Here is a 56229-nt window from a genome sequence, read left to right as displayed (position 1 = left end):
CGGCCTACGGCGTGCTGCTCGTGGCCAAGACCGCCGCGTTCGTCGTGCTCGGCTACATCGGCTGGTGGCACCGCCAGCGCACGATGGCCCAGCTCGGCAAGGGCAGGCCAGGGGCGTTCACCCGGCTGGCCGCCGGCGAGCTGGTGCTCATGTTCGCCACCATCGGCCTGGCCGTCGCGCTGGCCCGCACCACACCGCCCGACGTCGCGCTGCCGGCTGACCGCGCCTTCGAACTGCTCGGCTTCCCGATGCCGCCGGAGATCACGCTCGCCACCCTGGCCTCGCTGTGGTGGCTCGACCTGTTCTTCGCCCTGCTCGCCGCCGCCCTCGGCGGCCTGTACGCCGCCGGCGTCGTACGGCTGCGCCGCCGCGGCGACGCGTGGTCGGCGGGCCGTACCGCCGCCTGGTTCGTCGGCGTGGCGATCCTCGTCCTCGCCACGCAGAGCGGCCTGGCCCGCTACGCCAAGGTGCTGTTCAGCGTCCACATGATCGAGCACATGACGCTCGCGATGCTCGTGCCGATCTTCCTGGTGCTCGGCGCGCCCGTCACGCTGGCGCTGCGCGCGCTCAAGCCCGCCGCCCGCCGCGGCGACAGGGGTCCGCGCGAGTGGCTGACCGTGATCCTGCACAGCAGGTTCGTCCGCGTCGTGTCCCACCCGGTGGTCGCCACCTCCATCTTCATCGCCTCGACCTACGCGCTCTACTTCACCCCGCTGTTCGCGGCGGCGATGGAGGAGCACCTCGGGCACATCACGATGACGCTCCACTTCCTGCTGAGCGGGTCGCTGTTCTTCTGGGTGATCATCGGCGTCGACCCGGCGCCGCACAAGCTGCCGCACGTCGGCCGCCTGCTGACACTGTTCGTCACCATGCCCTTCCACGCCTTCTTCGGCATCGCGCTGATGATGATGGGCACCGTCGTCGCCGCCGACTGGTACGAGCAGCTCGGCCGTACGTGGGGACTGTCGGCGCTGCAGGACCAGGAGAACGGCGGCGCGATCGCCTGGGGCTTCGGCGAGATCCCCACCCTGATCGTGCTGCTCGCGCTGGCCTTCCAGTGGTACAGCGACGACGAGAGGAAGGCACGCAGGGCCGACCGGCGAGCCGACGCGCTGGCCGCCCGCACCGGCGGCACCGGCGACGCCGAGCTCGACTCCTACAACGACTACCTGGCCAAGCTGAACCGCCGCGACCAGGCCCAGTAGCCCTGCGGCTACGGCCTTCTATCTTCGGTCCACGCGCCTTCGAACCGCCCGGTAGCCTTGCGGGCGGGGGAGACGGGCATCACCTTGGTGCGCCGTGTGTCCTGGCCATCGCGGGGGCGCCAGACCATGGCTCGGGGGGCGTCCGCTGTGTGCTCAGGAAGGCGAGTGCGGACTTGGTGGATGAGACGCGCATGCGCGGGGGGCGGAGCCTGGCCGAGGCTCTTCAGGAGTATCTGACCGACTGGTCGCAGCGCACCGGCATCGCGGTGGAGGTGTGGGCGCTCCCGCACGGCGACGTCCCTGCGACGATCGCCCGAGGCGTGCTCGCCGTGGTCGAGGAGGCGCTGCTCAACGTCGAGCTGCACAGCCGCGCCGGGCTGGTCTCCGTGGCCGTCACCACGGGGCGGCGCGGGTTACGGCTGACGGTGAGCGACAACGGCGCCGGCTTCGGCATGCCGGACGAGCGCAGGGGGATCAGCCGTATGCGCGTGCTGATGTCCGAGCTCGGCGGCACCCTGTCGGTCAACAGCGTGCAGGGCGAGGGCACGACCGTCACGGGCGCCGTGCCCCGCCGGCGCTGATCCGGTACGGCACGCGGCAGCCGTACCGGACGATCCCGCAGCCGGGCAGCCGGGCAGCCGGGCAGCCGGGCAGCCGGGCGGCTGGGAGGGCAGGCAGGCTGGCGGCGCGGCGGCGGCCGCCGGGCTCACGGGAGGGTGAGGATCTCGCTGCCGGTGTCGGTGACCAGGATCGTGTGCTCGAACTGCGCGGTGCGCTTGCGGTCCTTGGTGACGGCGGTCCACTTGTCGGGCCAGATCTCGTAGTCGATCGTGCCGAGCGTCAGCATCGGCTCGATCGTGAACGTCATGCCAGGCACCAGCTCCACCTGGAGCGACGGGTCGTCGTAGTGGGGGACCATCAGCCCGGAGTGGAACGTCGTGCCGATGCCGTGGCCGGTGAAGTCGCGCACGACGCCGTAGCCGAACCGCTTGGCGTAGGCCTCGATGACGCGGCCCACGACGTTGAGCTGCCGCCCGGGGGCGACCGCCTTGATCGCGCGCGTCGTCGCCTCGCGGGTGCGCTCGACCAGCAGGCGCGACTCCTCGTCGACGTCGCCGACCAGGAACGTGGCGTCGGTGTCGCCGTGGACGCCGCCGATGTAGGCGGTGATGTCGACGTTGACGATGTCGCCGTCGCGCAACACCGTGTCGTCGGGGATGCCGTGGCAGATGACCTCGTTGATCGACGTGCACAGCGACTTGGGGTAGCCGCGGTAGCCGAGCGTGCTCGGATAGGCGTTGTGGTCCAGCAGGAACTCGTGGCCGATCCGGTCGAGCTCGTCGGTGGTGACGCCGGGGGCGACGTGCTTGCCGACCTCTTCGAGGGCCTGCGCGGCGATCCGTCCGGCGACGCGCATCCGCTCGATGATCTCCGGCGTCTTGACGTCGGCCTCTCCCGTCTTCGGATGCTTCCTGCCGACGTACTCCGGCCGCTGGATGTGGGCGGGAACCTTGCGCATGGGCGAGATCCGCCCGGGCTGGAGCAGTGTGGTCATGAAACCGAGTTTACGGGGCACAATTCACCCCGTGAGCGAAGGTCAGTGGTGGTTCTGCCTCAAGCACATGCGCGTCGAGCCCGACCAGGGCTGCCCGAACAAGGACCGCATGGGCCCCTACGCCTCCGAGCAGGAGGCGGCAGGCGCGCTGCAGCGCGCCGCGGAACGCAACAAGGCATGGGACGAGCAGGACGCGGACGACGACGACTAGACCACCGCGTACGCCCTGACGGGGAAGGTCCCCAGACCGGCGATCATCGGCGGTGCCGCGTGGAAGCGGAACCCGCTGTCGGGCAGCCCGGCCAGTCCGGTCAGATGCTCGACCAGCGGGATGCCCGCGGCGAGGAGCAGCGTGTGCGCCGGGCGCTCCCCCCGGGGCGGGGTGTCGTCGATGTTGAGCGAGTCGATGCCGACCAGCGCCGGGCCCTGCTCGGCCAGCCACGCCGCGGCCTCGGCCGTCAGGTACGGGTGGCCCTGCACGTAGGCCTGCGTGCCGAAGTGCCGGTCCCACCCGGTGTGCAGGAGGACCGCCTTGCCGCGCACGTCGAGGCCGTCGAGCAGGTCCATGCCCACGCTCGGCCGGTCCACGGCGCGTACCACCAGGCCGGGCAGGTCGGCCAGCCGGTCCACCGGCACCTGTGACAGGTCCGTCCCGTCGGCGTAGCGGTGGTGCGGCGTGTCCAGGTACGTGCCCGTGTTGCACGCCATGGTGATGGTCCCGAGGTGGAACTCCGTGCCGGGGGCGTAGACCTCGCGGGATGCCTCCCGGGTCAGATGGGAGCCGAGGACGGGCCCCGGGATGCCGGGATAGGTGACCATGCCCTCGGTGATCCGGTGGCTCAGTTCGACGATCATGCGTGCTCCATGCGGCTCATTCTGCTGACGACCTTTCCTACAGGGCAAATTACGAAATCTACAGTTACCCGTAAGCTGAGCTAATGGAGATCGATCCGAGGCGGCTGCGCGTCCTGCGGGAGGTCGCCAGGCGGGGCGGGCTGCGCATGCTGGCCGTACGGCATCCGCGGATCACGCCCGTGATGCCCGAGCTCGCGCTGCTCGACGTGCCGGAGGGGTTCGTCAGGGTGAGCCGGATCGCCGAGGTGGGCGCGCGCAGGATCGAGGCCGTCACCCGCCTCAGCCGCACGCGCTCGGTCGCGCCCGACCCGGTGCAGGCCGTCGTGATCGCGGCGATCGAGGAGGCGCTAGTCGGCCACCTGCGGGCCGCTGACCCGCTCCAGCAGCCGGGCGAGCCGGTCCTTTAGCCGCGGACGCTGCGGCAGTTCGCCGGCGGCCGTGCTGACGAGATGCTGCGCGCCGTCGAAACTGACCGGACCGCCGGACGGGATCGCCAGCGCGTCGTGCGCCAGTCCCGCCAGCTCCGAGTCGCCGCACCCCAGCGCGAGGATCGTGGCACCCGTGCGCCTGGCGTCGTCGACCCGCTCCAGCAGCGGCACCGGCGCCTGCCGTTCGGCCACCACGAACAGCGTCTCCCCCCTGCCCGCCCGCTCGATCCGGTCGAGACCGACCCGCAGGTGGGGCGGGGCCTGCTGTGGCGGCTGCCACCGCACCAGCGTGGGCGCCAGCTGCGGCAGCCCGGCCAGCCTCGCCTCGTCGCCGAGATGGGCGGTGAGGTGCCACGGCTCGTCGTCGGGCGTGCCGACCAGGAGCAGGCCGCCAGGGGAGCGGGTGGCTCTCAGCGCCGTGCCCAGCTCTCGTGTGCGCTCCAGCCAGCCGGTCTCGGCCAGAACCTCGCGGAGAAGAGCCACCGAGCCTGCGTCCATCCGTCCATGGTGCCTGACCTGTGACGTTCCCGCGCCCGTTTCCGCGCCGGGGGCCTGGGTTCCACACACGAACCCCGCTGCTGGCATCATCGGCGATATGACTGACCTTCCTGAAGTGAGCGGGTTGACGATCGGCATCCTGGGCGGCACCGGCGACCAGGGCAAGGGCCTGGCCCGCAGGTTCGCCCTCGCCGGGCACCCCGTGCTCATCGGCTCGCGCAGCGCGGGGCGCGCCCACGAGGCGGCCGGGTCCATCGGCAACGGGGCGAGGGGAGCGGAGAACGCCGAGGTGGCCGCCGAGGCCGACATCGTGATCGTCGCCGTGCCGTGGGACGGCCACAAGGCGACGCTGGAATCCCTCCGCGCCCCCCTGTCCGGAAAGATCGTGATCGACTGCGTCAACCCGCTGGGCTTCGACAAGCAGGGCGCTTACGCGCTGCCGGTCGAGGAGGGCTCGGCCGCCCAGCAGGCCGCCGCCGTCCTGCCGGACAGCCGCGTCGTCGCCGCCTTCCACCACGTGTCGGCCATGCTGCTGCTCGACCCGGCCGTCGAGAAGATCGACCTCGACGTGCTGGTCCTCGGCGACGACCGCGAGGCCACCGACACCGTGCAGGCCCTCGCCGCGCAGATCCCCGGAGCTCGCGGCGTGTACGGCGGGCGGCTGCGCAACGCCCACCAGGTCGAGGCGCTGACGGCCAACCTGATCTCGATCAACCGGCGCTACAAGGCCCACGCGGGCATCCGCATCACCGACGTCTGAGCCCGCACCCCGGCCCGACCGGCGTCGGCCCCTCCCGTGCGGACCGCGCGACGCGGGAGGGGCCCGACCGTCGCCCGACGTCAGACCCGACCCGCCTCGCGCACCGCGGCCTCCACCCGCGCCGGATGCCGGTGCCTGACCGGAGTGAGCACCCCCACGAGCGCGATCACGACGACGGCGCCCCCCGCCACCAGCGCGACCAGCGGAGTGCCGTGCCGCGAAGCCGCCAGCGTGAGCAAACCGGCGCCGATCGGTCCCAGCGCGAAATGGATCGTCCAGAAGGCCGAGGTGACCCGGCCGAGCAGATGGTCGGGTGTGATCTCCTGGCGCAGCGACTGCGAGGAGATGCCGCCGATGGACTGGCTGAGGACGAACCCCGCCATGACCGCCGCGACCCCCGGTACGGCAGGGCCCAGCCCGGCGCAGGCGATCGCCACACCCGACAGGGCGATCGCGGTGATCCAGGTCGGGCCGAAGCCGAGCCGTCCCCGCACCCTGGCCACCGCCGCCGACCCCAGCAGCGCGCCGACGGCGCCGCAGGTGAGCACGACTCCGACGGCGTCGTCATTCTGGCCGAGATCGTTCTTCAGGTAGTAGATGACGATGTCGTCGAGCCCCGCCGTGAGGAAGATGTAGAACGTCAGCAGTATCGTCAGCCAGCGCAGCACCGGCTGGCGCCACAGGAACCTGGCCCCTTCGAGGAAGCCGCCGCGCCCGGCGGCGGTCGGCGCCTCGGCCGGGCGCAGCCGTACCAGGCACAGGCCGAGCGCCGAGACGGCGAAGCTCGCCGCGTCGACGCCGAGCGCCACGGTCGGGCCGAACCGCTGGGAGGCGAGCCCGGCCAGCGCGGGACCGCCGACGCTGGCCGCGGCGTAGACCGCGTACAGGTGGCCGTTGGCACGCATCAGCTGGTCCTTTCCGACCAGTCGCGGCACCACCGTCACGTAGGTGACCTGGAAGACCATCCCCAGCGCCGCGCCCGCCGGCACGACCACGTACAGCAGCCAGATCTGCGGCTCGACGATCCAGACCAGCGGGATGAGCGCGTAGAGCGCGGCCCGCGCGACGTCACAGCCGATCAACAGCCGTCGCCGGTCCAGCCGGTCGGCGGCCAGCCCGGCGAACGCCCCCGCGGCCAGGGAGGCCACCCCGGACAACGCGGTCATCATGCCCATCTGGACCACCGAACCGGTCTCCCGCAGCACCAGCAGCGGGATGGCGATCGTGGAGAAGGAGTCACCCGCCACCGACAGCGCCTGGATCGCCAGAAAGATGGAGAAGTTCCTGTTGCGCCACAACGACACGCGGCAGGCCTTTCGTTCGGACCGAGATCTCGGCCCTAAGGGTCACCACACCCGCCTGCCCCACGTCCAACCGTTTTCCGGGCCGCTCCCGGGCCGCTTCCGGGCCGCTCCCGGGCCGCTTCCGGGCCGCTTCCCGGTCGGACGGTCGCGGAGCGTCTGCCCTGTCGCTGGTCCCGGCTCCGGCCGGCCCAGCCACGGGCACGCCGGCCGGAGCTCACGGGCGCGACCGGGGGGACAGGCGTGCCGGTCCGCGGCGGCGGCCGCCGGTCAGAGCCAGCCCGCGTCCTCCGCGATCCTGATCGCGTCGATCTTGTTCCTGGCGCCCGTCTTGGTGATCGCCCCGGTCAGATAGTTGCGCACGGTCCCCGCCGACAGGTGCAGCCGCGAGGCGATCTCCTCCGCCGTCGCCCCCCGGGCCGCCTCCGCCAGGACCGTGCGCTCCCGCGGGGTGAGCGGGCTCTCGCCGTACTCCATGGCCGAGGACACCAGGTCGGCGTCGAGCACCCGCAGCCCCGCCGCGGTCCTGCGGATGGCCTCGGCGAGCCGGTCGCCCGGGGCGTCCTTCACCAGGAACGCCTCGATGCCCGACTCCAGCGCCCGCCGTACCTGGCCGGGCTGGCCCATCGCCGTCAGCACCAGGATCCGGCAGGACGGCAGCCGCGTGCGCAGGGTGGCGGCGGCGGTGATGCCGTCGACCACGGGCAGGTCGATGTCCACGATCGCCACGTCGGGCCGGACCCGCAGCGCCTCCGGCACGATCTCGTCGCCCCTGGTCACCTCGGCGACGACCTCGATGTCCGGTTCGAGGCGGAGGAGCGCGGTCAGGGCGGCCCTGATCATGTGCATGTCCTCGGCGAGCAGCACCCTGATCACGCGGGAACCTCCATGGTGAGGCGGAAGCCGTTCGCTTCCGTCGGCTCGGCGGTGACGGTGCCGCCCGCCTGGCTCGCCCGCTCGCTCAGGCCGGTCAGCCCGTTGCCCCTGGACATCGGGGAGCCGGGGGCGCCGTCGTTGACCACTTCCAGGCGTGCCGTGCCCGCCCTGACGGAGGTGCTGATCGAGCAGGTGGTCGCGCGGCTGTGCCGCAGGATGTTCGTGACGCCTTCGCGCACCCCCCAGGCCAGCGCCTCCTCCGAGGGACGGGGCAGCGCCGCGGCGGCCAGGTTGACCTGGCAGTCGACGCCCGAGGCGGCCAGCAGCGCCGTCGCCCGCTCGACCTCGCCGGACAGCGACATCTGCCGGAAGCCGCGCGCGACGTGCCGTACGTCCTGGACGGCCTCGCGGGCCACCTGCACCAGCTCGCCGACCTCGGTCCTGGCGGCGAGCGGGTCGCGCTCGACGAGCCTGGCGGCCAGATCGCCCTTCAGCGCGATCGCGGTGAGGCTGCGGCCGAGACCGTCGTGCAGGTCGCGGGAGATCCGCAGGCGCTCCTTGAGCACGGCCGCCTCGGCCAGCTCCGCCTTGGCCTGGTCCAGTTCCTTGGCCATCAGGGCGCTCCGGACCAGCGCGTAGATCATGACGCCGGTGCTGAAGACGGTGACGGCGTAGAAGAACGTCAGCGCCAGGTGCCCGCTGGTCGCCACGTAGATCTGCCAGCCCTGGAACGCCGTGGCCAGCCCCACCAGCGGCCAGGCGGCGCGCGGCGGCAGCAGGATCAGCAGCGATCCGGCCAGCAGCGGCGAGACGACGGCGGACCAGCCGTACGGGAGGACGAAGTCGGTCAGGTAGGTCGCGGCGGTCTGCATGACGAGGGTCAGCGGGAACAGCGGCGGCCGCCGGCCGCGCAGGCCCGCCCGCACGTGCAGGTAGTGGGTGACCCCGATGCACCCGCCCGCCGCCATGGCCCACAGGCTCATGGGCACCGTGACGATGACGAGATAGGCCGACCAGAGATAGAGCACGACGGCCATCACCGTGTAGCAGGCGGAGATCGTGGTGATCACGATGATCGCGAGGCGGCGGGCGGATTCTGATGTCATGGCGCGACCAATTATGACTTCCTGGGTTCCCATCGGAACCACAGGCGGACCGAGACCAGCGCGACGACCGCCCACACCGCCAGGTTCAGCAGCGGCAGGAGCAGATCCCCTTCTCCCGTGTAGGCGGCCCGCGCGCCCACCACGAGGCCGCCGGTGGGCAGCAGGTCCAGGACGGTGCCCACCCACGCGGGCAGCAGCTTGACGACCGGCCCGAAACCGCCCGCGCCCACGCCCGCCAGCATGAACCACGGCATGGACATGACCGCCGCCACCTCCGCCCGGGAGATCACCGCCGTCCAGGCCGCGCCGAGCAGTGACAGCACCGAAACGCCCGCCACCAGGAACAGCACCAGCGCCAGCGGGTTGCGCGGGAGCGGCAGGCCCGCGACGGCGTAGAGCACCCCGCACACCACGAAGGCGAGCAGCACGGTCTGCGCGGAGATGTTGACCAGCTCGCCGCCGATGATCTCACGGTCGTGCAGGCCCGTGGCGCGCATCCGCTTGAGGACCAGCTGGTCCCTGCGCGCGGTCAGCGTGACCGCCGCCTGCATGAACGCGGCCACCGTCAGCACCATGGCCAGCACGCCGAGATGCGTGTCCAGCACGACGCCCGGCACGCCCGGCCGCACCTTCGCCATCATGAACGGCAGACCGATGCCGAGCCCCAGCGACAACGCCACCGAGGTCGACAACGCCACCTTGTCCCGCCAGTACAGCCGCCCGCCGAACCGGGCCACCGCCACGAACTCACGCATGGTCGATCCCTTCGAGAAACAGGTCTTCGAGCGACGCCGTCCGCACCTCGATGCCGCGCAACCGCAGGCCCTTGGCCGCCGCCCAGCTCAGCAGCTCCTGCGCGGCCAGATCCGGATCCTCCGCCCTGCACGTCGCCACGCCGCCCTCCATCGTCACCGGCAGCGGCAGATCGCCCGGCGAGATGCCGGGAGGCAGCTCGAAGGAGACCCGTCCGGCCTGCGCGGCCAGCGTCTCCGCCATGCCGCCGGCGGCGACGATCTCGCCCCGATCCATGATCGCCATACGGCTCGCGAGGCGCTGCGCCTCGTCCAGGTAGTGGGTGGTCAGCAGGATGGTGGTGCCAGAGGCGGCGAGGTCGCGGACGACCTCCCAGGTGTTGCGCCGCGCCTCGGGATCCATCCCGGTGGTCGGCTCGTCCAGGAACAGCACGTCGGGACGGCCCAGCAGGGCCAGCGCCAGATCGAGCCTGCGCTTCTCGCCGCCCGACAGCTGCCGCACCTTCGTCGCCGACCGGTCCAGCAGGCCCGCCAGCTCCAGGGCCTCCCGCGTCGGCCGGGCCCAGGGGGTGAAGTCGCGCCACGAGTCGACGGTCTGGGCCACTGTGAGGTCAGGGAAGAACCCCGCCTCCTGCAGCATGATGCCGGTGCGGCGGCGCACCCCTCTCCGGTCCTTGCCGGGATCGAGGCCGAGCACCCGCACCTCGCCCGCGTCGGCGCGCTGGAAGCCCGCCAGAACCTCGATCGTGGTCGTCTTGCCCGCGCCGTTCCTGCCGAGGAGCGCGAAGATCTCGCCCGGGACGGCCTCGAAGGAGATGCCCTTCACCGCCTGGAAGTCTCCGTAGCTCTTGGTGAGCCCGTTCACCTGGATCATGGGTCTGATTCTTCGGGCCGCGCTCGATGGCGGGCAGTGAAGAATTCATGTCTTGTCACGCTTTCCGGCGCCGATGCTCCGGCGGAGGAGCCGCAGACACGCCACGGGCCATCCCGCCTCGGTCGCCCGCCCCCGGTCGCCCGCCCTCCGGTCGCCCGCGGTCTTTCTGCGACGGGTCCCTGGAACTCGCCCACGGCCGCGAGCGCGCGGGCCGGGTCAGACGATCAGCGTGTGGCGGGAGGCGGTGTGGCGGGCTCCGTCGTAGGCGTCCCACGCCTTCACGAGCGCGTCGACCGCCGCCGTCAGCTCCTCCTTCGGGAACAGGAAGTGCAGCCGCATGTGGTCGGCATGCGCGCCCGCCGGGTCGAACGACCGGCCGGGCGGGATCGCCACCCCGTGCCGCAGCGCCACCTGGGCGAAGGTGTCGGCGTCGCCACGGGGCAGGCGGACCCAGATCGTCTGCCCGCCGAGTGCCGGGGCGAACTCCCACGACGGCAGCTTGGCCCGCAGCTCGCCCAGAAGGTGGTCGTGCTGCGCGCGCAGCACCGCGACGCGCGCCTGCCGTACCTCGTCGAGCCTGCGCAGCACCGCGACCGCCGCCAGCTGGGACAGCACGTCGCCCCCGAGGTCGTGGATGGCGCGGAGCCTGGCCAGCCGGGCGGCCAGCGGGGCGGCGGCGCGGATCCAGCCGACGCGCAGCCCGCCCCACACGAGCTTGCTCAGTGACGCGATGGTGACGACCTGCTCGCCCGGGGTGAAGGCGGCGAGCGGGGGCGGGGTGTCGCCCGCGAAGCACAGCTCGGCGCAGACCTCGTCGTCGATGAGCGGGACGTCGTGCGCCGCGGCCGAGGCGGCCAGCCTTCCGCGCTCCGCCGTATCCATGATCGCGCCGGTGGGGTTGCTGGCCGTGGGCGTGACGTAGATCAGGGCGGGCCGGCCGCCCGCGTCGACGCCCGCCCGGACGACCGCGGCGGCGTGCCGGAACACCTCCAGCGCGCCCGGATAGGTGGGCGTCTCGGTCTGGACGGTGTCACCGGGGTTGACCAGCAGGCCGGTGAGCAGGGTCAGTGCCTGCTGCGCGCCGGTGGTGACGATGACCTGGCCGGCGTCGGTGGGCAGGCCGCGCCCGGTGTAGTAGGCGGCTACCGCGGCACGGAGGGCGGGATGCCCGGCGGGGTGGTAGCCGAGGTCGCGCCGGGGCAGCATCGACACGGCCTCGCCGAAGGCCTCGGCCAGCAACGGCGGCGGCTCGTCGGGCGCGGCGCAGGTCAGCAGCGTGACCCCGTCCGGCGGGTGGAGGATGTGCGACAGCAGCGGGTTGGAGCCCACCTCGTTGGTGGCGCGTGTGGCGGGCAGGTCGGCGCTGGCCACACGGGTGCCGCTGCCTCTGCGCCTGACGACGCGCCCCTCCTGCTGGAGCAGGTCGTAGGCGGCGACCACGGTGCCCCTCGCCACTGCCAGCCCCCCGGCGAGCACCCGGTCGGGCGGCAGCGGAGCCCCGGGCGGCAGCAGCCCGTCATCGATGAGATCGCGCAGCCGGGCGGCGAGCAGCAGGTAGAGCGGGCCGCGTCCGGACGCCCACCGGCCGAGGAGATCCGCAAGATTGGCCTCATCCATGGACCAATTATGGATGATTGGCTCTGACATCCCGCCGTCAGAACGGCGATCCTTGTCGGTATGAGCCAACTGCGTCCCGAGACCCGTGCCGTCCACCTGCCCAAGCCCGTGATCAGCGGAAGCGTGCCGATCACCGTGCCGATCTACCAGACCTCCGGGTTCGTGTTCGACGACCCCGAGGTCTTCGCCGACGGCATGGGCAGGCCCGACGGAGCCTTCGTGTACGGCAGGCTCTCCAACCCCACGGTGCGCTCGCTGGAGGAGGCCGTCGCCGGTCTGGAGGGCGGCGTCGCGGCCGTCGCCACCGCCTCGGGCATGGGCGCGATCAACTCGGTCCTGCTCGGCCTGCTCAAGCCCGGCGACCACCTGATCGCCCAGAAGGCGCTGTACGGCGGGACCGCCGCGATGATCAACGACATGGTGGCCCGCTTCGGCATCTCCGTCACCTACGTCGCCGAGGACGACCCCGCGGCCCTGCGCGCGGCCGTACGTCCCGAGACCAAGCTCGTCTACCTGGAGACCATCGCCAACCCGGTCTGCCAGGTCGCCGACCTGCCCGCGATGTGCGCGGTGGCCAAGGACCTCGGCCTGCTGTCCGTCGTCGACAACACCTTCGCCTCGCCCGTGCTCTGCCGTCCCCTCGAGCACGGCGCGGACATCGTGATCCACTCGACCACGAAGTATCTGTCGGGGCACACCGACGTGATCGGCGGCATCGCCGTCTTCGCCGACGAGGAACTTCACCGCACGGTGTGGCACTTCGCGATCGAACTGGGCTCGACCCCCGACCCGTTCGCCGCGTGGCTGACCCTGCGCGGCATGCAGACGCTGCCGCTGCGGATGGAGCGCCATTGCGCCAACACCCGCGTGCTGGCCACCAGGCTCGCCGAGCACCCCGCCGTCAGTGCCGTGCACTGGCCCGGCCTGCCCTCGCACCCGTCGCACGACGTGGCCGTCAAGCTGCTGCCCGAGTTCGGGGGCGTGTTCTCGTTCGACCTCGCGGGTGGCCGGGCGGCCGGCGAGAGGTTCATGGCGGCGTTGCGGCTGGCGCTGCTCGCGCCCTCGCTCGGCGGCGTGGAGACGCTGGTGTTGCACCCGGCCACGACCTCGCACAGGTCGCTGAGCGCGGAGGAACTGGGACGGCACGGCATCTCCGAAGGCACGGTGCGGGTGGCGGTCGGGATCGAGCACGCCGAGGACCTCTGGGCCGACTTCGCCCAGGCCCTGGACGCGGCCCGCTGAGAAGGCGGCGTCGGGCGGACCGACGGTTTCGCGTCGGCGGGGCTGTCCCGGCCGAAGGCGAGGTCTCCGCACCCTGGCTCAGGCGGAGCCCACCAGGTACGCCTCGCGGACCCAGGCCGCGAACTCCTCGTCGAGGTCCTCGCAGTGGCGCAGGTGGAACCGGTGCACGTAGAGACGGTCGGTGTAGCGCGTGGCCTCGCCGAAGCGGCGGTCGTGGACGATCCGGCGCAGGCCGAGATAGCCGGTCAGGCCGTGGGCAGTGGTGCGGGCTCCGGCGAAGTCACGGCGCCCGCGGAAGGTCATCGAGGTGGCGGACCTGACGCAGGTCACGGGACCACAGGATTCCACCAGTTCGACGAAGCGTTCGCGCAGGTTCGATTCCATGTTCGGAAAGCTACTCGACGGCACCGACGATTTGACGTGACGCTTAGGCATTGAGGAAACTTCCTCAGTGCTGCCGACTCTCCGGGCGCTCGCCAGCGAGCCGAGGTTGCTGATCCTCGACTGGCTCAAGGACCCTGTCGCCCATTTTCCGCCGCAGGTCGACGGCGATCTGGTGGAGGACGGCGTCTGTTCGATCTTCATCGCGACCAAGCTCGGCATGACACAGCCGAGCGCCTCGGCGCACCTGAAGATCCTGGAAAGGGCAGGGCTGATCCGGGGCACGAAGATCAAGCAGTGGGTCTTCTACCGGCGCGACGAGGCACGGATAGCCGAGCTGAAGCGAACGATCGAGCGGGAGCTGTGATGGCGGTTTCGTATGACGACGTGCTGGCGGCGGCGGACAGGATCAGGGGTCGCGTGCTGCGGACCCCGGTCGTCGAGGTCGGCGAAGGGCTGTTCCTCAAACTGGAGACGCTGCAGCACTCCGGCTCCTTCAAGGTGCGGGGGGCGTTCAACAGGATGCTGTCGGCCGCCGTGCCGGACGCGGGCGTGATCGCCGCCAGCGGGGGCAACCACGGGCTCGCGGTGGCCTACGCGGCCAGGGCCCTCGGGCTGCGGGCCGAGATCTTCGTACCCGAGGTCTCCAGTCCCGTGAAGGTGGCGGGGCTGCGGGCGCTCGGCGCCGACGTCACGCAGACGGGGGCGATCTACTCCGAGGCCGCGGAGGCGGCGGCCAAACGGGCGGCCGAGACCGGGGCGCTCGAGGTGCACGCCTACGATCACCCCGACGTGGTCGCGGGGCAGGGCACGCTCGGGCTCGAACTGATGGAGCAGACGGGCGGCGTGGACACGATCCTGATCGCGGTCGGCGGCGGCGGTTTCGTGGCTGGCGTCACCGTGGGCTCGGGCGCGTCCCAGGGCGCGCCGGTGGTCGTCGCGGTCGAGCCCGAGCGCTGCCCCACGCTTCACCAGGCGCTGAAGGAGGGACGGCCCGTCCCCGTCGCCGTGAGCGGGGTCGCGGCCGACGCGCTGGGCGCCAGCCGCCTCGGCGACGTGGCCTACGGCATCGTCGAGCGGGCGGGCGTCAGGAGCCTGCTGGTGTCCGACGACGCGATCGAGGCCGCGCGGCGTACGTTGTGGGCGGAGTACAGGATCGCCGCCGAGCATGCCGGCGCGACCGCGTACGCGGCGTTGCTGTCCGGCGCCTACGAGCGGGCGCCCGGTGAGCGGGTCGTGGTCGTGCTGTGCGGGTCCAACACCGACCCCGCCACCCTCGGGTAGCTGCCGGGCCCCGGTCCGACCCGGCGGCCGGGGGTGGTCTCGTGCTGCCGGTCGTGGCCTGGCGGGCTGGGGTGGGTCCTGTGCGGCGGGTCGGCCCGGCTGCCCAGGCGGGTGGGCCGGTGCGACCGGCAGGGGAGCCGGAGGGCTGGGCTGTTCCTCGGGGAGGCGGGCCGGCCGGAGGTTCGGGGCCGGCCCGTCTTCACCGCGTCAGCTGTAGGCGTGTTCGGCCGCAGGGAACACTCCCGCGGCCACCTCGGTGGCGAAGGAGCGGACCGCCCTGTCCATCTCCGCGCCCAGATCCGAGTACGTCTTGACGAACTTGGCCGGCTTCGCCGTCAGACCCATCAGGTCCTGCCAGACCAGCACCTGCGCGTCCGTGCCGACCCCCGCCCCGATGCCGATCGTCGGGATGGCCAGCGACGTGGTGACCCGCTCGGCCAGTTCGGCCGGCACGCACTCCAGCACCACCGCGAAGGCCCCCGCCTGCTCCAGGGCCTTGGCGTCGGCCATGAGCTCGTCGCCCGCCTGGCCGCGGCCCTGCACCCGGTAGCCGCCGAAGGCGTTGACCGACTGGGGTGTCAGCCCGAGGTGCGCCATGACCGGCACGCCCGCCGAGACCAGGTGTTCGACCTGCGGCAGGACCCTGCGCCCGCCCTCCAGCTTGACGGCGTGCGCTCCGGCTTCCTTCATGAAGCGCGCCGCCGACTCCAGCGCCTGCGCGGGGGAGGACTGGTAGGAGCCGAACGGCAGGTCGGCCACGACCAGCGCCCGCGAGGAGCCGCGCACCACGGCCGCGGTCAGCGGCAGCAGGTCGTCGACGGAGACGGGGAGCGTGGAGTCGTAGCCGTAGACGACCATCGCCGCCGAGTCGCCGACGAGCAGGACGGGGATGCCCGCCTCGTCGAAGACGCGGGCCGTCATCGCGTCGTAGGCGGTCAGCATCGGCCACTTCTCGCCGCGCTCCTTGGCCGCCGCGAGGTCGCGGACGGTGACCCTGCGCCCGAGGGCGCCGCCGTACAGGGAAGAGGACATGGGTGTAACCCTCCTGAGCCGTCTCGAGTCGCCCCAGTGGCGTACCCGGACCTCTCCGATGATGACATGCGGCCCGAAGTGTCGGTGCCTGACGAGAGAATGGGGCCGGAGGTAAGCAATAAAAATGGCAATCGAACCTTACCGGCGTCTGCTCGCGATCCCCGGTGTCCGTACGTTGTTGCTGGTCGGCATGCTGGCCAGGATCCCCGCCACGGCGACCGCCATGGCGTTGACGCTGCATGTCGTGAACGGCTTGAAATTCGGGTTCGCCGAGGCGGGCGTGGTCGCCATGGCCAGCACCGTGGGCATGGCCGTCGGCTCACCGCTGTCGGGAAGGTTCGTCGACAGGCACGGGCTGCGTCCGGTGCTGGCCGTCACGACGGTCGCCCAGGTCGCGTTCTGGTCGACGGCGTGGCTGCTGCCGTTCGCCGTGCTGGTGCCGGCGGCGGGCGTGGCCGGGTTGCTGGCCCTGCCGATCTTCAGCGTGATCCGGCAGTGCCTGGCCGCGATGGTTCCCGTCGAGCAGCGCAGGATGGGCTTCTCGCTCGACTCCATCATGGTCGAGCTGTCGTACATGACCGGTCCCGCGCTGGCCGTCGCCGGCATCACCACGCTGGGCAGCACGTGGACGATGTCGCTGATCGCCGCCGGGCTGGCGTGCGCGGGCACGGGGCTCCTGGTGCTGAACCCGCCCATCAGGTCCGAGGCGGAGCTGGAGGCGGCGCAGGAGAAGGTCTCGCGCCGCCAGTGGCTGACCCCCTCGCTCGTCGCGCTGCTCGGCACGGTCACCGCGGCCACGTTCGTCCTCACCGCCACCGAGCTGTCGCTGGTGGCCACGATCAAGCACGCCGGCCAGACCCAGTGGATCGGTCTGGCCGTGGCCGTCTGGTGCGTCTACTCGCTCATCGGCGGTTTCGTGTACGGCGGGCTGCCCCGCGGCTTCCCCACCCTCCTGCTGACCGGCCTGATGGGCGCGCTCACCATCCCCGTCGGCCTGGTCGGCGGAGACTGGCGGTGGCTGGTGGTGGCGCTGCTGCCCGCCGGCGTGCTGTGCGCGCCCGCCCTGTCGTCGTCGGTCGACACCCTGAGCAGGTGGACCCCCGCGGCGGCCCGCGGCGAGGCCATGGGCCTGCACGGCACCGCCCTGCTGATCGGTGGTGCCGCGTCGGCGCCGATCGCCGGAGCCGTCATCGACGCCCACGGACCCAGCTGGGCGTTCGCCCTGGCGGGGCTGGTGGCCGTGGTGATGGTGCTGGTGGCGTTGCCGTTCTGGAAGCGGACGCCGCAGCCGGAGACGGCCGCCGTGCGGGAGCCGGAGCCCGAGCGCGTGCACGCGTGACTCCCGTCCGGCCTGGTTATGAAACGCAACCGTTGCGTATCGGAATTCGTTGCGCTACGGTTGCGTTGCGAAACTAAGCCGTATCGAAATGTGGAGTCCCCCATGAAACCAGAGACCGGCCACCCCCGTCGGTGGGCGATTCTCGGCGTCCTCGTCTTCAGCCTCCTGGCTGTCGTGCTGGACAACACCATCCTGAACGTCGCGATGAAGACCATCGCCGACCCCGTCGAAGGGTTGGGGGCGACGCAGGCCGAGCTGGAGTGGGCGATCAACTCCTACACTCTCGTCTTCGCGGGCCTGCTGTTCACCTTCGGCGTGATCGGTGACCGTACCGGCCGCAAGCGGATGTTGTTCATCGGCATGTTGTTGTTCGGCCTGGCCTCGCTGGCCAGCGCGTACTCCCAGGATCCGATGCAGCTGATCCTCGCCCGCGCCGCGATGGGCATCGGCGGCGCGGCGATCATGCCGGCGACATTGGCCATCATCTCCAACGTCTTCCCGCCGCACGAGCGCGGCAAGGCCATCGGCTACTGGGCCGGCGGCGTCGGCCTGGCCGTCGCGGTCGGCCCGATCACCGGTGGCTTCCTCATCCAGCACTTCTGGTGGGGCTCGGTGTTCCTGATCAACGTCCCCATCGTGCTGATCAGCATGATCCTCATCGGCACCATCGTCCCCGAGTCGCGTGACCCCAGGCCGTCGAGGCTCGACCCCGTCGGTGTGATCCTGTCGATCGTCGGCCTGGTCGCCGTCGTCTACGGCATCATCCGCATGGGCGAGCTCGCCACGGTCGCCAGCGCGGAGGTGCTCGTCCCGACCGTCTTCGGCGTGCTCGTCCTGGCCGGGTTCGTCTGGTGGGAGCGGCGCATCGACCACCCCGCCTTCGACGTACGCAACTTCGGCAACGTCCGCTTCAGCTCGGCCATCGGCATGATGGGCATCGTCTTCTTCGCGATGATGGGCGGGATGTTCTTCCTGACGTTCTACATCCAGATCGTCAGAGGGTTCAGCCCGATGCAGGCGGGCGCGCTGATGATCCCGTTCGCCGCCGCGCAGCTGATCTTCGCGCCGCTGAGTCAGCGGGTGAACGAGCGCTTCGGCGCCAAGTCCTCCGCGGTGGCGAGCATGATCGTGGTCACCCTCGCCCTGGTCAGCTACTCGCTCTTCGACAGGACCACCCCGATCTGGCTGATGGAGGTCGTCTTCTTCGTCCAGGGCGCCGCGATGGCCAACATCATGCCGCCCGCGACCACCGCGATCATGGAGTCGCTGCCGAGGGAGAAGGCGGGCGTCGGCTCGGCCATGAGCAACACCGTCCGCCAGGTGGCCGGCGCGCTGGGCGTGGCCGTGCTCGGCTCGCTGCTGTCGTCGACCTACCGCGGCGAGATCGCCCCCGCGCTCACCGCCCTTCCCGAGGGTGTACGGCACGCGGCCGGCGAGTCCATCATGGCCACGGTGGGCCTGGCCGGCGGCAACCCCGCCGTCCTGAACACCGCCTTCGACGCCTTCATCGACGGCATGCACACCACGGCCCTGGTCTCCGCGGCCATCGCCCTGGTCGGCGTGGTGGTCGTGGCGGTCTGGATGCCGGGCAAGGCGCGCCTGGTCGCCAGGGTGGAAGAGAAGGAACCGGCGGTAGTCTGAGGCTGCGATGACGACGACAGAGACCGGTACGGCCCGCCCCGCGGGCCGTCCGCGCAGCGAGAAGGCCGAGAAGGCGATCATCGAGGCCACCCTCGATCTGATGGGCGAGGGGATGGGTGTCTCCGAGCTGTCCATCGAGGCGATCGCGTCACGGGCCGGGGTCGGCAAGACGACCATCTACCGGCGCTGGTCCAACAAGGAGGACCTGGTCGCCGACGCGCTCGCCTCGCTGAAGGCCCCGGTGCCGCCGCTCGCGGGCGTCTCGGTGCGCGACGACCTGGTCGCCCTGCTCGACACCGCGATGCGCGAGGCGGGTCAGGTCCGCACGCGCTGCGTCATGAACATCGCGATGAGCGAGTCCGACCGCTATCCGGAGCTGTTCGCCAGGTTCATGCGCCAGGCTGTCGAGCCGCGCACGGCGGCCATGACGGCGGTGATCGAGCGCGGCGTGCGCACCGGTGAGCTGCGCGCCGATCTCGACACGCGGCTGGCGCTGGGCACGCTGTCGGGCACGATGATGTGGCACATCAAGCGGGCCAAGGACGACGGCGACCTGCCTGACGACCTGCCCGCCCGCATCGTCGACAGCGCGCTGCGCGGTCTGGCGCCCTGAGAGGCCGCGCGGGGCGGCCATGCCGTCCCGCGGTCCCTCGGGGCGGAGCCCTGCCACCCTCCGGTCACTTTGGGCGACCGAGCCGTTCCTCCGGCCCTGTTGACCGGGCGGGCGAGCTCCGGGGGCCCTAGGCAGAACGTGAGCAATGTTCTAATCTCGCCGCCATGCCCCTCATCGCCCGAAGGACGCTGACGCTCTTAGGCGTGGTCCTCGCCCTGCTCCTGCCCGCCGGCGCCGCCCTGGCACACGAGGAGCGGGAGGTGAAGCTGCCGGACGGCTCGGGGAGCGTCCCCACCTACCGGCAGAGGGAGCCCGACCTGCTGGTCTGCAAGACGGATCGATCAGACTTCGAGCGCCGGATCGCGAGTTTCCCCGCCGAGCTCAAGCAGCGCAACCTCGACCTGTTCGCCCGCTGCCAGAAGGAGGGCGTCCGGCATCTCCAGGAGGCCGTCGACAAGGTCGACCGCCCCGGGATGAACATCGCCATCCTCCCCGGCCGCTACCTGGAGGAGCCGAGCCTGCCGCAGCCCGGGGGCGCCTGCGCCAAGCTCGACGCCCGCTGGTCGAGCTGGGGCTACCAGATCCTCTCCTACGAACAGCAGGCCCAGTGCCCGCACAACCAGAACCTGGTCGCCATCCTCGGCAAGAAGGACCTGCAGATCGAGGGCACCGGCGCGGGCCCGCTCGACGTGATCGTCGACGCGCAGTACCGCAAGCTCAACGCCATCCGCGCCGACATGACCAACGGCATCTACTTCAGGAACTTCACCGCCCAGCGCACCACCTTCAACTCCCTCTACATCCTGGCGACCGACGGCTTCGTCATCGACCAGATGCTGACCAGGTGGAACGACGAGTACGGCTTCCTGACCTTCGCCAGCGACCACGGCCTCTACACCGACTGCGAGTCCTACGGCAACGGTGACTCGGGCCTGTACCCGGGCAGCGCCTCCAACATCAACGACGGCCGCGGCCACGAGGTGCCGCGCTACTCCATCGAGATCAGGCGCTGCAAGAGCCACCACAACATGGTCGGCTACTCCGGCACGGCAGGCGACTCCGTCTACGTCCACGACAGCGAGTTCTGGGGCAACCTCGCCGGCGCCACCATGGACAGCGCCTTCCCCGGCCATCCGGGCCTGCCGCAGAACCACGCCAGGTTCGAGAACAACAAGATCTACGACAACAACGCCTCCTACTACGAGTACGTCAGGGACGGCACCTGCGCCAAGCCCCCCGCCGAACGCGGCTACGAGAAGGGCGTGGTCTGCCCCCAGATCGGCCTGCCGCCCGGCAGCGGCATCATCACCGGCGGCGGCAACTGGAACGTCTTCAGGAACAACTGGATCTGGGGCCACGACAACGCCGCCTTCAACCTGCTGGCCGTGCCCGCCTTCATCAGGGGCGAGGAGTCGTGGGACAAGCAGTTCGACACCTCGCACCACAACCTCTACGCCGGCAACCACCTGGGCGTCTCGCCGGCCGGTGAGAAGCGGTCCAACGGCGCCGACGTCTACTGGGACGGCCAGGGCACCGGCAACTGCTGGGAGGGGGTGCGCGTCACCAGCCCCGGTGCGCTTCCCGCGTGCGGCGCGAGCGGCCCGTCGAGGGTGGTGGCCGAGCCGGTCAAGCTCGTGCAGATGTACCTGTGCAACGACTACAGCGTCGGCGACCGCCGCCTGCCCGGCGGGTGCTGGTGGTTCGGCTCCAGCGGCCTGGCCAGGGTGGAGGTGCAGCTGGCGCTGGGCGGCTCGCTGGTGCTCGGGCTGATGGCCGTCCTGCTGTGGCGGCGCCGCCTGCGCTCACGGTGGGCGCTGCCGCTGACGCTCGCCGGACTGGCGGGGCTGGCGCTCGACGTGGTGGGGGCGCTGGAGCCCTACACGGTCCTGCCCGCCGCCGCGCTGGCGCTGACGGGGGTCTGGCTGCTCGGAACGGGGCTGGTCATGCGGGGGGCCTTCGGCTGGTTCGGCGTCGTGCTGGGCGTGCTGCACCTGGTCGACGCCTTCGACAAGGCGGTGTGGATGCTGCCCGTGCTGCCGATCGGGCCGGGCTGGATCCGCGGGCTGCTGACCGGGGTGTGGGTGCTGTGCGCGGTGGTGGCGGTCGCGCCCCGCCGTACCGGCAGGGTCGCGGAGGAGACCGCGTGAGGCGGGGAGCGGCGCTGGTCGCGCTCGCGCTGGTGGCGGGGTGCGGATCGCTGCCCGAGACGCATCACCGGCCGGGCACCGGGCACGAGGTGGCGACGGCGGCGCCCGCGCCCGGCGACCCGCGCGCCGAGATCACGATCGCCGGGGGCAAGGTGACACCGCCGTCCGGCTGGCTGGAGGTCAGGCGCGGCCAGACCGTGACCCTCACCGTGACCAGCGACGTCGCCGACGAGCTGCACGTGCACGGCTTCGACATCGGCAAGGAACTGCAGCCCGGCAAGCCCGCCGTCGTCAGCTTCACGGCGGACATGACGGGCGTGTTCGAGGTCGAGACGCACGAGAGCAAGCTGGTGCTCATCCAGCTCGCGGTCACGTGACCGGGATCCTGGCGCACGGGATCGGCAGCCGCAGCGACCTGCCGATCCCCCTGTTCTACGCCTACGCGGGGGCGTTCGCGGCGCTGGTCGTGTCGTTCCTGGCGCTCGGCCTGCTCTGGGCCGACTCCCGCTTCAGCGGCGACAGGGCCGGCAGGGTCCTGCCGTGGCGCCCTCCCGCCCGGGCACTGCGCGTCGCGGCCGCGCTCGTGGCGCTCTACACGGTGGGCTGGCTGGTCCTGGGCCCGGCCAAGGACAACGCCGCGCCGTACCTGGTCTATGTGGTCTTCTGGGTGGGGCTGGTGCCGGCGTCGCTGCTGTTCGGGCCGGTGTGGCGGCTGGCCAACCCGTTCCGGCTGCTGCCGGACCGGCCGCGCCGCCCGCTGCCGCGGCGGCTCGGCTACTGGCCCGCCGCGGCGGGCCTGACCGCCTTCACCTGGATGGAGCTGGTCTCGCCCGAGCCGGCCGCGCCGCCGACACTGCTGGCCTTCCTCCTCCTGTACGGCGCCGCCACGGCCGCCGGCACCCTCGTGTACGGCCACGCGTGGCTCGACAGGGGCGACCCGTTCGAGGTCTTCTCCACACTCGTCGGCCACCTGTCGCCGCTGGGCCGCAGGGCCGACGGGACGCTGGTGCTGCGCAGCCCCTTCAACGGCCTCGACGCGATCGTCCCGGCGCCCGGCCTGGTCGCGACCGTGTGCGTCCTGCTCGGCAGCACCGGCTACGACGGCTTCGCGGGCGCGCCGTTCTGGGTGACCGCGCTGCAGACCAGCCCGCTCGGCAGGGTCGGCCTCGGCACGGTCGGCCTGGCCGTGGCCATCGGGGGAGTGGCGCTGCTGTACGCCGCGTGCCTGTGGGCGGCGGGCCTGATCGGCCGCACGCGCGGGCTGACCCCGCGCTTCGCGCACTCGCTGGTGCCGATCGCGATCGGCTACCTGGTCGCGCACTACTTCTCGCTGTTCGTCATCGAGGGGCAGCGCGCGGTCATCCTGGCCCTCGGGCTGCCGGGCGAGGTCGACGCCGACGTCGTCGGCCCCGGCACCATCGCGACCGTCCAGGTGCTGGCCATCGTGATCGGCCACGTGCTCGGCGTGGTCGCCGCCCACGACAGGTCGGTGCGGCTGCTCGAGCCGGCCAGGGCGGTCGCCGGCCAGATCCCGCTGTTCGTGCTCATGGTCTGCTACACCATCGGCGGGCTGACCCTACTCTTTGCCGCATGAGACGCATTCCCGTTCAGCGGCGCAGCGCCGAGAAGGTCGACCGGATGCTGGACGCGGCGGCGGCGCTGCTGGACGAGGGCGGCTACGACGCGCTGAGCACCAGGACGGTGGCCGCCCGCACGGGGATGCCGATCGGCTCGATCTACCGCTTCTTCAGCGACAAGCGGTCGCTGGCCGCCGCGCTGACCAGGCGCAACCTGGAGCAGTTCGTCGCCCGCATCGAGCCGAAACTGGCCGGGGCGCGCGGCTGGGAGCCCGTCATCGACGCCGTCGTCGACGAGTACCTGCTCATGAAGGCCACCGTCCCCGGCTTCGCCGTCCTCGACTTCGGCGACAACTCCGAGGTCGCGCACGCCCTCGCCGACCTGCTCGGGATCGACGCGGTCAACCCGATGCTGGTGGCGGTCGAGGCGGCCGACACGCTGCTGCGGGCCCACCACGACGAGCCCGAACTGATCGAGGAGACCAAGCAGCTGCTGCGCGCCTACCTAGGCCGTCGTCTCCCGCCACCTGTTGGTGATCGGTAGCCTGCGGTCCCTGCCGAAGTTCTTCGGCGTGATCTTCGGGCCCGGCGGGTACTGCCGGCGCTTGTACTCGGCGAGGTCGACCAGCCTGATGACCCTGGTCACCAGCTCGGGGTCGTGGCCGGCCGCGATCAGCTCGGCCGAGCCCATGTCCTTCTCGACGTAGTCGTCGAGCAGCCGGTCGAGCACCTCGTACGGCGGCAGCGAGTCGGTGTCGCGCTGGTCGGGCCGCAGCTCGGCGCTGGGCTCCTTGGTGATGGAGTTCTCCGGGATCGGCCGCTCGGCGCGCAGGAGGAACGAGGGATCGGTGTGCTCGTTGCGCCACCTGGACAGCGCCCACACCATCGTCTTCGGCACGTCCTTGATCGGCGCGAAGCCGCCCGCCGAGTCGCCGTACAGCGTGGAGTAGCCCGTCGCGAGCTCGCTCTTGTTGCCGGTGGTCAGCACCAGGTGGCCGTGCTCGTTCGACAGCCCCATGAGGATCATGCCGCGCACCCTGGCCTGCAGGTTCTCCGCGGCCAGCCCCGACAGCTCGATCTCCTTCTCGAAGGCGGTGACGATGTCGGCGATCGGCACCACCTGGGCGTTGATGCCCTGCCTGCGCACCAGCTCCTCGGCGTCGCCGACGGAGTGCTCGGAGGAGTAGCGCGACGGCATCAGCACCACGTGCACGCGATCGGGGCCGATCGCGTCGGAGGCGATGGTGGCCGTCAGCGCCGAGTCGATGCCGCCGGACAGGCCGAGGATCACCGAGCGGAAGCCGTTCTTGGCCACGTAGTCGCGCACCGCGAGGACCAGCGCCTGGTAGACCTCGCCGGTGTCGTCGAGCCGGGGCGCCACCCGGGGCTCGACCGGCGCGTACGGCGCGACGGGCGCGTCCGACAGCACCAGGCGTTCCACCGTGATCGTCGTGCCGTCGCCCGCGTCGATGGGGAAGACGCCGGGCTCGGCGGCGGAGACCGGCAGGTCGAGGTCCACCACCAGCAGCTCCTCGCGGAACTGCCCGGCCCGCGCCACCAGCTCGCCCGTGCTGTCGACGACGATCGAGTCGCCGTCGAAGACCAGCTCGTCCTGGCCGCCTACCTGGTTGGCGTAGGCCAGCGCGCACCCGGCCTCCCTGGCCCGGCGCGCGACCAGCTCCAAGCGGACGTCGTCCTTCTCCCGCTCGTACGGCGAGGCGTTCGGCACCACGAGCAGGCCCGCGCCCGCCTGGCCGACGACCGCGACGGGGCCGCCGTCCTGCCACAGGTCCTCGCACACCGCGATGGCCACGTCGACGCCGTGCACGCGGAAGATCGGCAGCCGGTCGCCGCGCACGAAGTAGCGGTACTCGTCGAACACGCCGTAGTTGGGCAGGTGGTGCTTGGCCGTACGGGTGACGACCCTGCCCTGGTGCAGCACCGCGGCGGCGTCGAGCGGCGCGCCCTTGGGCTGGCCCACCCGGGGCGCGAGCCCGGCCCGGTCGACGTAGCCGACCACGACGGGCAGGTCGCCGAGCCCTTCGTCGGCCAGCCGGGCGGCCACGTCCTCCAGCGTCCTGATGCTGGCCTCGACGAAGGAGGTGCGCAGGACGAGGTCCTCGACCGGGTAGCCGGTCAGGAACATCTCGGTGAACAGGACGAGGTGGGCGCCGCGGCCGGCGGCCTCGCGCGTCCATCGGACCAGCGCGTCGGCGTTGCGGGTCAGGTCGCCGACGACCGGGTTCGTCTGTGCCAGGGCGATGCGCAAGTGAGCCACGGCCCCAGCCTAGTACCCCGGATTTTTTATCGTCAAAGCGACGATAAGAGGGTCGTCACCTCCCCGGGGTGACCAGGCCCGACTCGTACGCGGCGACCACGAGCTGGGCCCGGTCGAACAGCCCCAGGTGGTCGAGCAGGCCCGCGACCGCGCCGGCCACCTGGCGGTCGGGGACGGCGAGCGTCTGCGCGATCTGCCGGTCGGTCAGCCCGCGGGCGATCAGCTTCAGCACGTCGAGCTGTGTGTCCGGCAGCCCCGCCAGCGCGGGGGGCGCGTCGGGGTCGGTCCGGCCGGCGAAGGCGGAGATGATCCTCGTGGTCACCGAGGGGTCGATCAGCGCGTCTCCGGCCGCGGCGGCACGCATGGCGGCGACCAGTTGCTCGGGGGCCGAGGTCTTCAGCACGAAGCCGCTGACGCCCGCGCGCAGGGCGGCGTAGAGGTTCTCGTCGGTGCCGAACGTGGTCATCATGATGACCTTGGGCGGGTTGGGGTCGGCCAGGATCCGGCGTGCCGCGGTCAGCCCGTCGAGCCGCGGCATCTGGATGTCCAGCAGGACCAGGTCGGGCCGGGTCGCCTCGACGACGGCGATGGCCTGCTCGCCGTCGGCGGCCTCGCCGGCCAGCTCCAGGCCGGGCTCGGTGTCGATCACGACGCGCAGCCCCGTTCTGACGAGCGCCTGGTCGTCGGCGACGACGACGCGCAGCTCCTTCGCCGGGCTCGCCCCGCCGTCCAGGTGCGCCTGCCCCGCGAGGTCGCCGGAGTGTCCGGCGGCGGGCGCCGGCCCCGCGCCGCCGTGGGCGGCGCCGGGACTGCCAGGGAGGGTACCGGGGACCGCGGGCGACGAGCCCGGGACGCCGGGGGCAGGAGAGACGTGACCGGGGGCATGACCGGGGGCATGACCGGGGGCATGGCCGGGGGCATGGCCGGGGGCATGGCCGGGGACGTGGTGGAGGGCGGGGAAGGAGGCCGGCGGGGGCGCCAGGTCGGCCTCGAGGTGCGGTGACTGGGCGAGCATGTCGGCCTCCAGCCGCTGCAGCACGGCCGACGGATCGAGGCCCAGCTCGTCGCGCCAGATCGCCCGTGCCCGCCGGAGCGTGGCCAGCGCGTCACCCTGCCGCCCGCTGCGGTACAGGGCCGTGGCCAGCAGCCGCCACGCCTCCTCCCTGAGCGGGCAGGCGCCGGCGTGCGCCTCCAGGTCGGGGACGAGCGAGGCCGCGTGGCCGAGGCGCAGTCCCGCGTCGGCCCGCCGTTCGAGGGCGACGAGCCGCAGTTCCTCCAGCCGCGAGCCCTCGGTCGCCGCCCACGCCAGCTCGGCGAACTCGGCGAGCGCGGGGCCCCGCCACAGTCCCAGCGCCTCCTCCATGGCCGTCCACACCACGGGCGCGGGACCTTCCACGCGCGCCAGCCGTTCGAAGTGCCAGCAGTCCACCTGCTCGACCGTGGCCCGCAGCGCGTACCCGGGCGGGGCCGTCACCAGCACCTCGGCCTCCGACCGGGGCGCGCGGTTCGGCTCCAGGGCGCGGCGCAGGCGTGAGACGTATCCCTGGACGGTGGACAGGGCCTGCGTGGGCGGCCGGCCCGGCCACAGCTCGTCGATGAGCGTGGTCACGGGCACCGCCCTGCCCCTCGCCACCAGCAGCCTGGCCAGCACCGCCATCTGCCGCTGGCCGCCGAGGTCGAGGGGGAGTCCGTCGAGGAGGACCTGGAACGGTCCCAGTGCGCTGAAGGTCACCATGGCAGGCGTAAGCGTAGAGCCACCGGTGACCGCGCGAAATGACGACATGTTGAAAAATCTCCGTTCACCCGGGTCGCCCGGCCTGCGCGGCGGGGCCCGGGTGAGGAGACGTGCGAGGGACCGGGCGGCAGGACGGGCACGTGTGGACGCTACCGGTCTCCTGCCAATGCCCGATCAACGCTCGTTCAACGCCGCCCTGCGCCGGATGGCGGGGGAGAGCGCGACCCCGGCCGCGCCGGTGACCAGCCCGATGGCGCCGACCGTGAACCACAGCGCGGACGCGCTGATCTCCAGCAGCGGCGTCATCAGCGGCGCGACCATGCCCGCCGCCGCCCACGCGAAGCCGAACAGGCCCGCGTACCTGCCGCGCAGGTGGGCCGGGGCGAGCGAGGCCACGATCGCCCCGGCGATGCCCGCCGTGACGATCTCGCCCAGCGTCCACACCACGATGGTGGCCATCAGCCCCGCGGTGGAGGTGACGAAGGAGGTCAGCGCGAAACCGGCGCCCATGACGGCGACGCCCAGCGCGAAGGTCCTGGCGGGGTCCCTGCGGCCGAGCCAGCCCGACACCAGCGGCTGCAGGACCACGATGAGCACGCCGTTGGCCGCCATCGCCGCGCCGAACTCGCCGGTGTTCAGCCCGACCAGCTTCATGGCGACGGGAAGGGTGGTGAAGGTCTGGCTGTAGACGAGGGCGTTGCCCAGCACGACGGCGGTGAAGGCCAGCATCAGCCGGTCGCGCAGCACCTCCCGCATCCCGCCGCCAGGTCCGCCCGCCTCCGGCTCGGGCCTGGTCTCGGGGACCGCCCGCCACACCAGCACCGCGAAGACGACGCTGCTGAGGGCGTCGAACCAGAACAGCCACAGGAAGCCCGACTGGGCCAGCCAGCCGCCGGCCGTCATGCCGACCGCGTAACCGAGGTTGATCGCCCAGAACAGCAGGCCGTACGCCCTGGGCCGCTCGGCGGGCGCGATCAGGTCGGCCACCAGGGCGCTGGAGGCGGGCCGGTAGGCGTCGATCACCAGGCCGAGCACGAACATGGAGGCCAGGATCGCCGGCAGCGTCGTGCTGTAGCCGAGCGCCAGCATCGCCGCCGCCGTGGCCAGCATGCCGCCGGACAGCGTCGCCCTGCGCCCGATCCGGTCGGTCAGCGAGCCCGCGACCAGCTGCGAGGCGAGCTGGCCCGCGCCGAACACCGCCATCACGATGCCGGTGGCGGCCAGCGACAGGCCGCGCGCCTGGCTCAGGTACACGCCGGTGAACGGCATCACCATGGTGCCCAGCCGGTTGACGAGGGTGCCGCTCCACAGTGCCCAGAACGGCCTCGGCAGCCCCCCGATCTGCGCCTTCAGGAACGACGGCTTTTCCACGCTTGCGGTAGTCACGCCGCAAGGGTGGCGGTGATCCGTCCCCTTCGCGAACCATTTAGGGCAGACTAAAAATATGTCCATCGTCTGGACCCTCAGGCCCGAGGACGTCGCCCGGATCAGGTTCGCCTTCTCCCCGATGTGGGAGCTCGTGGCCAGCCTGCGCACCCTGCGCGACCCCGCCCGGCAGTCCGTCCACCTGCCGTGGATCAAGGCGGTGCGGCCCCGCCTGCCCGCGCTCGACCTGAGCGAGCTGCTCGCGCTGGTGCCGCCGAGCGGCTACCTGGCCGACTTCATCACCCCTCCGCCCGACACGCCGCTGCCGGAGTTCGCCGCCGAGCTGGAGAGGGTACGGCGGACGCCGCCCGAGCGCGCGGCCGAGGAGGCGGGCATGGTCGTCGGCTCCGACCCGGAGGTCGTCCGGCGGTTCAGGTCCGACCCGGCGGCCGGGATCGCCCGCGTGGCCGACGCGCTGGAAGCCTACTGGGAGACCTGCTTCGCCGAGTACTGGCCGCGCGTGTACGCCCTGCTCGAACGGGACGTCATGCGCCGCTCCCGCGAGCTGGCCTCCGGCGGGGCGCGCCAGCTGTTCGCCGGTCTCGACCCCGCCGTCGTGTGGACGGGAGAGCAGCTGCTCGTCGACCGGCCGTGGTGCACCGGCGGGGGGTTGCACGGCGACGGGCTCGTGCTGCTGCCGTCGGCGTTCTACTGGCCGAGCGTGGCGGTCATGACCGCCCCCTACCAGTCGATGCTCATCTACCCGGTGCAGGGCGTGGGCACGCTGTGGGAGCAGGGGCCGCCGCCCGCGCCCGGCGCGCTGGCCGCCCTCATCGGCCGCAGCAGGGCGCAGATCCTCACCGCCCTGGCCGAACCGGCCACCACGTCGGCGCTGGCCAGGCGGATGTCGCTGACGCCCGGCGCGGTCAGCCAGCATCTCGGCGTGCTGTCGGCGGGCGGTCTCGCGGTCGGCACCCGGTTGGGCAAGGAGGTCGTCTACCGCCGCACCGCGACGGGCGACGCGCTGGCTAGCAGCGCCGCCTGACGCTCTCCGCGGCCAGCGGGGCGGGGGTGGCGGGGGCGCGTCCCGCCGGTGCAGGGCCGTACAGGCGGGCGGTGGTGCGCTGGATCTCGTCCGGGTCGAGGTCGACGCCCTCGACGGTCACCTGCTGGCCGTGCACGTCGGTCACCCGCAGGCTGAACGGCCCCGCGCCCGCGCCGCCCGCCGCCACCCAGTAGCTGTCGGAGCCACGCTCGAGCGCACGCCAGCGGCCGTGGTCGCGGATCTCGACCGAGCGCAGCGGATTGCCGTGATCGAGCAGCTGGAGCGCCAGCCAGCCCGCCGTGGAGCCTTTCCGCACCCTGACGGCGAGGCTCTGGCCCAGCTCGGGGTTGCGGACCTGGTGGTAGTCCACCGTTGCCACGCCCGAGCGCGGATCGGCGATCACGGCGAAGGCCGCCATGCTGAGATCCAGCTCGCCCCGCCGGCAGGTCGGGCAGCTGTCGACGACCTGCACACGGACCGTGCCGCGCGGCCCCTTCACGTCGAGATAGCCGCCGCACGCCTGGCTTCCCGCGTACTCCTCGGCCGACACCGACGCGTACAGCTCGGCGCCGGTGATCGCGCAGTTGCCCGCCGTGCCCTCGTAGTGCAGCGCCCTGCCGGACATCACCGGCTCGACGTCGGCCACGGCGCAGCCGTCGCGGCCCGGCAGGTTCACCGCCCACAACGCGACGGCGAGGGCGGCCAGCGCCGTCACGCTCGTCGCTCCTCGCCGCCGCCACGGCATCCGTCTCGCGTGTCTGCCCCCCACGGTGAATACATAGGGGAAGCGGGCGATGACGTTACGTGTAACGCTCGCTCTCGGCGGCCCAGTCCACGTGGGCGCGCGGGGCGGTCAGGTAGGCGCAGGCCACCATGCTGACGTCCCTGGCCGTCCTGCGGGGCAGCTCACCGAGCGGCAGCCGCTTGGCCGCCGCCCGCATGTCGGCGCACCGCTCCTCGATCCGGTCCAGCACCCAGTCGACGGCTTCGGCCTCGCCCACCTCCAGCTCCCGCGCGGCCACGACCACGAAGTTGTGCGCGTCGCCCCGCTCCTTGGCCAGCGAGGCCAGGTCGTTGCACCAGGCGGCCACGTCGGCGCAGGAGTCCACCAGCGCCTGCCACTGCTCGGCGGCGGCCAGCTCGGGCGGCACCTCGACGCCCAGGCACGGCTCCACCAGGTCGTACAGGAAGGGGCCCGCCGTGCCCCTGCGCAGCGCGGGATACTCCGCGATGGTCGGCACCGCGCCGCTCGCCCTGTTGTCCGCCTCGGCCCGGCACGCGTCGGCCTGCCGCTGCAGGTTCGTCGCGAAGCGCAGCCGCCAGTCGTCGCTCATGGTGGCGCTCGTGGCCCGCCACAGGTCCGTGAAGGCCGCCTCCAGCGGGTGCGCCCCGTTCCCCGCGAACAACCTCGGGTACGGCTGGCCCTCCTCGTCCACCAGGTCGTCCAGGTGGAACAGCCATGTCAGCCATTGCGCGAACAGCGCCGCCGCCCTGGCGTCGAACTCGGCGAAGGCACGCGCGGCCAGGCGGTGACACGCCGACCTGCGGTCCACCTGGAGTCCCGTTCGCCGGGTCCAGTCGATGACGGCCGCCTCGATGGCGTGGACCGAGCGGTGCATCCTGCACGGCGCGGCCAGCGCGGGAACCCGCGAGGTGAGCGACGTGAGCGCGCTCGCGGGCGTCATGGTCAGCACTACAGCGGCCCGAACAGCCAGTTGCCCACCGCGTGGGGGTCGTCGCCGGTGTAGTACTGCCTGACGGCCTCGACCAGCTCCGCCAGGCCCAGCTCGCCGTCCCTGTCGCGGTCGAGCCGGTCGAAGGCCTCGTCGACGTCGTCGTAGGCGGTGCCGAACGCGCTGAGCAGCACGCGGAACTCGGCCACCCCGATCCGGCCGTCGTGGTCACCGTCGCACAGCTCCGCGACCGCCGTCGCCGCGGGCCTGAAGACCGGCTCGAACATGTCGCCCTCGACGAACGCGCCGGTCATCCCGGCGTGGAACTCGGCGTTGGAGATCCACGCGTCGTTGTCCCTGCCGAGCTCGGCCGTCAGCGCCGACCAGATGGCGTCGAAGCTCCGCACGAGGCGGTCGCCGACGACCGAGGTCGGAGACTCGCCGAACCCCACCAGCAGGCGCGCGCCGAGCCCCAGCAGGTCGTCGCGCTCGATCTGCCCCCTGCCGTCGACGTCGATATGCGTGAAAGCTCGATCGAGCTTGTGTTTGCGCAGCTCAGTGCTCATCCGTGTTTCCCCCGAGACGGTAGTGCGTGATCACCCTAGGAGGGGCGGGAGCCGTTTGTCAGCGAGGCACGCGCTGGCCGCGTGACACCCCGTGCGACCTTCCGTAACGCGCGTGAAACACGAAACAGGCAGACTGTAGAGGACCAGACATGTCTTTTCAGTCAAGGGGACGCCTTGGACCGTCAGCAGGAGTTCGTTCTCCGCACACTCGAGGAGCGCGACATCCGGTTCATCCGGCTCTGGTTCACTGACGTGCTCGGCTTTCTCAAGTCCGTCGCCATCGCGCCCGCCGAGCTGGAAGGCGCCTTCGCCGAGGGCATCGGGTTCGACGGCTCGGCGATCGAGGGTTTCGCGCGCGTCTACGAGAGCGACATGCTCGCCAAGCCCGACCCCGGCACGTTCCAGATCCTGCCGTGGCGCAGCGAGGCGCCGGGCGCGGCGCGCATCTTCTGCGACATCCTCATGCCGGACGGCTCGCCGTCCCACGCCGACCCCCGGTGGGTGCTCAAGCGCGCCCTCGCCAAGTGCGCCGACATGGGCTTCACCTTCTACACCCACCCCGAGATCGAGTTCTTCCTGCTGAAGAACCGGCCGGAGACGGGCGGGCCGCGCCCCGAGCCGATCGACTCGGGCGGCTACTTCGACCACACCCCGCACAGCGCGGGCCACGACTTCCGCCGCCAGGCGATCATGATGCTGGAGTCGATGGGCATCTCGGTGGAGTTCAGCCACCACGAGGGCGCCCCCGGCCAGCAGGAGATCGACCTGCGCTACGCCGACGCGCTCACCACCGCCGACAACATCATGACCTTCCGGCTGGTCATGAAGGAGGTCGCGCTGGAGCAGGGCATCTGGGCCTCCTTCATGCCCAAGCCGTTCACCGAGCACCCCGGCTCCGGCATGCACACCCACATGTCGCTGTTCGAGGGCGACCGCAACGCCTTCTACGAGGCCGGCGCCGAGTACCAGCTGTCCAAGATCGGCAGGTCGTTCATCGCCGGGCTGCTCAAGCACGCCGCCGAGATCACCGCGGTCACCAACCAGTGGGTCAACTCCTACAAGCGCCTGTGGGGCGGGGCCGAGGCCATCGCGGGGCAGGGCGGCGAGGCGCCGTCCTACATCTGCTGGGGCCACAACAACCGCTCGGCGCTGGTGCGCGTGCCGATGTACAAGCCGCACAAGGGCGGCTCCACCCGCATCGAGTTCCGCTCGCTCGACTCGGCCTGCAACCCGTACCTCGCCTTCGCGCTCGTGCTGGCGGCCGGGCTGAAGGGCATCGAGGACGGCTACGAGCTGCCCGCTCCCGCCGAGGACAACGTCTGGGCGCTGACCAGCGCCGAGCGGCGCGCCCTCGGCATCCAGCCGCTGCCGCAGTCGCTCGACGAGGCCATCTCCGTGATGGAGCGCAGCGAGCTGGTCGCCGAGACCCTGGGCGAGCACGTCTTCGACTACTTCCTGCGCAACAAGCGTTCCGAGTGGCGCGACTACCGCCGCCAGGTGACGGAGTTCGAGCTGGGCCGCTACCTGCCCGTGCTCTGAACAGGCAGATACCCCTGCTGCTGAGACCTCCGTCGTGATCGGGAGTCGCTCAGCGGCAGGGCATGTCGCCGCCCTGACGATCGCCGAGGCATGGCCGGTCACCGTACGTGCTCGGGGGTGATCGACGATCCAGGGCTCGGCCGCTTCCCCTTCTCTTCGATCATCTCCCGGCCAGGCAGGCAGGAACAAGACTGTTTCTTTGGTCTGTACGGCTGTCAGGCTGTAACCGTGAACGCCACAGGTGAGGAGGTCTGGGATCCGTTCGGCACCTTGCGCAGCGCCCTATGGATCGGAGGCGGCCAATGGGCCGGCAAATCCACCGTCGCCAGGCTGCTGGCCACCCGCTACGGGCTGACCGCGTACCACTACGACTATCACGACGCGCGTGCGCACAATGACCGTCGGATCGCACGCCGAGTGCGACGTGGCGAGCCCACCGCGGACCCCGATCCGGACAGCGTCTGGGTGAACACCAGCCCTCAGGAGATGGCCGACGAGACCCTGGCCGGCTTCCCCACGCGGTTCGAGTGGGCTTTGGACGACCTGCGCGGCCTGGTGTCGGGGCGACCCGTCATCGCCGAAGGCTGGGGGCTGCGTCCGGAACTGGTCGCCCCCATCATCGACTCACCCCGTCGAATGATCGTGATGGTGCCGAGCGAGGAATTCCGTGAGCGTCAGCTCCGCGAACTGCCCCGTGCCGCCGCCGTCGATCGCGCGGTCAGCGACCCTGATCGAGCACAGCGCAACCGGCTCGCCCGAGACCGCCTCGTCGCCGACGAGGCCGCCCGCTCCGCTCGTCGCCTGGGCATACGAGTCCTCGAGGTTGACGGGCTCGATGACGCGGAGGCCGTGGCGGACATCGTGGCCGACCACTTCAGCTCCTATCTGCCGCTGCCGAACGTCTACCGGCCTTGACCGCGCGGCTGGTCGTCGCACTCATGCTGAGCCCCACGAACGCCACCGATGACCCCTCTCGTTCACGTCCCGGGTTTTTCCTCTAGCGGCTCGCCACATCGAGGGCGGGCCGCTGCGCCGGGGTCTTCCTGGCCAGCAGGACGGCGACGGCCCCGGTCAGCACCCAGCCGGTCACCCCGAACACGCCGCCGAGCACGGCGTCGGCCGGGTGGCGGGCGTCGGAGACGATGAACGGCAGCGCCTGCGCGGAGGCGTTGAACGCGGCGTGCCCGATCACGGCGGGCCAGATGCTCGCCGTACGGAGGCGGAGCAGGCCCAGCAACGACCCGAGGGCCACGCAGCTGACCGTGAAGAGCGGCACGCCCGCCCAGCCGAGGCCGGGGTAGTGCAGGCCGGCCGCGGTCAGCGGCGCGTGCCACAGGCCCCAGATGACGCCCGACACGAGCAGCGCCCTGCCGGGGCCGAGCGGCATGAGCCGGGGCAGCAGCCAGCCGCGCCAGCCCCACTCCTCGCCGAACGCGCCGATCGCGTACAGCAGCGGGTAGACCACGACCGCGAGGAGCGCCCCGATGATCGCGAAGCTGTGCGTGGCCCCGGGGAAGACCTGGCGGTAGCCGGACAGCCCGGCCAGGTCGGTGGGGAACAGGCCCAGCAGCGCGCTGGCCGCGATCACGGCCGCGACGAGCACGGGCGTGCCGATCCAGGTGAGCGCGGTGACGCCGAGCGTGCGCCCCCGCCTGCCGCCGAGGGTCAGGCCGGTGTCGCGGGCCCAGGCTCGCGCCCTGTCCCTGCGCAGCAGCCAGACGGCCAGGACGCCGAGCGTGGGGGAGAGCTGCATGCCCGCCAGCGTCAGCTGCAGCGCGCCGCCCGCGCCCGACGCGGGGGCGGTCCACAGCGGGATCGCGGCCAGCCACGCGCCGCCGAACGCGATGGCGAGGAACACCAGGAGGTCGGCGGGGCGGGCGGGGATGACCTGGCGGGGCGGTTGACTGTCGAGGTTCGTCATGTCCTCGATCGTCGAAGGCGCCGGGGGCGCGGGCCAGTGAAGAATTCACGACCTGCGGCCCGGCCGCCGAGCGGGTGCGCCCGGCGGCCGGCCGGCGTCAGAGGTACTTCGGGTAGAGGTCGGTGGTGGGCCAGGAGGTGACCGTGTCGTGCGCCTGCCACATCAGCCTGTCGATCACGTCGAAGTCGGGCGAGCCCTCCTCCTCCCGCCGGTTGAACTGCACGCACCAGGTCACGCCCGCCGCGTTCCGTACCAGCAGGGTGAACGTGCCCGGCATCGACCCGGTGTGCCAGGTGTTGAGGCCGTTGCCCCACGTCCTGACGTACCAGCCGCAGCCGTACCACCAGCCGTCGCCGCTCACCCCGATCTCGGGCTTGGCGAAGGCGCGGGAGATGGAGGTGGCGTTCAGGACGGCGCCGGACGCGTCGAAGGCGCTCGCCCACCGCACCATGTCGACGGCCGAGGCCACCCAGCCGCCGTTGGCGTCCTGGTTGGGCATGTTGAACCCGCCGTAGGGGTACGGCACGACCGCGCCTGAGGAGTCGACCACGCTCTTGTTGGTGTACTTGGAGCTGTAGCTCACCTCGCTGGGCGACATCTCGGCGCGCAGGCTCCTGCCGAGCGTCATCCGGTCGATGCCCAGCGGCGCCAGCAGCTTGGACCGCACGTACGACTCGTAGCTCTGCCCCGACACCTTCTCGATGATCCGGCCCAGCAGCATGTACCCGTAGTTGCTGTAGGACATCTTGCTGCCGGGGTCGAAGTCGAGCGGCTTGGCGGTGACGTACTTCACGATGTCGGCGTGGCTGATCGGCAGCGGCGCGTCGAGGGAGGCGGAGATGGTGGCGTCGAGCCACAGCGGGTCCTTGCTGACGGCCCTGTCCCAGCCACCGGTGTGCTGCATGAGCCGCCACAGGGTGACCTGCTCAAGGCGGGGGTCGGCGGCGGCCGACAGGCCGAGGAGCGTGGTCACCGGGGTCGTCAGGGTGAACTTGCCGTCCTGGGCCAGGCGCAGGATCGCCGCCGCGGTGAGGCTCTTGCTCAGACTCGCGACACGGAACAGCGAGGTCGGCTGCACGCGCGCGATGCGCGCCACCGAGTCGGTGGTGTTGGGGCGGTAGAAGCCGTAACCGCGGGCGGCCAGCAGCTTGCCCTTCCTGGCGACCGCCAGCTGGCCGCAGCCGATGCTCCGCTCGGACATGTACTTCTGCATGGTCTTGTCGAAGGCGGCCAGCTGCGCCGGGATGGTCCCGCTGACCAGGAGGTCCGCCTCGGCCCTGGTGGGCAACGCCAGCGTCACGGTGGCGGCGGCGCCCGCCCTGATGAGGTTCCGACGGCTCAGCACAGTCACTTCTGACCCCCATGTCACATCTGTGTCAAGGAGCAGAATCTTACGGACAAGTGAGTGCTTTTGCCGATTCCATGGGAAGCTAGGCCGTCATCGGCGCGTTACACGTGCTTAGCGACCCTGACATGAGCCCCTGGTTCTCTTGGTGTGTGGACCCTCGGGTAAAATCGGTCCGTTCTAAATGATATTTCCGGACATATTGGAGGGTGTGGATGACGACGGCTGCCCTGCAGACCGTGCTGACCGTCCCCGAGCGCTTCCGCGGCCCCGCGGGCATCGCCAACGGCGGCTGGATCTCCGGCACCGTGGCCGAGGCGCTCAACGGTCTCTCCTCGGCCGTGGAGGTCACGCTGCATGCCCCCACCCCGCTCGAGACCGAGGTCCGTCTGGAGCACGTGGCCAACTCCGCGTCCCTTCACCATGACGGCAAGCTGCTCGTCGAGGCCATCCCGGTCGCCGAGCACCTGACCGGTCCCGGTTTCGTGCCGTTCAACGAGGCCGCCCGCGCCGAGGCCGGCTTCGCCGGCTGGCAGGGCCACGCCTTCCCCGACTGCTTCGCCTGCGGCCTGCGCGAGCCCGGTGACGGCCTGCGCGTCTTCCCCGGCCCGGTCGACGGTGCCGACACCGGCGAGGGCCGCCTCGTCGCGGCCGGGTGGCGCGTGCCGTTCACGGTGACCGACGCCGACGGCGCGGTCCCAGTGTCCGTCGTGGGCGCCGTGCTCGACTGCGTGACCGGGTGGGCCCACTTCGAGCCCGGCGAGTCGGCCCTGCTCGGCCGCCTGACCCTGCAGGTCAACCGGCGCGTCTACCCCGGCGGCACCTACTCCGTCGTCGCCAGGGCCACGGGCCGCGAGGGCCGCAAGCTCTTCGGCGAGAGCGCCATCTACGAGGTGGACGGCACGCCGGTGGCCGCGGCCAAGGCGACCTGGATCGCTCCACGCTAGAACACACCCCGTGGGTGGCCCGCTCGGGCCACCCACGCGCTCGGCTACCCCGTCAGGCGAGCCGATCCGCCTGCTCCGTCAGGCGAGCCGATCTGCCTGCTCCGTCAGGCGAGCGGCGACCAGTGACGCGCACCGGTCGTCGAACAGGATCGTGTAGTGGTTGCAGTCGGGCACCAGCTCCTCGCGCAGCCCCGGCACCCGCGCCGTCCACTCGGCGGCCAGTGCGTCCGGCAGCATCCCCACGTCCTGGTTGAGCAGCCCGCGCGGTGCCCGCAGCAAGGTCGTCGGCGCCTGGACGGCGGCCAGCGCGGCGCCGACGGCGTCGCCGTTGAGCCGCAGCCACCTGCCGTCCTCGCGTACGGCGGCGCCCACCGCCCGCGAGCGCAGCTCCCCCGGTTCTCCCACCAGGTCGTACCTGACGTACTCCTCCGCCTCCGGCGTCCACTGCCCGGCGAAGGCGGGGTGCGCCTTGAAGAAGGCGACGTAGTCGTCGGCCGTGGCGAAGGTCTGGCTCAGCCTGGCGACCGCCGGCCCGAGCGTGGCCTCCATGACGGCGTCCACGTCGGTGCCCGGCGGCAGCGGCGGGAACGGCAGCCCGCCGTCCACCAGCACGACTTTGCCGAAGGGCCGCCGCGCCCCGGCCAGGACGGCCACGTAGGCGCCCATGGAATGCCCGGCGAGCACCGTGTCGGGGCCCGCGCCGACGTGCTCGGCCACCCGCAGCACGTCGTCGGCGTGCCGGGGCAGGCCGTAGGGGCCAGGCAGGTCGCGGCTGTGACCGCGGCCCCGCAGATCCATCGCCACCAGCGACCACTCCTCCGGCAGCCGGCGGGCCACCGCCGCCCACGCCATCAGCGACGCGGTGATGCCGTGGACCGCGATGACGAGCCGGGGACCCGTTCCGAAGGTGGCGATCCGCAGGCCTTCGACATCCTCTTCCCTCATGCGGGCGATCTTACTGAGGAGGGGCAGACCTCCCGGTACGGCAGGCCCGGCACGTACGCCCCCCACTGGGCCGGGGTGAGCGCCCCGCCCGCCCTGGCGCAGACGGCCGCCAGCACCTTGGCCGGGGCCACCGGCTGCTCGCGGACCACCCCCTTCTCGTCCACCGTGAGGACCGACGTGCCGTCGTCGGTGAAGACCACCGACCTGATCCAGCCGCCGCCGTCGGCCTCGGCCCCGCCGGCGTCCGGGTAGCCGCCCAGGCTCACCCCGCTGATCGGGTCGAACAGCAGCAGCCTGGCCTTTCCGCCCACCGCGACCACGTCCTCGGTGGGGGAGTAGGCGGCGGACATGCCGTCGGCGCCCCTCGCGACGGGGCTCAGCCGGCGCCTGGTGGCGGCGTCCCAGAGCGTCACCCGTCCCCGGGAGTCGAGCACGACCAGCTGCCTGCCGGTCCGGGTGAAGAACACCCGCACCCCCTCGCCGCCGAACGGCGCCCTCACGCGCCTGCCGGTCGCCGCGTCGAGGAGTGACTGGCGGGGACCGGTCAGCGCGAGCGTGCGGCCGTCGGGAGAGAGCGCGACGTCGATGATCTCGTCCTGGTCCGTGCTCCACAGCCGCCGCCCGCTCCGCCAGTCCCAGACCTGGGCGGCGTGGTGGCGTACCGACGTGCCGTCGTCGGGGGTGCGCAGCACGACCGCCAGCCGCGCGCCGTCCCGGCTGAAGACGGCCGTCAGCGGTTCCATGCCGCGGACGGCCGGCCGGAACTCGGCGAGCGTGGCCCGTGACGGCACGTCCACGACCCTGATCCTGTCGAGTAGCAGGAGGGCCAGCCGCGTGCCGTCGGGGGAGAAGACGGCCTGGTCGGTGGACGGCAGCGAGCCGAGGACGCCTCCCCCGCGGGTCTGGCGCAGTTCGCCGTCGCTCAGCAGGTGACGGCCGCCGGGGGCGAGCGCCACCGAGGACGGGTGCTCGCCGTCGCGCCAGGCCAGGTCGGACAGGTCCATGGAGAAGACCCGGTCGTCGACGAGGTAGCGGTAGGTGCGGCCGTCGAACGCGCCCTGCGGGAGGTCGGTGTCGGCCGAGTCGCCCCGCACCGGCATGGTGGCGAGCAGCCCCCGATCGCTCATCCGCCAGATCTGGATCATCCGGTGGGAGGCCGAGGCGGCGAACCGGCCGTCCGCGCTGACCGCCACCGATCCCTGGTTCCAGCCGCCGCGCTCGTTCGCGCCGTCGCGCACGCCCAGCCGAACCTCGCGCCTGGTCCGGAGATTGACCAGGTGCAGCTCGCGCGGATGGTCGGCCGTGTCCCACTCGCCCCCGGCGTCGAGCCGGTGCCGGAAGGCGGCGCGGGTCCTGCTCCCGGTACGCGGGTCCCACCGCACGCTGGGCCGCTCGGTCACCGACAGGACGGGGCCGCGTTCGTCGGCGTAGGCGACGGAGGCTCCGGCGTTGACCAGGTCGAGGGTGCGCGGGAAGTCCCACCTCCCGACGAGCCTGCCGCCGCGCAGGTCCCACGCCCTCATGCCCTTGTCGGTGACGGCCGCCAGGGTGCGGCCCGAGGGCGACAGCGCGGCGTCCGCGACCGTCTCGGTGCCGAGCCCGAGAGCGGGGACACCGCCCGCGCTCCGGCCCGTGCGCAGGTCCCACAGCCGCGCCGCGTTCTCGCCGACGCTGAGCAGCGTCCTGCCGTCGGCGCTCAGCCGCCTGACCGTGCCGCCGTCGACGGCGGGATCCTGGAACACCTCCGTCTCCCGCTGCGCCAGCGAGGCCACCAGGCCCGCCCTGGTCTGCGGGGTGTGGTCCAGCGTCCACGCCGCCGCGCTCAACCGCATGGCCAGCCTCGGGTCGGTGCCGCGCGTCGCGGCGGCCAGCGCGGTCAGCCTGGTCGCCTCCGAGCGCTCGAGCTGCCTGGCGATCCGCGCGGCCCGCTCGTCGGCGACCATGCTCTGCTGAACGGCCAGGCCTCCGGCCACCAGGGAGATCACCAGCAGTCCCGCGAGGCTCAGCGAGACGAGCCTGCTCCTCCTGGCCCGGCGCCTGCGCGCCCCCGCCGCGGCGTCGAGGAAGTCGCGCTCGGCGGGGGAGAGGGTGATGTTCCTGCGCGCCGTGGCCGCCCACTGCAGCGCGTTCTCCAGGCTGGAGCCGTGGAACAGGTCGCCGTCCCTGCGGCCACCCTGGTCCCACCGGCGCGACGCCAGCAGGATCTGCCGGTGGACGGCGAGACCGTCCCTGTTGGTGTCGATCCATCGGCGGTACCTCGGCCAGGCGTGCGGCAGCGCCGGACGGGCCAGCCAGATCTCCTCCCCGTCCCGGCCGAGGAGGTAGCCGTACACCTTGAGGATCTTGGTGATGGCGGCCACCTCGGGCAGCGGCCTGCCCTCGACCAGCTCGGCCGTCGCGGCGTGCCGTACGGACAGCTCGCCGTGCTCGTCCACGGTCACCAGGCGCAGGAACACCTCGGGCGCCAGCTCCCGCTCGGCCGGGTCGAGCAGCGCGTAGGCCTCCTCGGCCAGCGTGCCCAGCGCGGGATCGTCGGCGGTGCCGCTGACCAGCGCGGCCTGCTTCCCGCCCCTGGCCAGCAGCCGCGCGGTGCCGATCCCCGCCTCGCCGCTGACCAGCGCGAGTAACAGCCGGCGGGCGACCGGCCGCTGCGCGGGCTCCTTGCCGAGCGCGGCGGCGACCAGCGGGCGCAGCGGCTCGGGCAGCGCGCCGAGGTCGGGAACGGACGACAGCACCCTGTGCATGACCCCGCCCAGGCTGTCGGCCTGGAACGGGTCGGCGCCCGTCGCGGCGAACAGCATGATGGCGCCCCAGGCGAACACGTCGGCGGGGGCGCCGGCCCGCTGTCCGGTGAACACCTCGGGCGCCATGTAGCTGGGCGTGCCCTTGACCAGGCCGGTGTCGGTGAGCGACATCTCCTCGGTCCTGGCGATGCCGAAGTCGATGACGCGAGGTCCGTCGGGGCCCAGCAGCACGTTGTCGGGCTTGAGGTCCCGGTGCACGACGCCCGCCTCGTGGATGGCGGTCAGCGCGGTCGCCACCGCGGTGGCCAGCCTGACCAGGTCGCCGCCCGCGAACCTGCGGCCGTCCGCGACCGCCCTGCGCAGGCTCGGCCCCTCCACGTACTCGCTGACGATGTACGGCCGCGGCCCGTCCAACTCGGCGGCGATCACCTTGGCCGTGCAGAAGGAGGCCACCCGCTGGGCCGCCTCCGCCTCCCTGCCCAGCTGGGCCGCCTGGTCGCCGTGCAGCACCTTGACCGCGACCCGCCGGCCGTCCTCCGCGTACGCCTCGTACACCACGCCCTGGCCGCCCGCGCCGAGCCTGGCGGCCAGCCAGTAGCCGCCGAGCCGCTGCGGGTCCCCGTCGATCAGTGCCGTCGCCATGCCGCCGTCCCCGTGATCGTGATCTCTGTGGCGTTTGATGCGCAAGCTGGGTACAAGGTTCGATCTGGTGTTATCGGGATGGCCGGGTGACACTGGAGTCTTCCCCCACGAAGGGTGCCCGCGATGAGCAAGCGCTCACGCCGGCGTCGCGCGCTGACCAGCGGCGCGCCCGCCTGGATGCCGGGGTTCGGCCCTGGCGAGCCGCACTGGACCGACGACTTTCCCGGTGATCCCGGTGATTCCGGTTCCGGTGATTCCCCCGGCGAACCGCCGGGAGGCGAGGGTGGCGTCAGGGAGCCCAGGCGGCCCAGGCCGACGCTCCCCGGGATGCCGGAGTACATGGCCGAGCCCGACCCGCCTGTGCGGATAAAGGTCGGATAATGCGCGTATGCGCATCACTGTCATCGAGCACGAGGCCGGCGCCGGTCTGGGGTACTTAGCGGAATGGCTCGGCGTCGACGTGCGGGTCGTCCGGCCGTACCTGGGTGAGGAGGTGCCGGCGCGCGCCGAGGACGGGCTGATCGTGCTCGGCGGCGAGGCGTCCGCCTGGGACGACGCGGGTTACCCGTGGCTGCCCGCCACCCGCGAGCTGCTGCGGGCCGGCGTGGCCGACGGCACGCCCACGCTGGGCATCTGCCTGGGCGCCCAGCTCATGACGATCGCCTGCGGCGGCACGGTGGAGCGCGGCGGCGACGGGCTCGAGGTGGGCGCCCGTGAGGTGGTGGCGCTGCCGGCGGCGGCCGGCGACGCGCTGCTGGGCGGCCTGGACAGGGCCGTGGCCGTGCAGTACCACCAGGACGTCATGACCGTGCTGCCCGAGGGGGCGGTGCTCCTCGCCACCGGCGAGCAGTACCCCCACCAGGCCTACCGCCTCGGCGAGCGGGCGTGGGCGGTGCAGTTCCACCCCGAGGCCACGCCCGAGATCTTCGCGGGCTGGAACTCTCCCGAGGACCTGGTGGTCGAGGTCAAGCTGGCCGAGGAGGACCTGGTCGCCGCGTGGCGGCCGCTGGCCGAGGCGTTCGGCGAGGTGGTCAGAACCAGCGGTCGCGCCACCGCGTGAGCGCGCGGGCGCGCGGCCTGGTGAGCACGTGCGCGGCCGTGTGGACGCCGCCGAGCGCCAGCGGCAGCAGCAGCCAGCTCGAGGCGGGCAGCCGCTTGTCCTCCAGCCGCCGCCATGCCCACACCGAGTACGGGATCACCACCAGCGGCGCGGTGACCACGCCGGGCGTGTAGCCACGCACGGTCGCCGCCTGGGCCAGGTGCATGACCCCGTGCGCGCCGAACGCCGCCAGCGCCGCCTTGTAGAAGCCGCTGCGAGGCCCGCTGGCCGCGGCGGCGGCCACGACCCCGCCCATGAGACCGATGGCGACGTTGACGTGCCGCTGGTCGACGTCCATGGCCTCCCACACCCGGTCGGGCACCCAGGGGAAGCGTTCCGCGAGTCGCGGACGCGCCCTGCGGGCCCAGCCCGCCATCGTGGCCAGTTCCTCGGCGTCGTGCAGCGCCCAGGCGGCGAGCAGTCCCCATGCGGGCATGACCTCTCCTCTCCCTTAATGCAACGCAACGTTGCGTTGCAGTTCTCACTATACGCGGAGCTGACAAGATGAGAAGGTGCCGAGGATCGAGTCCACCGCCGCCCGCCTGGCCAAGCTCGGCTTCGCCGACGCGGCCCGCGCCGAACGCCTGGTCGCGGAGATCGACGGGCCATGGCTGCTCGACGCCTTCGCCGCCGTCGCCGATCCCGACCTGGCCCTGCTGTCGCTGACCCGGCTCGCCGAGCGCGACCCCGCCGTGCTGGACGCGCTGCGATCGGACGAAGGACTGCGCGCGCGGCTGCTCGGCGTGCTCGGGCTCAGCGCGGCGCTGGGCGAGCACCTGATCACCCACCCAGGCCAGTGGCGTTCGCTGGCGGGGGAGCCGGCGCCGGCCAGGCCGGGGGAGGAGGAGCTGCGCGCCGCGCTGCTGCGCGCCGTAGGCGCCGACCCTGAGGCACCCGAGCCCGGCCCGACCGCCTCCCACCAGGGCGCGAAGCAGGCGCTGCAGTCCGCCTACCGGCAGCGCCTGCTGCTCCTGGCCGCCCGCGACGTCACCGGCGCCGCCTCCTTCGCCGAGGTCACCGCCGAGCTGTCCGACCTGGCCGGGGCCGCCCTCGAGGCGGGCCTGGCCGTGGCGCGGGCCGAGGTCGACTCCACCGGCGTACGGCTGGCCGTCATCGGCATGGGCAAGTGCGGCGCCCGCGAGCTCAACTACATCAGCGACGTCGACGTCGTCTTCGTGGCCGAGCCCGCCGACGGCGCCGACGAGACCAAGGCGCTGCGCACCGCCACACGCCTGGCGCAGGCGATGATGCGCGCCTGCTCCGCCCTGTGGGAGGTCGACGCGGGCCTGCGCCCCGAGGGCCGCGCGGGCCCCCTGGTGCGCACGCTCGGCAGCCACCTGGCCTACTACCAGCGGTGGGCCAAGACCTGGGAGTTCCAGGCGCTGCTCAAGGCCAGGCCCGTCGCCGGCGACACCGCCCTCGGCGCCGCCTACGTCTCCGCGGTCGACGAGCTGGTCTGGAACGCCGCCGCCAGGGAGAACTTCGTCGAGGACGTCCAGGCGATGCGCCGCCGCGTCGAGGCGCACGTCAGCGAGGAGGGCGACCGGCAGCTCAAGCTCGGCCCCGGCGGTCTGCGCGACATCGAGTTCGCCGTCCAGCTGCTGCAGCTCGTGCACGGGCGGCTCGACCCGCTGCTGCGCCGCAGGGCCACGCTGCCCGCCCTGGCCGCCCTCTCCCGCGGCGGCTACGTCGGCAGGGACGACGCCAGGGGCCTGGCCGAGGCCTACACCTTCCTGCGCCAGGTCGAGCACCTGCTGCAGCTGCACCGGCTGCGCCGTACCCATGTCGTGCCCTCGGGCAGTGACGACCTGCGCAGGCTCGGCAGGGCGCTCAAGCTGGGCCCCGACCCCGCCGCCGCGTTCACCCGGCAGTGGAAGAAGCACGCGATGGAGGCGCGGCGGCTGCACGAGAAGCTGTTCTACCGGCCGCTCCTGCAGGCCGTCGCCAGGCTGCCCGACACCGAGGCACGGCTGTCCACCGCCGCGGCGACCGCCCGCCTGCAGGCGCTCGGCTACCACGACCCCGCCGGGGCGCTGCGCCACATCGCCGCGCTCACCACCGGCGTCTCCAGGCGCGCGGCCATCCAGCGCACCCTGCTGCCGGTCATGCTGGGCTGGTTCGCCGACGCCCCCGACCCCGACGCGGGCCTGCTCGGCTTCCGCCAGGTCAGCGACCGGCTCGGCACCACACCGTGGTACCTGAGGCTGCTGCGCGACGAGACCGCGGTGGCCGCCCGCATGGCGCGCGTCCTCGGCACCAGCCGCTACGCCACCGACCTGCTCACCCGCGCCCCCGAGGGCGTCGCCATGCTCGGCTCCGACGCCGACCTGCGGCCCCGTCCGGTCGCGGCGCTGCGCGCCGAGGCGGCGGCGGCCGTCTCCCGGCACACCGACGCCGAGGCCACCGTCGCCGCCGTGCGGGCGCTGCGCCGCAGGGAGCTGTTCCGTACGGCGGTCGCCGACCTGTCGGGCCTGACCGACATCGAAACGGTCGGCGTCGCGCTGTCGGAGCTGAACGACGTGACGATCCAGGCCGCGCTCGACGCCGCGCTGGCCAAGGTCCGGGCGGAGCGCAGGGGCGAGCCGCTCGGCGCGTTCGCCGTCATCGCCATGGGCCGGCTGGGCGGCATGGAGTGCTCCTACGCCAGCGACGCCGACGTCATGTTCGTCGCCGAACGCCCGGAGGCGGGCTTCGCCGTGGCCAACGAACTGCGGCGGCTGCTGTCGCTGCCCGCGCCCGACCCGCCGCTCCCGATCGACCCCGACCTGCGGCCCGAGGGCAGGCAGGGCCCGCTGGTGCGCACCCTGGCCTCCTACCGCGCCTACTACGCCCGCTGGTCCTCGCCGTGGGAGTCGCAGGCCCTGCTGCGTGCCCGCTTCTGCGCGGGCGACGCCGAGCTCGGCGCGGCGTTCGTCGAGATGATCGACGACCTGCGCCACCCGCCCGGCGGCCTGCCCCAGGAGTCCGTGCGCGAGATCCGCAGGCTGAAGGCGCGCATGGAGGCCGAGCGGCTGCCTCGCGGAGCCGACCCCACGCTGCACACCAAGCTCGGCAGGGGCGGGCTGTCGGACGTCGAGTGGGTGGCCCAGCTCCTGCAACTCCGGCACGCCGCCACGGAGCCCGCGCTGCGCACGACCAGGACGCTCGAAGCCCTGCGCGCGGCCGCCTCCCGCGGGCTGCTCGACCCGGCCGACGCCGAGGTGCTGGCCGACAGCTGGCGCTTCGCCTCCCGCATCCGCGACGCGATCATGCTCGTGAAGGGAAGGGCGGGCGACATGGTGCCGTCCGGCGCGCACGAGCGCCGCCTGCTCGCCAGGACGCTCGGCTACCCGCCCGACGGCTCGGAGGACTTCGTCAACGACTACCGCAGGGTGACCCGCCGCGCCCGCCAGGTGGTGGAGCGCGTCTTCTACTGACGCGCCTTTCACCGGCCTGTGTGGGTGAAAGGCGTTGCGTGCGGCGAGCCAGGCGTGTATCACGGCGTGGGGTGATCGCTTTGCTGTCTCTTTACGTCGATCTCGCGCTCGGTCTCGTGCTGTGCTTCCTGCTGCTGTCGCTCCTGGTCAGCGGCCTCAACGAGGGTTTCGTCCGGCTGCTGTCGATCCGCAGCAAGTTCCTGTGGGCCTACCTGAGGGACACCATGGACGGCGCCGACTCCTCCGGCAGGGCGTGGCTGCCCAGCAAGGTCGCCGACGTCTTCGCGAAGCTGCCGTTCACCCACGACCCCAGGCCCGAGCACAGCCAGCTGCCCGCGCCGGCCGAGGTCGCGCCGGTGCCGGCCGAGGAGAACGCGGCGAAGGAGGCCATGACCACGCTGTTCTACCAGCGGGTCCGCGAGATCGACCATCCCAAGACCGGCCGGACCAGCATCGCCAACATCCCCCCTGAACGGTTCGCCGTCGCCATGATGGAGATGGCCTCGGCGGAGAAGGACGGCGTCGAAGGGCTGCTGGCCAAGCTCAAGGGCATCGGCAGCCCGCTCCACGGCCACCTGCAGGGCCTGTGGGAGGGCGCCCAGCGCGACCTCGACCGCTTCCGGCAGGGCGTCGAGACCTGGTTCGACGCCGAGATGCAGCGCCTGTCCATGCTGTACAAGCGCTACGTCAAGTGGGTCGTCGGCGTCCTCGGGCTGGTCGTCGTGCTGCTGTTCAGCATGGACGGCCTGGAGTACGCCAAGACGCTGCTGCGCGACAACGCCTACCGCTCGGCGGTCTCGGCGATCGCGGGAAGCGGCGCCGAGCAGATCGAACCGCTGCGCCAGGAGTGCGACACGCCGGGCAACCCCTACCTGTGCGTCACGGAGACCCTCAGCTCGCCCGCCCTGGTCAAGGTCTTCGACCACGCCATCGTCAGCGTCGTCATCCCCGAGGAGGGCGACCCGTCCCTCTCGTGGAACGGCCCGGTCTGGTGGTCGCGCCTGACCACGCTCAGCCACTGGCCCGGCTTCCTGCTCACCTACGTGGCGCTGCTGTTCGGCGCGCCCTTCTGGTGGGATCTCTTCCGCCGCATCACCGGCCTGCGCTCCCCGAAGTAAGATCAGCCCACTCCCCCCATGGTCTTCAGGGAGGAGTCCTCACATGTGGTTGATCGCCGGGATCGTCATCCTGTCGAGCGTCGCGGCGCCGGTGCCCGACGTCGCCGGCCAGGGCCTGGTGCAGGCGCTGGGCGAGCTCAGGGACGCGGGATACGAGCGCGTCAGGACCGTCGACGTCAGCGGTCGCGGGCGGGTCGTGGTCGTGCGCCGCGACTGGAAGGTCTGCGCTCAGCGGCCGACGGCCGGACAGACGCCGGACAGGCAGCGGGTGGAGCTGGCGGTGGTGAAGGCGAACGAGACCTGTCCCGTCCGCGAGAGCCCGCAGGTGGCGCCGGGGCTCATGCCCGACCTCGCGGGCAAGAGCGTCCGCGTCGCCCGCCGGTCGCTGCCCGGTCGTACGACGATCAGGATCAATGACGCCACGGGGCGCAACCGCCTCGTCTTCTGGGACACCGCCTGGCAGGTGTGCACCCAGCGGCCGGCCCCTGCCGCGCCGCTGACCGGTCCCGTCACGCTCGGCGTGGTCAAGTACGGCGAGTCCTGCCCCTGACCGCACGCCGCCGAAGGCCCGCCTCGCCGTCCCGCCGTCGGGTACGGCGAGGCGGGCACCCCGGGCGCGCGTTCACGGGCTCGTCAGCCCTGGAGTTCCGTCAAGCGCGCCCGGGCCCCGGCGAGCCCCTCCAGCAGGTCCGCGTCCGCCATGCCCGCGGCGACCAGATCCTCGTACGACCTTTTGAATGCGCCGCTGGAGATGCGGGGCGCCTTTTCGTGTTCACGGCACGGTGGCCAGGCGGGCAGGTCCCAGGACGGGCCGTCCGGTTCGCCCAGCCAGACGTGTTGGCGCTCTGGGGCGACCGTGAGCCCGAACGCCGACTGGTGCGGTGATCAAGATCGTCCGCACGCGACTCCTGTGGACGCTAGTCAGCGAAAAGTGGTTGTTGGCTACCTTGAGTAAGGTTTACATTACACTGAGCAATGCTGTGGCGTCGTAACGGCAGGGGTCGCGCCAGGCCGGTGACGCCCCTGGAGGAGGTCAGTGTGCGCAAGCTGTTGGTGACATCGCTGGTCAGCGCGCTCTTCGTGGCTGCAGCCAGTGCCGCGGCCCAGGCCGAGCCGGCACGCTGGAGTGGCTGTCCCATCAATGAGTTCTGCGTCTGGGAGGGGCCCCACGGTACCGGCAGGGTCGCGACTTTCCGCACCGGAAGTTTCAACCTCGCCGCCCAAGGGCTACACGATGGCGCCAGGTCGGCATGGAATCGCACCGACGTGAGATGGTGCTGGAACGACGTGCCCACGGAAGTGTTCATCGATCACCAGAAACAAGTTCTTTTCGCTGGGAGGATCGAAGACTCCGGGCCACTCACCCCTATAAAGGCGGTACACCGCTTCGACGTGTTCCGCTGCCCTTTCGGCCCCTCCTAGGGGAGGATCAAGGCTCGTCAGTATCGGCTCCTGCCGCCGCAGGCACCAGTACGGAAACGGCCCGGCATCGATCACGATGCCGGGCCGTCTTGTTCCGGCTGACGTTGCTCAGCAACTACGAACAACAACAACCAACGGCAACGTTTTCCAGCTCATTGCCGGTTTCCCGGAAGATCGCCGAGGCCGGAAAACGTCGTCACACGTCGTAGTACATCTCGAACTCGTGCGGGTGCGGGCGCAGCCTGATCGGGTCGACCTCGTTCTCCCGCTTGTAGGCGATCCACGTCTCGATGAGGTCGGGCGTGAACACGCCGCCCTCCAGCAGGTAGTCGTGGTCGGCCTCGAGGGCGTCGAGCACCTCGGGCAGCGAGGCGGGCACCTGCGGCACCTGGCGGGCCTCCTCGGGCGGAAGCTCGTAGAGGTCCTTGTCGACCGGCTCCGGCGGCTCGATCTTGTTGCGGATGCCGTCGATGCCGGCCATGAGCATCGCCGCGAACGCGAAGTACGGGTTGCACGACGGGTCGGGCACCCGGAACTCGATGCGCTTGGCCTTCGGGTTGGACCCGGTGATCGGGATGCGCACGCAGGCCGAGCGGTTGCGCTGCGAGTAGACCAGGTTGACCGGCGCCTCGTAGCCGGGCACGAGCCGGTGGTAGGAGTTGACCGTCGGGTTGGTGAAGGCCAGCAGCGACGGGGCGTGCCTGAGCAGGCCGCCGATGTAGTAGCGGGCGGTGTCGGACAGGCCCGCGTAGCCCACCTCGTCGTAGAACAGCGGCGAGCCGTCCTTCCACAGCGACTGGTGGCAGTGCATGCCGGAGCCGTTGTCACCGAAGATCGGCTTGGGCATGAAGGTGACCGTGTGGCCGTACTCCAGCGCCGTGCTCTTGATGACGTACTTGTAGAGCATCAGGTTGTCGGCGGTCTTCAGCAGCGTGCCGAACTTGAAGTCGATCTCGGCCTGGCCGGCGGTGCCCACCTCGTGGTGCTGCATCTCGACGTCGATGCCGCACTCGATGAGGTTGCGGACCATCTCGGAGCGCAGGTCGGTGAAGTGGTCCATCGGCGGGACGGGGAAGTAGCCGCCCTTGTAGCGGGGCTTGTAGCCGAGGTTGCCGCCCTCGGCCGCCTTGCCGGTGTTCCAGGCGCCCTCGATGGAGTCGACGTAGTAGTAACTCGAGTGCTGGTTCGTCTCGAAGCGGACGTCGTCGAAGATGTAGAACTCCGCCTCGGGGCCGAAGTAGGCGGTGTCGGCGATGCCCGTGCCCCTGAGGTACTCCTCGGCCTTGCGGGCGACGTTGCGCGGGTCGCGGCTGTAGGCCTCACCGGTCAGCGGGTCGTGCACGAAGAAGTTGATGTTGAGCGTCTTGTGCTGACGGAACGGGTCGAGCACGGCGCTGGTGGGATCGGGCAGCAGGAGCATGTCCGACTCGTGGATGGCCTGGAAACCGCGGATCGACGAGCCGTCGAACATGAGGCCGTCGGAGAAAACGTTGGAACTGAAGTTCTCCACAGGAAAGGTGAAGTGGTGCGTCGTTCCCGGCAGGTCGGTGAACCTGACATCGACGAACTGCACCCCTTCGTCCCCAATGAACTTCAGGACGTCGTCGGCGGAGTTAAACACTCTCGAACCTCCCGGGGCATGGGCTATCAGGCAGACCCTAGGCGTCGGCCGTTTCCGGCCCGTGTCCCGATTGTTTCGCATGTGTTAAGGGGGGCCCGGCCCGCCGCGCCGCCCGGTCCTCCCGTTTCAGGACCCTTCGGCGTGTCCCGGCCCAGGAACGAGGACGGCGGGCGGCTCCTGCCGTACGGCGGGCACGATGTCCGTCAGCAGTTCGGGCCAGGCCGCCACGAGCACCGCCGCGCCCGCGACGACGGCGACGACGATCCACGCCGCGAGCCACACGCGCCGCCGTGGCCGGGTCCGCCGGGGCGAGCGCACCCCTTTGGTGGCCGCCGCGCGCATCCTGCGCCGCTCGTCCTCGCCGATCTGCGCGACGACCGCGTCGAAGCGGGCGTGTAGATCGTCCCCTGTCATCCCTAACCCCCGTTCCGCGGAAGCCGGACGGCGCCGCCCAACCGGCCCATGATGCTGGTGTGACCCCCCTGGGCAGAAGCGCGATCAGATCACGATGTACGGCTGGCGTGACCGGCCACCCCGCCGGATACCGTTGATGCATGAGCAGCAAGGAGCAGCACCCCCGGTGGACCCAGACCTGGCTGGGCGGGGTGAGGTCCGCCGGCGTCGACCTCGGCTACCCGGGTGAGCGCCTCGGGCTGCCCGAGGAGGGCAGTGGCTCGGTGGCCAGGTTCGGCCGCCGGATCGGCGCGCTGGTCATCGACTGGCTCATCTGCACCTGGGCGATCGCCCAGGCGTTGCTGCGGGTCAACCCCGCCGAGTCGCCCTGGGTGCCGGTGGCGATCTTCGCGGTGCAGTACCTGCTGCTCGTCGGGTTCCTGGGGCAGACCTTCGGGCACCGCCTGCTGGGCATCAGGGTCGCCGCGATGGACGGCGGGCGGCCGCGGTGGTTCCCCGTGCTGGTCCGCACGATCCTGCTGTGCCTGGCCGTCCCTGCGGTGATCTTCGACCGCGACCAGCGCGGCGTCCACGACCGCGTCTCCAACACCGTGGTCGTCCGCATGTAGCGTCTCCCGCGTCGGCCTGCGACACCCCGTCTCCCGCGTCGGCCCGCGACACCCCGTCTCCCGCGTCGGCCCGCGACACCCCGTCTCCCGCGTCGGCCCGCGACACCCCGTCTCCCGCGTCGGCCCGCGACACCCCGCCTCCTGCGCCGGTCACCGGGGCCGCGCCGTCATGTGCGCGCCCCGCCCGGCTTCTCCCTGTGCCCTCATCGGCTTCGCCGTGCTGCCCTTTCATCAGAAAAACGCCACATCCGGTGGTCGTTGACCAAAAGGTGATCTGCGCGGGCGTTGACAACGTTGTCTATCCGAAGGATCTTCGGTGACAACGTTGTCAGCTTCCTCGGAGGTCCCGGCATGCGGAGAGCACACCTGGCTGCGTTGGCGAGCGCCCTGGTCCTGGCGTTACCCGGGGTGGCGCTGGCCGACCCGCCACCCTCGCCACTCCCCTCGGACGCACCGTCCGCCACCCCCACCCCGCCCCCACCCCCGCCCGAGGTCACCCCGCCTCCATCCGCCCGCAGGGCGCAGGTCGACCTCGCCCCCGCCGACGCGCTCTTCCACAGCTCCTTCGAACCCGGCCAGCCGCAGCCCACCTGGGTCAACACGGTCGACGAGGTCAAGGGCGCCGAAGGCGTCACCGGCGGCACGACCGGCGGCATCCCCGGCAACATCACCGACGAGGTCGTCGAGGTGAACGCCAGCGGCGAGTTCAGCGCCGCCGGTGAGGTGAAGGAGAACCTCTTCGACGGCGACGTCAACACCAAGTGGCTGGTCTTCGCCGGCACCGGCTGGGTGTCGGCGAAGCTGTCCAAGCCCATCAGGGTCGCCCGCTACGCGCTGGCCTCCGCCAACGACGCGCCCGAGCGGGACCCGCGCGACTGGGCGCTCGAAGGCTCCGCCGACGGCCGGACGTGGACCGCCGTCGACACCCGCGCGGGAGAGGTGTTCGACGCCAGGCTGAAGACCCGCGAGTTCGTGGTCGCCAACCCCGGCGCCTACCTGTACTACCGGCTGAACGTCACGCGCAACGGCTCGGGCGGCATCGTCCAGCTCGCCGAGCTGCAGCTGTCGGACGGCGACACCGCGCCCAAGCCGCCCTCCGACATGCGCAGCCTGGTCAGCGGCGGCCCGAGCGGCGGGTTCACCGCCAAGCCGCGCGCCGGCTACACGGGCCTGAAGGCGCTGCGCTACTCCGGCAGCACCACGACCGAGCGGGGCGGCCGCTCCACCAACAAGCTCTTCGAGGTCGACGTCCCCGTCGGCCCCGACACCGAGCTGTCCTACAAGATCTTCCCCGAGTTCACCGGCGCCGACCTGCGCTATCCCAGCACCTACGCCGGACTCGACCTCGCCTTCTCCGACGGCACCTACCTCAGCGACCTGCAGGCCCGCGACCACCACGGCACCAGGGCCGCCGCCCGCGCCCAGGGCGAGTCGAAGACGCTCTACGCCGACCAGTGGAACAACAAGCGCGTACGGCTCGGCGAGATCGCCAAGGGCAAGCGCGTCACGCGTATCCTGGTCGCCTTCGACGCCCCGGTGGGGCCGCTGCCGTTCAAGGGTTTCGTCGACGACATCACGCTGGCCGACATCAGGGCGCAGGCCCCGTCGAGCGTCGCCGACCACGTGATCACGACCAGGGGCACCCATTCCACCGGCGGCTTCTCGCGCGGCAACACCTTCCCCGCCACCGCCGTCCCCCACGGCTTCAACTTCTGGACCCCGATGACCGGGTCCGGCTCCAACTCCTGGCTGTACGAGTACCACCGCAACGGCAACCCCGACAACATCCCCACCATCCAGGCGTTCGCCGCCAGTCACGAGCCGAGCCCGTGGATGGGCGACCGGCAGTCCTTCCAGGTCATGCCGTCACTGCTGGCCGTCCCCACCCCTGACAGGGTGGCCCGAGCCACCCCGTTCACCCACGTCAGGGAGACTGCCAGGCCGTACTACTACGCGGTCGACCTGCTCAACGGCATCCGCACCGAGATCGCCCCCGCCGACCACGCGGCGGTCTTCCGCTTCACCTTCCCCGAGGAGCGGGGCAGCCTGATCTTCGACAACTACAACAACGACGGCGGCCTGACGATCGACGGGGGAGTGGTCACCGGTTTCACCGACGCCCGCAGCGGGCTGTCGGCCGGCGCGACCAGGATGTTCGTCTACGCCGTCTTCGACCAGACCCCGACCGGCGGCGGCAAGCTCACCGGGGCGGGGCGCGACAACGTCACCGGCTACCTGGCCTTCGGCGCCAAACAGGTGACCATGCGCATCGCCACCTCCTTCATCAGCGTCGCGCAGGCCAAGCGCAACCTGGAACTGGAGGCCGGCGGCTTCGAGGAGGTCAAGGCGCGGGCGAAGAAGGCGTGGGAGGACAAGCTCGGCGTCATCGAGGTGGAGGGCGCCACGGACGACCAGCTGACCACGCTCTACTCCAACCTCTACCGTCTGTTCCTGTATCCGAACTCGGGCTTCGAGAACACCCCCGAGGGCCCTCGTTACGCCAGCCCGGTGGCGCCGCGCACCGGCGCCGACACGCCGACCCAGACCGGGGCCAAGGTGGTCGCCGGCAAGATCTACGTCAACAACGGCTTCTGGGACACCTACCGGACCACCTGGCCCGCCTACACCCTGCTCAGCCCCGGTACGGCGGGCGAGCTGATCGACGGATTCGTCCAGCAGTACCGCGACGGCGGCTGGATCGCCAGGTGGTCGTCGCCCGGCTACGCCGACCTGATGGTCGGCACCAGCTCCGACGTGGCCTTCGCCGACGCCTACGTCAAGGGTGTGCGCGGCTTCGACGTCAAGGGCGCCTACGAGGCGGCGCTGAAGAACGCCACCGTCGTGCCGCCCAACGCCGCCGTCGGCCGCAAGGGCATGCAGACCTCGGTCTTCCGCGGCTACACCGCGAGGGACGAGGTGGGCGAGGCCATGTCGTGGGCCGTCGACGGCTACATCAACGACTTCGGGATCGCCGGCATGGCGCAGGCGCTCGGCCGTACGGAGGAGGCGGAGTACTTCCGGTCCAGGGCGCTCAACTACGTCACCATGTTCGACCCCGCGGTCGGCTTCTTCCAGGGCCGCGACTCCAGCGGCGCGTGGCGCTGGACGCCCTCGCAGTACGACCCGCGCGTGTGGGGCCACGACTACACCGAGACCAACGGCTGGAACATGGCCTTCCACGCCCCGCAGGACGGGGTCGGTCTCGCCGCCCTGTACGGCGGGCGCGCCGGCCTGGCCAAGAAGCTCGACGACTTCTTCGCGAGCCAGGAGACCGCGACGTTCCCCGGCTCCTACGGCGGCATCATCCACGAGATGCGCGAGGCCAGGGACGTCAGGATGGGCCAGTACGGCCACAGCAACCAGCCCTCCCACCACGTCATCTACATGTACGACTACGCGGGCCAGCCGTGGAAGGCGCAGGCCAAGGCGCGGGAGGCGCTGTCGCGGCTCTACCTCGGCAGCGAGATCGGCCAGGGCTATCCGGGCGACGAGGACAACGGCGAGATGTCGGCCTGGTACCTCTTCAGCGCGCTCGGCTTCTACCCGCTCCAGGTGGGCAGCCCGCACTACGCGGTCGGCTCGCCGCTGTTCACCAAGGCCACCGTGCACCTGCCCGGCGGTAGGAAGCTGGTCGTCAACGCGCCGGAGAACAGCGCCCGCAACGTCTACGTCCAGGGGCTCAAGGTGAACGGCAAGGCGTGGACCTCCACCTCGCTGCCGCACGACGTCCTGGCCGAGGGCGCGGTGCTCGACTTCGCCATGGGGCCCGAGCCCTCCACGTGGGGCACGCCGCTGCAGTCGATCACCCCCGAGGGGCAGTCGCCGCGGCCGATGCGCGACATCCCGGTCACCGGCGGCCCCGCCGCGCTCTCGGACGACACCTCGGCCACCGCGGCGGTGTTCAGCGGCCCCGTCACGCTGACCGCGGCGGGCCGCCAGCCGGTCACCTTCTACACGCTCACCTCGGCCGCCTCCTCGGCCCCGAGGGCGTGGAAGCTGGAGGGCTCCTACGACGGCACCACCTGGAGCGTCATCGACGAGCGCAAGGAGGAGAGCTTCGCCTGGCAGAAGCAGACCAGACCCTTCAAGATCGCCAATCCGGGCCGGTTCGGCCACTACCGCTTCACGACCTCCGGGACCGTCGCCGAGCTGGAACTGCTGGCCGTACCCGACCAGGCCTGTTCGAGGACCGTCAGCGGCACCCACCGGGGCCCGCTGGTCGTGGCCGAGGGCGTCACCTGCCTGGCCGAGGACGCCACCGTCACCGGCCCCGTCACGGTACGGCAGGGCGCCGGCCTGCTGGCGAAGGACGCCACGATCAAGGGGCCGGTCACCGCGCACCAGGCCGCCGCGCTCGTCCTCACCGGTTCCTCGGTGGGCGGTCCGGTGAGCGTCTCGGGCGTGCACGGCGAGGTGAGCCTGGAGGCGGCCGAGGTCCACGGCCCCGTCACGCTGACCCGCAACTCCGCCCCGCTGGTCAGCGCCAGCACCGTCGGCGGCCCGCTCACCTGCGCGGGCAACGATCCGGCGATGCGCGACAACGGGCTGCCGAACGCGGTCCGAGGCCCGGTGACCTGCTGACCGCCGCGCTCCCGGCCCGGCCGGACACCGGGAGCGCACCAGCACAGCCGCGGGGCCGCCGCCCCCCCGGCGCCGCGCGCGGCGGGGGGGGGCCCCGGCTCAGGGGGAGATGGCCGGGGCCC

Annotated in this window: 50 protein-coding genes (1 of these 50 only partly in view); 26 read left to right on the top strand and 24 right to left on the bottom strand. The window is 71.9% G+C overall.

The window, feature by feature from the left end; translation table 11 throughout:
• Together ABZX22_RS24430 and ABZX22_RS24425 are read left to right on the top strand one after the other, a co-directional pair.
• A protein-coding gene (locus ABZX22_RS24430) for a cytochrome c oxidase assembly protein (RefSeq protein ID WP_354912972.1) crosses the window boundary here: on the top strand, nucleotides 1–1205 show its 3' portion. Its footprint begins 787 nt before the window's first position; 1205 of the gene's 1992 nt are visible here — the last part of the coding sequence; the start codon falls outside the window, past its left edge; its stop codon occupies nucleotides 1203–1205.
• A 191-nt stretch (nucleotides 1206–1396) separates the two neighbouring features.
• Entirely contained in the window at nucleotides 1397–1786 is a 390-nt protein-coding gene (locus tag ABZX22_RS24425; protein WP_354912970.1) for an ATP-binding protein, read from the top strand.
• 125 nt (nucleotides 1787–1911) lie between these two features.
• Here the strand turns inward: ABZX22_RS24425 and map are convergent, their stop codons facing one another.
• A complete protein-coding gene (gene map / locus ABZX22_RS24420; RefSeq protein ID WP_354912968.1) occupies nucleotides 1912–2760 on the bottom strand; it encodes a type I methionyl aminopeptidase in 849 nt (282 codons plus the stop codon).
• 31 nt (nucleotides 2761–2791) lie between these two features.
• Here map and ABZX22_RS24415 point away from each other — a divergent pair, with 31 nt between their 5' ends.
• A complete protein-coding gene (locus ABZX22_RS24415) occupies nucleotides 2792–2971 on the top strand; it encodes a hypothetical protein (protein WP_354913201.1) in 180 nt (59 codons plus the stop codon).
• Here ABZX22_RS24415 and ABZX22_RS24410 read toward each other — a convergent pair.
• Nucleotides 2968–3615: a cyclase family protein gene (locus ABZX22_RS24410; RefSeq protein ID WP_354912967.1), complete on the bottom strand. Its 648-nt coding sequence runs from the start codon at nucleotides 3613–3615 to the stop codon at nucleotides 2968–2970. The two genes, ABZX22_RS24415 and ABZX22_RS24410, sit on opposite strands and share 4 nt — an antisense overlap.
• A gap of 83 nt (nucleotides 3616–3698) precedes the next feature.
• On the opposite strand from ABZX22_RS24410, the gene ABZX22_RS24405 reads away from it, so the two are divergent.
• Nucleotides 3699–4022 carry a hypothetical protein gene (locus tag ABZX22_RS24405; RefSeq protein WP_354912965.1) on the top strand — a complete coding sequence of 108 codons (324 nt, stop codon included), beginning with the start codon at nucleotides 3699–3701 and terminating at the stop codon, nucleotides 4020–4022.
• Here ABZX22_RS24405 and ABZX22_RS24400 read toward each other — a convergent pair.
• On the bottom strand, nucleotides 3963–4541 hold the full coding sequence (locus tag ABZX22_RS24400) for a hypothetical protein (protein ID WP_354912963.1): 579 nt from the start codon (nucleotides 4539–4541) through the stop codon (nucleotides 3963–3965). The genes ABZX22_RS24405 and ABZX22_RS24400 overlap by 60 nt on opposite strands.
• A 97-nt stretch (nucleotides 4542–4638) precedes the next feature.
• Between ABZX22_RS24400 and npdG the strand changes: the two genes are divergently transcribed.
• Nucleotides 4639–5301, top strand: coding sequence for an NADPH-dependent F420 reductase (npdG, locus tag ABZX22_RS24395; RefSeq protein WP_354912961.1), 663 nt, complete (start codon nucleotides 4639–4641; stop codon nucleotides 5299–5301).
• Between the two features lie 80 nt (nucleotides 5302–5381).
• On the opposite strand, the gene ABZX22_RS24390 is transcribed toward npdG, so the two are convergent.
• The 6 genes from ABZX22_RS24390 to ABZX22_RS24365 form a co-directional block, all read right to left on the bottom strand.
• The gene (locus ABZX22_RS24390; RefSeq protein WP_354912959.1) at nucleotides 5382–6605 is read right to left on the bottom strand and encodes an MFS transporter; all 1224 of its coding nucleotides are present in this window, start codon (nucleotides 6603–6605) and stop codon (nucleotides 5382–5384) included.
• A 267-nt stretch (nucleotides 6606–6872) separates the two neighbouring features.
• Entirely contained in the window at nucleotides 6873–7478 is a 606-nt protein-coding gene (locus ABZX22_RS24385; protein ID WP_354912958.1) for a response regulator transcription factor, read from the bottom strand.
• A complete protein-coding gene (locus ABZX22_RS24380) occupies nucleotides 7475–8584 on the bottom strand; it encodes a sensor histidine kinase (RefSeq protein WP_354912956.1) in 1110 nt (369 codons plus the stop codon). The genes ABZX22_RS24385 and ABZX22_RS24380 overlap by 4 nt, the downstream gene beginning before the upstream one ends.
• Nucleotides 8585–8595: 11 nt before the next feature.
• Nucleotides 8596–9339, bottom strand: a complete 744-nt coding sequence (locus tag ABZX22_RS24375) for an ABC transporter permease (RefSeq protein ID WP_354912954.1) — start codon at nucleotides 9337–9339, stop codon at nucleotides 8596–8598.
• Nucleotides 9332–10210 carry an ABC transporter ATP-binding protein gene (locus ABZX22_RS24370; RefSeq protein WP_354912952.1) on the bottom strand — a complete coding sequence of 293 codons (879 nt, stop codon included), beginning with the start codon at nucleotides 10208–10210 and terminating at the stop codon, nucleotides 9332–9334. Before ABZX22_RS24370 ends, ABZX22_RS24375 begins: the two co-directional genes overlap by 8 nt.
• A gap of 216 nt (nucleotides 10211–10426) precedes the next feature.
• Entirely contained in the window at nucleotides 10427–11827 is a 1401-nt protein-coding gene (locus ABZX22_RS24365) for a PLP-dependent aminotransferase family protein (RefSeq protein ID WP_354912950.1), read from the bottom strand.
• Nucleotides 11828–11887: 60 nt separating this feature from the next.
• Here ABZX22_RS24365 and ABZX22_RS24360 point away from each other — a divergent pair, with 60 nt between their 5' ends.
• Nucleotides 11888–13069: an aminotransferase class I/II-fold pyridoxal phosphate-dependent enzyme gene (locus tag ABZX22_RS24360; protein WP_354912948.1), complete on the top strand. Its 1182-nt coding sequence runs from the start codon at nucleotides 11888–11890 to the stop codon at nucleotides 13067–13069.
• Nucleotides 13070–13147: 78 nt separating this feature from the next.
• Here the strand turns inward: ABZX22_RS24360 and ABZX22_RS24355 are convergent, their stop codons facing one another.
• A complete protein-coding gene (locus ABZX22_RS24355) occupies nucleotides 13148–13453 on the bottom strand; it encodes a hypothetical protein (protein ID WP_354912946.1) in 306 nt (101 codons plus the stop codon).
• 67 nt (nucleotides 13454–13520) lie between these two features.
• On the opposite strand from ABZX22_RS24355, the gene ABZX22_RS24350 reads away from it, so the two are divergent.
• Nucleotides 13521–13817, top strand: a complete 297-nt coding sequence (locus ABZX22_RS24350) for an ArsR family transcriptional regulator (protein WP_354912944.1) — start codon at nucleotides 13521–13523, stop codon at nucleotides 13815–13817.
• A complete protein-coding gene (locus ABZX22_RS24345) occupies nucleotides 13817–14734 on the top strand; it encodes a threonine/serine dehydratase (protein WP_354912942.1) in 918 nt (305 codons plus the stop codon). Before ABZX22_RS24350 ends, ABZX22_RS24345 begins: the two co-directional genes overlap by 1 nt.
• Before the next feature lie 207 nt (nucleotides 14735–14941).
• On the opposite strand, the gene panB is transcribed toward ABZX22_RS24345, so the two are convergent.
• Nucleotides 14942–15766, bottom strand: coding sequence for a 3-methyl-2-oxobutanoate hydroxymethyltransferase (gene panB / locus ABZX22_RS24340; protein WP_354912940.1), 825 nt, complete (start codon nucleotides 15764–15766; stop codon nucleotides 14942–14944).
• 124 nt (nucleotides 15767–15890) lie between these two features.
• On the opposite strand from panB, the gene ABZX22_RS24335 reads away from it, so the two are divergent.
• From ABZX22_RS24335 to ABZX22_RS24305, 7 genes are all read left to right on the top strand, one after another.
• Nucleotides 15891–17105, top strand: a complete 1215-nt coding sequence (locus ABZX22_RS24335) for an MFS transporter (protein WP_354912938.1) — start codon at nucleotides 15891–15893, stop codon at nucleotides 17103–17105.
• 102 nt (nucleotides 17106–17207) lie between these two features.
• Nucleotides 17208–18746 (top strand): MFS transporter, encoded by a 1539-nt coding sequence (locus ABZX22_RS24330; RefSeq protein ID WP_354912936.1) that lies wholly within the window; start codon nucleotides 17208–17210, stop codon nucleotides 18744–18746.
• A 7-nt stretch (nucleotides 18747–18753) separates the two neighbouring features.
• Nucleotides 18754–19359 (top strand): TetR/AcrR family transcriptional regulator, encoded by a 606-nt coding sequence (locus ABZX22_RS24325; RefSeq protein ID WP_354912932.1) that lies wholly within the window; start codon nucleotides 18754–18756, stop codon nucleotides 19357–19359.
• A gap of 164 nt (nucleotides 19360–19523) precedes the next feature.
• A complete protein-coding gene (locus tag ABZX22_RS24320; RefSeq protein ID WP_354912930.1) occupies nucleotides 19524–21506 on the top strand; it encodes a right-handed parallel beta-helix repeat-containing protein in 1983 nt (660 codons plus the stop codon).
• Complete coding sequence (locus ABZX22_RS24315) at nucleotides 21503–21883, top strand: hypothetical protein (RefSeq protein ID WP_354912928.1); 381 nt, start codon at nucleotides 21503–21505, stop codon at nucleotides 21881–21883. The genes ABZX22_RS24320 and ABZX22_RS24315 overlap by 4 nt, the downstream gene beginning before the upstream one ends.
• Entirely contained in the window at nucleotides 21880–23100 is a 1221-nt protein-coding gene (locus tag ABZX22_RS24310; protein ID WP_354912926.1) for a hypothetical protein, read from the top strand. The genes ABZX22_RS24315 and ABZX22_RS24310 overlap by 4 nt, the downstream gene beginning before the upstream one ends.
• Entirely contained in the window at nucleotides 23097–23627 is a 531-nt protein-coding gene (locus tag ABZX22_RS24305; RefSeq protein ID WP_354912924.1) for a TetR/AcrR family transcriptional regulator, read from the top strand. The genes ABZX22_RS24310 and ABZX22_RS24305 overlap by 4 nt, the downstream gene beginning before the upstream one ends.
• Here ABZX22_RS24305 and ABZX22_RS24300 read toward each other — a convergent pair.
• The 3 genes from ABZX22_RS24300 to ABZX22_RS24290 form a co-directional block, all read right to left on the bottom strand.
• A complete protein-coding gene (locus tag ABZX22_RS24300; protein ID WP_354912922.1) occupies nucleotides 23589–25361 on the bottom strand; it encodes an NAD+ synthase in 1773 nt (590 codons plus the stop codon). The genes ABZX22_RS24305 and ABZX22_RS24300 overlap by 39 nt on opposite strands.
• A gap of 55 nt (nucleotides 25362–25416) precedes the next feature.
• On the bottom strand, nucleotides 25417–27096 hold the full coding sequence (locus tag ABZX22_RS24295; protein ID WP_354912920.1) for a BTAD domain-containing putative transcriptional regulator: 1680 nt from the start codon (nucleotides 27094–27096) through the stop codon (nucleotides 25417–25419).
• Nucleotides 27097–27270: 174 nt separating this feature from the next.
• A complete protein-coding gene (locus ABZX22_RS24290; protein ID WP_354912918.1) occupies nucleotides 27271–28482 on the bottom strand; it encodes an MFS transporter in 1212 nt (403 codons plus the stop codon).
• Between the two features lie 58 nt (nucleotides 28483–28540).
• Here ABZX22_RS24290 and ABZX22_RS24285 point away from each other — a divergent pair, with 58 nt between their 5' ends.
• Entirely contained in the window at nucleotides 28541–29506 is a 966-nt protein-coding gene (locus ABZX22_RS24285; RefSeq protein WP_354912917.1) for a DUF5937 family protein, read from the top strand.
• On the opposite strand, the gene ABZX22_RS24280 is transcribed toward ABZX22_RS24285, so the two are convergent.
• The 3 genes from ABZX22_RS24280 to ABZX22_RS24270 all read right to left on the bottom strand — a co-directional run bounded on the left by ABZX22_RS24280 (nucleotide 29490) and on the right by ABZX22_RS24270 (nucleotide 31745).
• Entirely contained in the window at nucleotides 29490–30221 is a 732-nt protein-coding gene (locus ABZX22_RS24280) for an expansin EXLX1 family cellulose-binding protein (protein WP_354912915.1), read from the bottom strand. The genes ABZX22_RS24285 and ABZX22_RS24280 overlap by 17 nt on opposite strands.
• An 85-nt stretch (nucleotides 30222–30306) precedes the next feature.
• Nucleotides 30307–31191, bottom strand: a complete 885-nt coding sequence (locus ABZX22_RS24275; protein ID WP_354912913.1) for a terpene synthase family protein — start codon at nucleotides 31189–31191, stop codon at nucleotides 30307–30309.
• 8 nt (nucleotides 31192–31199) lie between these two features.
• Nucleotides 31200–31745, bottom strand: coding sequence for an EF-hand domain-containing protein (locus tag ABZX22_RS24270; RefSeq protein ID WP_354912911.1), 546 nt, complete (start codon nucleotides 31743–31745; stop codon nucleotides 31200–31202).
• A 174-nt stretch (nucleotides 31746–31919) separates the two neighbouring features.
• Between ABZX22_RS24270 and glnA (ABZX22_RS24265) the strand changes: the two genes are divergently transcribed.
• Nucleotides 31920–33284 carry a type I glutamate--ammonia ligase gene (glnA, locus tag ABZX22_RS24265; protein ID WP_354912909.1) on the top strand — a complete coding sequence of 455 codons (1365 nt, stop codon included), beginning with the start codon at nucleotides 31920–31922 and terminating at the stop codon, nucleotides 33282–33284.
• A 117-nt stretch (nucleotides 33285–33401) separates the two neighbouring features.
• Nucleotides 33402–34199: a hypothetical protein gene (locus ABZX22_RS24260; RefSeq protein ID WP_354912907.1), complete on the top strand. Its 798-nt coding sequence runs from the start codon at nucleotides 33402–33404 to the stop codon at nucleotides 34197–34199.
• 82 nt (nucleotides 34200–34281) lie between these two features.
• Here ABZX22_RS24260 and ABZX22_RS24255 read toward each other — a convergent pair whose 3' ends face one another.
• Both ABZX22_RS24255 and ABZX22_RS24250 read right to left on the bottom strand, forming a co-directional pair.
• A complete protein-coding gene (locus ABZX22_RS24255) occupies nucleotides 34282–35205 on the bottom strand; it encodes a CPBP family intramembrane glutamic endopeptidase (RefSeq protein WP_354912906.1) in 924 nt (307 codons plus the stop codon).
• 97 nt (nucleotides 35206–35302) lie between these two features.
• The gene (locus ABZX22_RS24250; protein ID WP_354912904.1) at nucleotides 35303–36550 is read right to left on the bottom strand and encodes a serine hydrolase domain-containing protein; all 1248 of its coding nucleotides are present in this window, start codon (nucleotides 36548–36550) and stop codon (nucleotides 35303–35305) included.
• Between the two features lie 215 nt (nucleotides 36551–36765).
• Between ABZX22_RS24250 and ABZX22_RS24245 the strand changes: the two genes are divergently transcribed.
• Nucleotides 36766–37497, top strand: coding sequence for a hotdog fold domain-containing protein (locus ABZX22_RS24245; protein WP_354912902.1), 732 nt, complete (start codon nucleotides 36766–36768; stop codon nucleotides 37495–37497).
• A gap of 78 nt (nucleotides 37498–37575) precedes the next feature.
• Here the strand turns inward: ABZX22_RS24245 and ABZX22_RS24240 are convergent, their stop codons facing one another.
• Nucleotides 37576–38442 (bottom strand): alpha/beta hydrolase, encoded by an 867-nt coding sequence (locus ABZX22_RS24240; RefSeq protein ID WP_354912901.1) that lies wholly within the window; start codon nucleotides 38440–38442, stop codon nucleotides 37576–37578.
• On the bottom strand, nucleotides 38439–41828 hold the full coding sequence (locus ABZX22_RS24235; protein ID WP_354912899.1) for a serine/threonine-protein kinase: 3390 nt from the start codon (nucleotides 41826–41828) through the stop codon (nucleotides 38439–38441). Before ABZX22_RS24235 ends, ABZX22_RS24240 begins: the two co-directional genes overlap by 4 nt.
• Before the next feature lie 388 nt (nucleotides 41829–42216).
• Here ABZX22_RS24235 and ABZX22_RS24230 point away from each other — a divergent pair, with 388 nt between their 5' ends.
• Nucleotides 42217–42888, top strand: a complete 672-nt coding sequence (locus tag ABZX22_RS24230; protein ID WP_354912897.1) for a type 1 glutamine amidotransferase — start codon at nucleotides 42217–42219, stop codon at nucleotides 42886–42888.
• On the opposite strand, the gene ABZX22_RS24225 is transcribed toward ABZX22_RS24230, so the two are convergent.
• Complete coding sequence (locus ABZX22_RS24225) at nucleotides 42860–43363, bottom strand: HXXEE domain-containing protein (protein ID WP_354912895.1); 504 nt, start codon at nucleotides 43361–43363, stop codon at nucleotides 42860–42862. The genes ABZX22_RS24230 and ABZX22_RS24225 overlap by 29 nt on opposite strands.
• A 76-nt stretch (nucleotides 43364–43439) precedes the next feature.
• Between ABZX22_RS24225 and ABZX22_RS24220 the strand changes: the two genes are divergently transcribed.
• From ABZX22_RS24220 to ABZX22_RS24205, 4 genes are all read left to right on the top strand, one after another.
• Entirely contained in the window at nucleotides 43440–46343 is a 2904-nt protein-coding gene (locus tag ABZX22_RS24220; protein ID WP_354912893.1) for a bifunctional [glutamine synthetase] adenylyltransferase/[glutamine synthetase]-adenylyl-L-tyrosine phosphorylase, read from the top strand.
• 71 nt (nucleotides 46344–46414) lie between these two features.
• Nucleotides 46415–47461: a hypothetical protein gene (locus ABZX22_RS24215; RefSeq protein WP_354912891.1), complete on the top strand. Its 1047-nt coding sequence runs from the start codon at nucleotides 46415–46417 to the stop codon at nucleotides 47459–47461.
• Between the two features lie 43 nt (nucleotides 47462–47504).
• Entirely contained in the window at nucleotides 47505–48011 is a 507-nt protein-coding gene (locus tag ABZX22_RS24210) for a PASTA domain-containing protein (protein ID WP_354912889.1), read from the top strand.
• A gap of 488 nt (nucleotides 48012–48499) precedes the next feature.
• The gene (locus tag ABZX22_RS24205) at nucleotides 48500–48883 is read left to right on the top strand and encodes a peptidase inhibitor family I36 protein (protein ID WP_354912887.1); all 384 of its coding nucleotides are present in this window, start codon (nucleotides 48500–48502) and stop codon (nucleotides 48881–48883) included.
• Nucleotides 48884–49079: 196 nt separating this feature from the next.
• Here the strand turns inward: ABZX22_RS24205 and glnA (ABZX22_RS24200) are convergent, their stop codons facing one another.
• Both glnA (ABZX22_RS24200) and ABZX22_RS24195 read right to left on the bottom strand, forming a co-directional pair.
• Nucleotides 49080–50504, bottom strand: a complete 1425-nt coding sequence (gene glnA, locus ABZX22_RS24200) for a type I glutamate--ammonia ligase (RefSeq protein ID WP_354912885.1) — start codon at nucleotides 50502–50504, stop codon at nucleotides 49080–49082.
• Between the two features lie 126 nt (nucleotides 50505–50630).
• Complete coding sequence (locus ABZX22_RS24195; protein ID WP_354912883.1) at nucleotides 50631–50918, bottom strand: hypothetical protein; 288 nt, start codon at nucleotides 50916–50918, stop codon at nucleotides 50631–50633.
• Between the two features lie 140 nt (nucleotides 50919–51058).
• Between ABZX22_RS24195 and ABZX22_RS24190 the strand changes: the two genes are divergently transcribed.
• On the top strand, nucleotides 51059–51526 hold the full coding sequence (locus tag ABZX22_RS24190; protein ID WP_354912881.1) for an RDD family protein: 468 nt from the start codon (nucleotides 51059–51061) through the stop codon (nucleotides 51524–51526).
• A 351-nt stretch (nucleotides 51527–51877) separates the two neighbouring features.
• Entirely contained in the window at nucleotides 51878–56107 is a 4230-nt protein-coding gene (locus tag ABZX22_RS24185) for a GH92 family glycosyl hydrolase (RefSeq protein ID WP_354912879.1), read from the top strand.
• The last annotated feature ends 122 nt before the right edge of the window (nucleotides 56108–56229 follow it).

It is taken from the genome of Nonomuraea sp. NPDC003804, assembly GCF_040610675.1.
In the GTDB taxonomy this organism is placed as follows: domain Bacteria; phylum Actinomycetota; class Actinomycetes; order Streptosporangiales; family Streptosporangiaceae; genus Nonomuraea.
Note: the sequence above shows the minus strand (reverse complement) of the source record. Positions and strands in the feature narration are given on the sequence as shown.

What these genes read in the sequence shown, in the direction of transcription:
- ABZX22_RS24425 (WP_354912970.1), top strand. Translation starts at nt 1,397, where the DNA reads ATGCGCGGGGGGCGGAGCCTGGCCGAGGCTCTTCAGGAGTATCTGACC.
- map (WP_354912968.1), bottom strand. Translation starts at nt 2,760, where the DNA reads ATGACCACACTGCTCCAGCCCGGGCGGATCTCGCCCATGCGCAAGGTT.
- ABZX22_RS24410 (WP_354912967.1), bottom strand. Translation starts at nt 3,615, where the DNA reads ATGATCGTCGAACTGAGCCACCGGATCACCGAGGGCATGGTCACCTAT.
- ABZX22_RS24405 (WP_354912965.1), top strand. Translation starts at nt 3,699, where the DNA reads ATGGAGATCGATCCGAGGCGGCTGCGCGTCCTGCGGGAGGTCGCCAGG.
- ABZX22_RS24400 (WP_354912963.1), bottom strand. Translation starts at nt 4,541, where the DNA reads ATGGACGCAGGCTCGGTGGCTCTTCTCCGCGAGGTTCTGGCCGAGACC.
- npdG (WP_354912961.1), top strand. Translation starts at nt 4,639, where the DNA reads ATGACTGACCTTCCTGAAGTGAGCGGGTTGACGATCGGCATCCTGGGC.
- ABZX22_RS24380 (WP_354912956.1), bottom strand. Translation starts at nt 8,584, where the DNA reads ATGACATCAGAATCCGCCCGCCGCCTCGCGATCATCGTGATCACCACG.
- ABZX22_RS24375 (WP_354912954.1), bottom strand. Translation starts at nt 9,339, where the DNA reads ATGCGTGAGTTCGTGGCGGTGGCCCGGTTCGGCGGGCGGCTGTACTGG.
- ABZX22_RS24370 (WP_354912952.1), bottom strand. Translation starts at nt 10,210, where the DNA reads ATGATCCAGGTGAACGGGCTCACCAAGAGCTACGGAGACTTCCAGGCG.
- ABZX22_RS24365 (WP_354912950.1), bottom strand. Translation starts at nt 11,827, where the DNA reads ATGGATGAGGCCAATCTTGCGGATCTCCTCGGCCGGTGGGCGTCCGGA.
- ABZX22_RS24360 (WP_354912948.1), top strand. Translation starts at nt 11,888, where the DNA reads ATGAGCCAACTGCGTCCCGAGACCCGTGCCGTCCACCTGCCCAAGCCC.
- ABZX22_RS24355 (WP_354912946.1), bottom strand. Translation starts at nt 13,453, where the DNA reads ATGGAATCGAACCTGCGCGAACGCTTCGTCGAACTGGTGGAATCCTGT.
- ABZX22_RS24345 (WP_354912942.1), top strand. Translation starts at nt 13,817, where the DNA reads ATGGCGGTTTCGTATGACGACGTGCTGGCGGCGGCGGACAGGATCAGG.
- panB (WP_354912940.1), bottom strand. Translation starts at nt 15,766, where the DNA reads ATGTCCTCTTCCCTGTACGGCGGCGCCCTCGGGCGCAGGGTCACCGTC.
- ABZX22_RS24335 (WP_354912938.1), top strand. Translation starts at nt 15,891, where the DNA reads ATGGCAATCGAACCTTACCGGCGTCTGCTCGCGATCCCCGGTGTCCGT.
- ABZX22_RS24330 (WP_354912936.1), top strand. Translation starts at nt 17,208, where the DNA reads ATGAAACCAGAGACCGGCCACCCCCGTCGGTGGGCGATTCTCGGCGTC.
- ABZX22_RS24325 (WP_354912932.1), top strand. Translation starts at nt 18,754, where the DNA reads ATGACGACGACAGAGACCGGTACGGCCCGCCCCGCGGGCCGTCCGCGC.
- ABZX22_RS24320 (WP_354912930.1), top strand. Translation starts at nt 19,524, where the DNA reads ATGCCCCTCATCGCCCGAAGGACGCTGACGCTCTTAGGCGTGGTCCTC.
- ABZX22_RS24305 (WP_354912924.1), top strand. Translation starts at nt 23,097, where the DNA reads ATGAGACGCATTCCCGTTCAGCGGCGCAGCGCCGAGAAGGTCGACCGG.
- ABZX22_RS24295 (WP_354912920.1), bottom strand. Translation starts at nt 27,096, where the DNA reads ATGGTGACCTTCAGCGCACTGGGACCGTTCCAGGTCCTCCTCGACGGA.
- ABZX22_RS24285 (WP_354912917.1), top strand. Translation starts at nt 28,541, where the DNA reads ATGTCCATCGTCTGGACCCTCAGGCCCGAGGACGTCGCCCGGATCAGG.
- ABZX22_RS24275 (WP_354912913.1), bottom strand. Translation starts at nt 31,191, where the DNA reads ATGACGCCCGCGAGCGCGCTCACGTCGCTCACCTCGCGGGTTCCCGCG.
- ABZX22_RS24270 (WP_354912911.1), bottom strand. Translation starts at nt 31,745, where the DNA reads ATGAGCACTGAGCTGCGCAAACACAAGCTCGATCGAGCTTTCACGCAT.
- ABZX22_RS24255 (WP_354912906.1), bottom strand. Translation starts at nt 35,205, where the DNA reads ATGACGAACCTCGACAGTCAACCGCCCCGCCAGGTCATCCCCGCCCGC.
- ABZX22_RS24245 (WP_354912902.1), top strand. Translation starts at nt 36,766, where the DNA reads ATGACGACGGCTGCCCTGCAGACCGTGCTGACCGTCCCCGAGCGCTTC.
- ABZX22_RS24240 (WP_354912901.1), bottom strand. Translation starts at nt 38,442, where the DNA reads ATGAGGGAAGAGGATGTCGAAGGCCTGCGGATCGCCACCTTCGGAACG.
- ABZX22_RS24235 (WP_354912899.1), bottom strand. Translation starts at nt 41,828, where the DNA reads ATGGCGACGGCACTGATCGACGGGGACCCGCAGCGGCTCGGCGGCTAC.
- ABZX22_RS24230 (WP_354912897.1), top strand. Translation starts at nt 42,217, where the DNA reads ATGCGCATCACTGTCATCGAGCACGAGGCCGGCGCCGGTCTGGGGTAC.
- ABZX22_RS24225 (WP_354912895.1), bottom strand. Translation starts at nt 43,363, where the DNA reads ATGCCCGCATGGGGACTGCTCGCCGCCTGGGCGCTGCACGACGCCGAG.
- ABZX22_RS24210 (WP_354912889.1), top strand. Translation starts at nt 47,505, where the DNA reads ATGTGGTTGATCGCCGGGATCGTCATCCTGTCGAGCGTCGCGGCGCCG.
- ABZX22_RS24195 (WP_354912883.1), bottom strand. Translation starts at nt 50,918, where the DNA reads ATGACAGGGGACGATCTACACGCCCGCTTCGACGCGGTCGTCGCGCAG.
- ABZX22_RS24190 (WP_354912881.1), top strand. Translation starts at nt 51,059, where the DNA reads ATGAGCAGCAAGGAGCAGCACCCCCGGTGGACCCAGACCTGGCTGGGC.
- ABZX22_RS24185 (WP_354912879.1), top strand. Translation starts at nt 51,878, where the DNA reads ATGCGGAGAGCACACCTGGCTGCGTTGGCGAGCGCCCTGGTCCTGGCG.